Here is a 57,135-nt window from a genome sequence, read left to right as displayed (position 1 = left end):
CCCGTACGAGTGCGACGAGTGATCGATCCACCTCGGAGAGTTAGTCTCGCGTGATGGACATCAGCCGTCGCGGCCGTCACAGCCGTCTCCTCTCCTTCCGTACCTGCGGCACCCTGCTCGTGACCACCGGGCTGCTCATCTCCGGCTGCTCGTCCGGGAGTTCGACGGCGGACGCCTCCATGGCCGCGCTGCCCCGCGCGACACCTTCGGAGCTCGCGCCGTACTACGGGCAGAAGCTGAGCTGGCACGAGTGCGGCGTGCCCGGGTTCCAATGCGCCTCGATGAAGGCCCCGCTCGACTACGCCAAGCCCGGCGCGGGCGACATCAAGCTGGCGGTGGCCCGCAAGCAGGCCACCAAGAAGAGCGGGCGGCTCGGCTCGCTCCTGGTCAACCCGGGCGGCCCCGGCGGCTCGGCGATCGGCTACCTCCAGTCGTACGCGGCACTCGGCTACCCCGAAGAGGTCAGGGCCCGCTACGACATGGTGGCCGTCGACCCGCGCGGCGTGGCCCGCAGCGAACCCGTGACCTGCCTGGACGGCAAGGGCATGGACGCGTACACGCAGACCGACGTCACCCCCGACGACCGGCGCGAGACCGGTGAACTCCGCACCGCCTTCGAGGAGTTCGCGGACGGCTGCAAAAAGCGTTCGGCGACGGTCCTGCCGCATGTCTCCACGGTCGAGGCGGCCCGCGACATGGACGTCCTGCGGGCGGCCATCGGCGACGAGAAACTGTCGTACGTCGGCGCCTCGTACGGCACGTTCCTCGGCGCGACGTACGCCGGGCTGTATCCGGAGCGCGTGGGCCGCCTCGTCCTGGACGGCGCGATGGACCCGGCGCTGCCCGCGCGCCGGATGAACCGCGACCAGACCGCCGGGTTCGAGACGGCGTTCCAGTCGTTCGCGAAGGACTGCGTGACGCGCGGCGCGGAGTGCCCGCTCGGCACGGGCACCCCCGAGTCGGCGGGCAAGCGCCTGAAGTCCTTCTTCGGCGAGCTGGACCGCACGCCCCTGGCCACGGGCGACAGCGGCGGCGGCCGCACACTCGGCGAGGCGCTCGCCACGACGGGCGTGATCGCCGCGATGTACGACGAGGGAGCCTGGCCCCAGCTGCGCGACGCGCTCACCTCCGCGATCAAGGAGCGGGACGGTGCGGGCCTGCTCGGGCTCTCCGACAGCTACTACGAACGCGACGGCGACGGCACGTACGCGAACCTCATGTTCGCCAACGCCGCCGTGAACTGCCTGGACCTGCCGCCGTCCTTCTCCTCCCCGGACGAGGTGCGCAAGGCGCTGCCCGACTTCGAGAAGGCGTCCCCCGTCTTCGGCGAGGGCCTCGCCTGGTCCGCGCTGAACTGCGCGTCCTGGCCGGTCAAGGCCACCGGCGAGCCCCACCGCATCGAGGCGAAGGGCGCGGCCCCCATCGTGGTCGTCGGCACCACCCGCGACCCCGCCACCCCCTACCGCTGGGCCCGCTCCCTGGCCTCCCAGCTCGACTCCGGCCGCCTCCTCACCTACGAGGGCGACGGCCACACGGCGTACGGCAGGGGCAGCGACTGCATCGACTCCACGATCAACACCTACCTCCTGGAAGGCGCCGCCCCCAAGGACGGAAAGCGCTGCTCATAGCCCTCCGAGGGGGGTGGACGGAGCACCCCCGGAAACTGTGTAGACTTGGGCGCGTTGCTGATCGCACCATGGTGCGGACGGCGCGCCGCCTTAGCTCAGATGGCCAGAGCAACGCACTCGTAATGCGTAGGTCTCGGGTTCGAATCCCGAAGGCGGCTCATCTTGAACCCCAGGTCACGTTTTCCGTGGCCTGGGGTTTTTGTTGCTCCGGGTGTGGCGGGGCACGGGGCCGGGGTGCCGTGGGATGCGTGGCCGGCGGCGGCTTTCCACTGCGGACTCCATGACCAGAAGTGGTTCAGGCCCTGCCGCGACCCCCACCTCATGGTGATGGGCTCGAAGGGGGGCGTGCCCGTCTCGTCGTCCAGCATCAGCTCCGCCCAGGAGAGCGGGGCGTCCTCGGTGCCGTCGACCCCGTTCCCGTACGACCTGTCGGACCTCGGCGTCCGCTCTTCGCGCGCGTGCAGAAAGATGAGGGTGTGCTGACCTACGTCTACCGCGTCACCCGATACGACCCCGCCGACCGCGACGAGCATGGGCACTACACCGGCGCGGAGGACACCGTCAGCGACCACGGCATGGTCGAGGCGGCCTACCTTCAGGCGGTCGCGGCCTTCGCCGAGGACACCGCCGTCGATCACCTGGTCGTACGCGAACCAGGGGTTCCGTCGCTCGCGCACTTCGGTGCGGAGCCCTCGATGGACGGCTTCGGGCTGGACGCCCTCTTCCCGTGCGGTCCGGCCGGCTTCCACGACGGGGCGGAGGTGTCGCTCGAACTCGCCCTGGAGCTGGTGCGGGTCATGCTGCGTGACGGCGGCGCCTGGTGTCGGCTGGAAGTGGAGGACACCTTCGCGGTCCACGTGGGATGGGACCAGTACCTCTACGTCAGCAGCAGCCGGCCGTGCGAGAAGGCACTGACCCGTACCCGCGGGCTCGGGCTGTTCCCCGAACGTATGGCTGAATCCCCGTACGCCTTCGAGGCCGAGGAGGAAGGTGTGCAGCGGCCCGGAGACGATGAGTTCTGGTCCGACCTGCACCGGGCCGTCGCCGCAGGGCGCGCCGGAATCCTGGAGGAGACGTATCTGGAAGGTGCCTCGCGATGGCACCAGCTCAGCCGGGAAACCATCGGCGCCGTGCGCGCCGGGCTGGCTCCCCGGGCCCGCCTGGCCGTCTGGCCGCCCCTGTCCCGCGACATCGATGCCGTCCTGAGCACCCTCCCCGAGGACGGACTCGTCGAAGGCGTCTGGCAGGGCAAGGACGGTCACCTCCACAGCGTCATCGCTGACGAGGGCGAGTTCCCGGAACTGTCCGCCCTGATCTCCGGCGCCTCGGCCGCCGCGCTGCTGTCCGTATACGAGGGTGAGCGTGTGCCTCTGTGTACCGCTGTCATGCCTGACAACGACGGGGTTCTACGGGCTCGTTGGCGGACCGAGCCGACGCCGAGCGACTGGCGCCCAGTTCTGTGAGGGCCCAGCGGAAGCCGCTCGGCTCGCTCCAGTCCGGTGGTGTCGCCCGCTGCAGGCAGGCGCGGTAGGCGCGCCGCAGGGGTTCCACCGCCTCCTCTGTGCCCAGGTCGGCGAGTAGCCCGATCAGTACGGGGCCGCAGCGTGGGTCCCGGAGTTCCTCGAAGACCTCGATCGCGGTCAGCCGGCCGAAGCTGTCGAGGGACGGCAGGCCGTCGGCGATGGCGGGGATGGCGGGGATGGCGGGGGTGCCGATGTGGATCAGTTCGGCGCGGGCATCCATGGACTCGTCCGCGGTGCCGTCCAGTTGCTGGACGAGGTCTGCGATCCGGGACGCCATGTGGGTTTCCCCTCGGGGCGGGAAGTGTTTGGAATAGTCCCCGTAGCCCTGTGCAGTGTGACATCCAGGGCGCGCTTGAGTGGCTCTCTCGCAGCCTGGTGAGTGATGGGGGTAGGGGGGATTGTCGGGTGGGGAGTTCGCCCCGCAGGTTGCGATGCAGGGGTCTTGTGGCCCTTTGATCCGGGGGGATGCTCGGTATTCTGGAATGCGTCTCGGCCTCTTGGTGAGTGCCGTGACGTGTGGCCCGGAGGGTCTTTTTTGGCCTGCCCGTGGCTCGTGATTCCGTCCAGTGACCTGACCGCTCTCGCGCCGTGGTGTGGGAGTGCGGCTTGTCGTGCCCGAAAAGAGAGCATCTGTGACCGATTCCGATTCCGATTCTGATTCCGGCATGCCTTCCATGACCGGCACCTCCGACGTCGAGCAGGGCGCGTACGACGCCAATGCGATCACCGTTCTGGACGGCCTTGACGCGGTGCGCAAGAGGCCGGGCATGTACATCGGCTCGACCGGTGAGCGTGGTCTGCATCATCTGGTGCAGGAGATCGTCGACAACTCCGTCGACGAGGCGTTGGCCGGGGTGGCCGACCGCATCGATGTGACGGTCCTGGCCGACGGCGGGGTCCGGGTCGTGGACAACGGACGCGGCATTCCGGTGGGCATGCACCCGGTGGAGAAGCGGCCGGCGGTGGAGGTCGTCCTGACCGTGCTGCACGCGGGCGGCAAGTTCGGGGGCGGCGGGTACGCGGTCTCCGGTGGTCTGCACGGTGTGGGCCTGTCCGTGGTGAACGCGCTGTCGACCCGGCTGTCGGCGGAGATCTGGACCGACGGCCACCGCTGGAGCCAGGACTACAAGGGCGGGGCTCCGGTCGCGCCGCTGGCCCGGCACGAGGCGACGTCGAAGACGGGTACGTCGCTGACGTTCTGGGCGGACGGGGGCATCTTCGAGACCACGGAGTACTCCTTCGAGACGCTGTCGCGGCGCTTCCAGGAGATGGCGTTCCTCAACAAGGGGCTCACGCTGACCCTGACCGACGAGCGGCCGTCCGCCCGGGCGACGGCCACGGCCGACGAGGCCGGGTCGGATGCCGCCGAGCGGCAGGCGGCGAAGACGGTGTCGTACCGCTATGACGGCGGGATCGTCGACTTCGTGACGTACCTCAACGCCCGTAAGGGAGAGCCGGTTCATCCGTCCGTCGTCTCCATCGTCGCCGAGGACACCGGGCGGTTGCTGTCGGTGGAGGCCGCGTTGCAGTGGAACAGCCAGTTCTCCGACAGCGTCTATTCGTACGCCAACACCATCCACACGCATGAGGGCGGTACGCACGAGGAGGGCTTCCGTACGGCGCTGACCACAGTCGTCAACCGGTATGCGCGTGACAAGAGGATGCTGCGGGAGAAGGACGGCAACCTCTCCGGTGAGGACATCCGCGAGGGTCTGACCGCGATCGTCTCGGTGAAGCTGGGCGAGCCCCAGTTCGAGGGGCAGACCAAGACCAAGCTGGGCAACACGGAGGCGAAGACCTTCGTGCAGAAGGTCGTGCACGAGCACCTCACGGACTGGTTCGACCGGAACCCGAACGAGGCCGCGGACATCGTCCGCAAGGCGATCCAGGCGGCCACCGCCCGGGTGGCGGCCCGCAAGGCGCGCGATCTGACCCGCCGCAAGGGCCTGTTGGAGTCGGCGGCCCTGCCCGGCAAGCTCTCCGACTGCCAGTCCAACGACCCGGCGAAGAGCGAGATCTTCATCGTCGAGGGTGACTCCGCCGGTGGTTCGGCGAAGTCCGGCCGCAATCCGGCGTACCAGGCGATCCTGCCGATCCGAGGGAAGATCCTGAACGTCGAGAAGGCCCGGATCGACAAGATCCTGCACAACCAGGAGATCCAGGCGCTCATTTCCGCCTTCGGTACGGGTGTGCACGAGGACTTCGACATCGAGAAGCTCCGCTACCACAAGATCATCTTGATGGCGGACGCCGACGTCGACGGTCAGCACATCAACACGCTGCTCCTGACCTTCCTGTTCCGCTTCATGCGGCCGCTGGTCGAGGCCGGGCACGTCTATCTGTCGCGGCCGCCGCTCTACAAGATCAAGTGGGGCCGGGACGACATCGAGTACGCCTACTCCGACCGCGAGCGCGACGCGCTCATCGCGCGGGGCCTGGAGCAGGGGCGCCGCGTCAGGGACGACTCCGTCCAGCGGTTCAAGGGGCTCGGCGAGATGAACGCGGAGGAGCTGCGCGTCACGACGATGGACCAGGAACACCGCGTCCTCGGCCAGGTCACGCTCGACGATGCGGCGGTGGCCGACGATCTCTTCTCGGTGCTGATGGGGGAGGACGTCGATGCGCGGCGCTCGTTCATCCAGCGCAATGCCAAGGATGTTCGGTTCCTCGACATCTGAGACGTCGTTCGGTCCCCCTTCGTGAGTCCCCATGAGTCCCCCTGAGTCCCCATACGCCCTCATGAGCCCCGCGAGCCCCACGAGTTGTTGAGGAGAGCACTGCGTGAGCACGTCCATCGTTCCGCCCACCGGCCGTCCAGCGCCGGACAGTTCCGACTACACCGCGCGGCACCTGATGGTCCTGGAAGGTCTCGAAGCGGTCCGCAAACGCCCCGGCATGTACATCGGGTCCAGCGACAGCCGAGGTCTGACGCACTGTCTGTGGGAGATCATCGACAACTCCGTCGACGAGGCCCTGGGCGGACACTGCGACCGCATCGAGGTGATCCTGCACGGCGACGGTTCGGTGGAGGTGCGCGACAACGGGCGCGGCATCCCCGTCGACACCGAACCCAGGTCGGGGCTTTCGGGCGTCGAGGTCGCGTACACCAAGCTGCACGCGGGCGGGAAGTTCGGCGGCGGCTCGTACGCCGCTTCCGGCGGTCTGCATGGCGTGGGCGCCTCCGTGGTGAACGCCCTCTCCGCCCGCCTGGACATCGAGGTCGACCGGCACGGCCGTACCCACGCCATCAGCTTCCGTCGCGGCACGCCTGGCGTCTACGCCGGGGAAGGCCCGGACGCCCCCTTCACTCCGGCCGCCGGACTGCGTCGTACGCACAAGGTGCCGAAGGCGCGCATGGGCACGCGCGTGCGCTACTGGGCCGACCGCCAGATCTTCCTCAAGGACGCCGAGCTGTCCCTGGAGACGCTGCACCAACGGGCCCGCCAGACCGCGTTCCTGGTGCCGGGTCTCACCATCGTCGTACGCGACGAACGGGATCCGGACGGCGGGGGCGCGAGCACGGAGACGTTCCGGTTCGACGGCGGGATCAGCGAGTTCTGCGAGTACTTGGCTCAGGACAAGGCGGTGTGCGATGTCCTCCGCTTCTCCGGGCGGGGCACCTTCAAGGAGACGGTGCCGGTTCTGGACGAGCGCGGCCACATGACGCCGACCGAGGTCACCCGGGAGCTGGGGGTGGACGTCGCGCTGCGCTGGGGCACCGGGTACGACACCACCCTGAAGTCGTTCGTGAACATCATCGCCACCCCCAAGGGCGGCACCCACGTCACCGGTTTCGAGCGCTCGCTCACCAGGACCGTCAACGAGGTGCTGCGCAGCCAGAAGTTGCTGCGGGTGGCCGAGGACGACGTGGTCAAGGACGACGTGCTGGAGGGCCTCACGGCCGTCGTCACGGTCCGTCTCGCGGAGCCGCAGTTCGAGGGGCAGACCAAGGAGGTGCTTGGTACGTCCGCGGCCAACCGGATCGTCGCCAACGTGATCGCCAAGGAGTTGAAGGCGTTCCTGGCCTCCACGAACTCGCAGCGGGACGCGAGGGCGCAGGCCCGTGCCGTCATGGAGAAGGCCGTCGCCGCGGCCCGTACGCGCATCGCGGCCCGTCAGCACAAGGAGACGCAGCGCCGGAAGACCGCGCTGGAGTCCTCTTCCCTGCCCGCGAAGCTCGCCGACTGCCGCAGCGACGACGTGGAGCGCAGTGAACTGTTCATCGTCGAGGGGGACTCCGCGCTCGGCACGGCCAAGTTGGCGCGGAACTCCGAGTTCCAGGCTCTTCTGCCGATCCGCGGCAAGATCCTCAACGTTCAGAAGGCGTCGGTCTCCGACATGCTGAAGAACGCGGAGTGCGGCGCGATCATCCAGGTCGTCGGAGCGGGGTCCGGCCGGACCTTCGACATCGGCGCGGCGCGCTACGGGAAGATCGTGCTCCTTGTGGACGCCGATGTCGACGGCGCGCACATCCGGGTCCTGCTGCTGACGCTGTTCCAGCGGTACATGCGGCCGATGGTCGAGGCGGGCCGGGTGTTCGCCGCGGTGCCGCCGTTGCACCGGATCGAGCTGATCCAGCCGAAGAAGGGCCAGGACAAGTACGTCTACACGTACTCGGACCGCGAACTGCGCGAGACACTCACCGAGTTCCAGCGCAAGGGCATCCGCTACAAGGACTCCATCCAGCGCTACAAGGGCCTGGGCGAGATGGACGCCGACCAGCTGGCCGAGACGACCATGGAGCCGCGCCACCGCACCCTGCGCCGCATCAACATCGGTGACCTGGACGGGGCGGAGCAGGTCTTCGACCTGCTCATGGGCAACGATGTGGCACCCCGCAAGGACTTCATCGCCCGCTCCGCGGCCACGCTCGACCGCGCCCGGCTGGACCTCTGAGCGGACGGGGGCGGCGGCTGAGCGGGCGGGTGCGGCGGCCGCGGGTCGGTCAGCGCAGGGTGAGGGCGGTCTCGGTTTCCACGCGGGTGAGTTTTTCCGGGTTGCGTACGTAGTAGAGGCCGGTGATGCGGGTGTCCTCGACGTGGATCGCCATGATGCCGTCGATGTCGCCGTCCACGCGTACGAGGAGGGCGGGACTGCCGTTGAGCAGGGTGGGGGAGGTGGTGATCGTGGCCGCCGCCTTGGCGGTGCCGCCGAGGTAGAAGCGGACCACCTTGTCGGCGCCGACGACCGGGCGTACCGCGGCGCGTTTGACGCCGCCGCCGTCGCTGAGCAGGACGACGTCGGGGGCGAGCACGTCGAGGAGGTCCTGCGGGTCGCCGGTCTCGAGTGCGCGGCGGAAGGATTCGAGGGCGGCCCGGGTCTCGCGCGGGGAGGCCGCCCTGCGGGGGCGGCGGGCGTCGACGTGGCGGCGGGCGCGGTGGGCGATTTGGCGGACGGCCGCGGGGGTCTTGCCGACGGCCTCGGCGATCTCGCCGTACTCGACGTCGAAGACCTCGCGCAGGACGAACACGGCCCGTTCGGTCGGCGTGAGACTCTCCAGGACGAGCATCATCGCCATCGACACGCGCTCGGTGAGCTCGACGTCCTCGGCGACGTCCGGCGCGGTGAGCATCGGTTCGGGCAGCCAGGGGCCGACGTATGCCTCCTTGCGGCGCTTCAGGGTGCGCAGCCGGTTGAGCGCCTGCCGGGTGGTGATCCGGACCAAGTAGGCGCGCCGGTCGGTCACTTGTGCCATGTCGACCTTGATCCAGCGCAGCCAGGTCTCCTGGAGGACGTCTTCGGCGTCGGCCGCGGATCCGAGCATTTCGTAGGCGACGGTGAAGAGCAGGTTGCGCAGGGCGACGAAGGTGTCGGTCGCCGGGTCGGGGGCGGCGGAAGGGGTGGTGGCGTGGGCGCTCATGGTGCGGTCGTTCTCCTTCGCGGGCGGCGGGGCAGGCCGACTGCCCGGCGGGTCAGGCCGATTGTTCGGCGGGTCAGGCCGATTGTTCGGCGTTCGCGGCGGCCGGTGTCCCTTCGTGCCCGGCCCGCAGCAGGGTGCGGCGGTGCTCGCCCTTGGGCCAGCTGTGCGAACCGGGCTTGCGTGCCTCGTCCTTCAGGTGCTTGACGCTCGAACGGCAGGCGATCTCCTTGAGCGCCGAGCCCGCGCGGCCGCCGATGTAGAGCCGCATCGCGGTGTCGTCCTTGTGTGCCAACTGGAAGATGCTGGTACGGCGTCCCAGGCTGACGCACATGGCGGGGAACGACAGGTCGACGGGGGTGGGCCGGTCGCCCGCGATGCGGTGGAGCACCGTGTCGGCGGCGTGCGCGCCCAGGCATCCCGCGGCGTAGGCGCTCATCCGGAACGGCAGGTCCGACGGCGCCGCCGAGTCCCCGGCCGCGACGATGCGTTCGTCGTCGACGCTGGTCAGCGTCTCGTCCGTGAGCAGGCGCCCCACGGCGTCGGTGCTCAGGCCGCTGCGCGCGGCCAGATCGGGTACGCCGAAGCCGGCGGTCCAGATGGTGACGTCGCTCGGCAGCGTGCGGCCGTCGTCGAGTTCCACGGTGTCGCGGGTCACGGCCGTGACGCGGGTGCCGGGGCCTGCGAGCACGGTCACGCCGAGCCGGGTGAGCCGCTTGGTGGCCGTGCGGCGCGCCCGTGGGTGCAGGTAGGGGCCGAGCGCGCCGCCGCAGAGGAGGGTGACGCGGCGGCCGCTCTCGGCGAGTTCGGCGGCGGTCTCGATGCCGGAAGGACCGGCTCCGACGACGGTCAGCGCGGCCGTCGCGGGGGTGGCGTCGAGCACCGACCGCAGCCGCCGTGCCGCCTCCAGGGTGGCGATCGGGTGGGCGTGCTCGGCCGCTCCGGGAACACCGAGGTCGGCGCTGCCGCTGCCCGCCGCGTAGATGAGGTGGTCGTAGGCGATCGTGCGGCCGCCCGCCGAAGTCACGCTGCGCCCGGCGGCGTCGATGCCGGTCACGCTGTCGACGAGCAGCCGGACGCCCGGGGCGAGGACCTCCGCGTAGTCGACGACCGCTTCGTGGGAGCCGCTCACCAGTTGGTGCAGGCGCAGGCGCGGTACGAAGGCCGGGCGCGGGTTGATCAGGGTCACGGTCACGTCGTCGCGCCGCGTCAGGCGATTGGCCGCCATGACGCCCGCGTATCCGCCGCCGATCACGACGACCTCGGTGTTCGTGGTCATGGTGTCTCCTCCGTCTCCAGGGTTACGGCTTCAAGACACCGGGTCGCCGAGCGCTGTGACATCGTGTGAGGCAGGTCACGTCAGGTCGCGGTCAGCTCTTCGCTTCCGAGGGCGGGGGGAAGGCGAGGAGGCCGAGTGGGGGCGTGGTGGGGCGGGGGGAGCCGCCGGAGGGTTCGACGGTGACGCCCATGCCGGACGCGCCGTCCACCGTGCCGTCCATGAGTACGGCGTTCGTGCCGCCCGAGCCCTTCAGGAGCCCGGCGGGCCGCATCTTTCCCCCGTCGTCGAACCACAGTTGGTACACCTTGCCCGCGGGCAGGTCCGGCAGCGCGGAGGTGAGGAACGCCGCGCGGTCGCGGCGTGCGGAGACCACCACGGTGGCACGCGCGCCGTCGGCGAGCGTCCCGGTGGCGGTCCGTGCGTCGGGGGCGGCGAGCACGGCGGCCAGTTCGGCGGCCCGGCGCTCGGCGCGGTGCTCGGCCTGCCGGGCCGCCGTCCTGGCGTTCTCGGCCGCCTCGTACTGCCAGACCGCGACCCCTCCGAAGGCCGCCGCGGCGGCGAGGCAGGCGGCGAGCAGGAAGCGGGACGCGGGCCTCGGCCGGATGCGGGCCCGCAGGGGGGCCGGGATCCGGGGCGGTTCCTGGCGTACCGCGGTGATCTGCCGCAGCACCTGCTCCCTCAGGTGGGGTGGGGGCGACGCGGGGGCGGCCAGGCCGAGCCGCGTCGCGGTCGCGGCCAGTTCGCGCACCTCCTGGGCGCAGGCCGGGCAGCGGGCCAAGTGCCGCTCGAACGCGGTGCGTTCGGCCGGGGCCAGCGCGTGCAGGACGTACGCGCCGGTCGCGGTGTGCAGGTCGGCGGTGGTCACGCGCTCACCCCCAGGCAGTCGCGCAGCCGGATCAGGCCGTCGCGCAGGCGGGTCTTGACGGTGCCGAGCGGCAGCGCCAGGAGCTGGGCGACCTCGCGGTAGGTGAGTCCCCGGTAGTAGGCGAGGGTCACCGCCTCCCGCTGGAGCCGGGTGAGCGCGCCCAGGCAGCGCCGCACCCGCTGCTGTTCCAGGCGCGCCTCGACCTGCTCGGCCACCTCGTCGTACGCGGGCAGCTCGGCGAGGAGCGCCGCCCGGTGCTCCCGCTCGGTGCTCGCCTGCGCCGACCGCACCCGGTCCACCGCGCGGCGGTGCGCCAGGGTCATCACCCAGGTCATCGCGCTGCCCTTCTCGGGCCGGAAACGGGCCGCGGTCCGCCAGACCTCGACGAGCACCTCCTGGGTGACCTCCTCCGACTGCGCGGGGTCCCGGAGCACGCTGCGGACCAGGCCGAGCACCGGGCCGCTCACGGCGTCGTACACCCGGGCGAAGGCGTCCTGGTCGCCGCGCGCCACGTCCATCAGATGGGCGTCGAGGACGGCCCGGGAGGGCGGGGGCGGGGCGGCGGGGGCGCCGCGTTCGGTGGGCCTCATCGGGGCTGCCGGATGTCGGGCGGGGTGGCCGGCGCGGGGGGCGCGGATGGCTTGGGCGGCACGGATCGTGCGGTCGTCCCGGCTGTCGTGGCCATCGGCAGGGCCTCCTCGTCGCGGGGCGGTCGCGCCGCGCGGGCCCGGCCGCCGGAACACCCGTCAGGTCGCCGTCTCTCCCCCTTGATTCGGGGCGGCGCGGTCCGCGGATTGGTCCGGGGCGGAGCGGGTCGGTCCGTCGGGGAGCGGTACGTCGAGGCGTACCGCGAAGCCGCCCTCCGGCAGCGGGCCCGTGGCGAGCGTCGCCCCGCAGGCCTGGGCGCGTTCCCGCATGCCGCGCAGGCCGAGGCCGCTCGACGGCGCGCCCCAGCGGGGGTGCCGGGCCGGGCCGTTGACCACGCGCAGGGTGACCGTGCCGGTGCCGTCCCGCTCCAGCGTCACGTCGACGCGGGCGCCCGGCGCGTGCTTGAGGGCGTTGGTGAGCGCCTCCTGCGCGATGCGGAAGACGGTGAGCGCCGTTTCCTGGGGGAGCAGGACCGCGGGGCCCTGTGCCGCGGGGAAGCGCACGTCGAGTCCCGCCGCGCGCAGCGAGTGCACCAGCTCCGTGATGGAGCCCCGCGGGTCGGTCCTCTCGGCCGTGCCGCCCTGGCCGCGCAGCACGCCGAGGACGCCGGAGAGCTGCCGTGCGGCGCCCGCGCAGGCGTCCTGGACGGTGCGCGCGGGGGCGCTCAGGCGCTCGTCGCCCGCGGCCCGCTGTTCGAGTACGCCCGCGTAGAGGGCGGCGATGCTGAGCTGGTGTCCGATGCCGTCGTGCAGGTCCCTGGCCAGGCGCGCCCTTTCCCGTTCGACGGCGAGGTCGGCGGTGCCTTCGATGAGTCCGTCGACGATGCGGTTGCCACGCCGTACGGCCCGTCCGTAGCGGCGCTGCCGGCGCACGGCGAAGCCGGTCAGGGCGGGCAGCAGGACGTCCGCGGTGAAGGCGACGAGCCCGTCCAGGTCGAGCCGGTCGTCGGGCGGTACGTCCAGGGAGTACAGGATGCCGAGGAGTACGGGCAGCAGCAGGACGGCGACCCGGAAGCGCCGCTGGTAGACGGCTACGGCGTAGGACGCGGCCATCATGGTGAGCCGCGAGGAGTAGTCGAGGAGCGTGGCCACGGAGGCCGCGAGCAGCGCGAGACAGGGGACACGGCGGCGCGGTACGAGCAGGGCGCCGGCGAGCAGCAGCGTCACGAGCCGCACCCGGAGCAGGTCGCCGCCGCCCGAGGGCAGGGCGATGAGAGACGGCACCAGGACGGCGACGGCGATCGACACGTCGGTGATCGCGGCGCGCCGGGCGGGGGGTTGCGCGGCCCAGGCGCGGATGGCTCGACGGGGTGCCCTCCGCGTACTCATGAGTGCGGCCCGTCTGCCTGTCTGCCTGTCACGTCGTCACCTGGCTCGTCGCGCTGTACACCGATCCCGGTATAGGACTTTACGTTCTCCCGGCGGCTTTCCGTAATGGTCGAAAGTCCTGAGCCGGAAGCCGGAGTTGAGGGGACTCCCCGTTATTATCAAGCGCATGACACGACCACCCGCGCTTCAATTAAGGCAAGAATGAACGTGGTTCGCGTACTCGTCGCCGATGACCAGCCCGTGATACGCGCGGGCCTGCGCACCCTGCTCGGCGCGGCCGACGACATGGTGGTCGTGGGTGAGGCGTGCGACGGTGCCGAAGTGGTGAGCATGGCCCGGGAACTCGTCCCCGACGTGGTGCTTCTCGATCTGCGCATGCCGGGTGTCGACGGAATTGACGCGACGATTCAACTGGCCCGTTCCACGCCTTCCGCACGGGTACTTGTCCTGACCAACTACGACACCGATGAAGCGGTTCTCGCGGCATTCGAGGCTGGTGCGGCGGGACTTCTCCTGAAGACCTCCTCACCGCGTGAACTGCTCTCTTCCGTACGCTCCGTCGCGGCCGGTGCGAGTGTTCTCTCGCACTCCGTCATGAAGCGTCTGATGACGCGCCCCGCGCCGCGTGCGCGGCTTCCCCGGGTCGCGGAACTCGCCGGGAAAGTCGCGTCGTTCGGCGAGGGCGAAGTGAAGGTGCTCGCCCTGGTCGGCGCCGGAATGAGCAACAAGGAGATATCCGAGGCGCTGCATCTGTCGCTGACCAGCGTGAAGACGTATGTGTCGCGGATCCTGCGCAGGCTCGGCCTGGAGAACCGGACGCAGGCGGCCATCCTGGCGTATGAGCTGGGGCTTTCGGGCGGGGTCGATGGGGGCGGTGCGGGAGGCGCTGCGGATGGTGCGGGTGGTGTCAGTGGTGGCGGTGTGACCAAAGGTGCGGGCAGTTGTCTCCCTTTGGTGTGAAGTGTCCACTTTGGTGGCGCAACCTGCCTGACGGTGCGCGGAACGCTGAATCGCAGCGCATTCCGCACAACCGAAAGGCCAGTTCGTGCACGTCGAGAGTTTCGAGGCTGCCGAGTACGCCGAGTACGCCCATGACATCGAGTACGCCGATGACATCGAGGATTCGGAGCTGTGCGAGCAGGTCCGCGGCGGAGATCCGCGGGCATTCCGTGTGCTGTGGGAACGCCATGTGGCGATGGCCCGGCAGTGTGCCGTCGGCTGTACGCGCGGCAGTGCGGCCGATGCCGAGGACGCCGTGTCCGAGGCGATGCTCGGGCTTTTGCAGGCACTGCGCGGCGGCCGCGGTCCCGTCGGCAACGTCCCCGGATATCTGAGGGTTTCCGTGCGCAGGGCCGCCGCCCGGATCGCCGCGCGGCGCCACCGGGAACTCCCCGTCGCCGAATTGCCCGACCGGCCCGGTGAACACTCCTGCCGGGCCACGGCGCACTTCGACGCGGCGTGTGCCCGTGAGGCGTTCCTCGGGCTTTCCGAGCAACGCCGTATCGCCGTACGGCTCTTCGCCTTCGAGGAAAAGGGCGCGCGGCAGATCGGGGAGCGGCTCGGGATCGCGTCCAGCGCCGCCTCCTCGCTCGTCTACCGGTCCAAAGAGGCGTTGCGGGCCGGATATCTGCGCCGCCATGTGAGCCCCGCCGACGCGGAATGCGCCGACGTCATGGACCGCGTCGTGGCCTCCTTGCGGGGGCGTTCCGTGCGGCGGCACACCGCGGCCGTCTCCTCGCATCTGCATCGGTGCGCGAGGTGCCGGGAGGGCGGGAGGCAGTTGCGGGACGTCAATTCGGCGTTGCCGCAGCGGGTGAGGGGGGACGGGGCGCGTACGTAGGGGGTGTGCGTACGTGGGGGTGGTGGACGGTGTGGGCGGTGGCGCCCGCCGCGGGGGTGCGGGCGCCGTCCGTCGTGCGGGTCACGCGGGTGCGTGGGTCACGCGGGGCATGCGGGGCATGCGGGGCATGCGGGTCGCGTGGGTCGCGTCAGCGGAAGAGTCTGCGCCACGTCTCCGGACCCGGGTAGCCGTCCGCGTCCGGGCCCCGCCAGCCCTGGGCCCGCTGGAACGCCTCCACGTTGCGCCGGTCGGACTCGGACCAGCGCGGGCCCGGGCCCTGCGTGTAGTGCTTGCCGTAGCCCTTCTTCACCAGCTGCTTGCCCAGCTTGGTGACGTGGGCGTTGGACTGGCCCGGCCGGAAGTGCTGCTTGCCGGGGAACGCGGTGGCCGAGCTTCCGCCGCCGCCCGTGCCGCCGCCGCCCGAGCCCCCGCCGATGTTCTTGCCCTTGCCCTCCAGCAGATAGCGCCAGGTCGCGGGCCCCGGAATGCCGTCCGCCTCCGAGCCCTGCCAGCCCTGCGCCTTCTGGAACGCCTGCGTCGCCCTGCGGTCGGCGTCCGACCAGCGCGGGCCCGGGCCCTCCCGGTAGAACTTCCCGCCGCCGCGCTTGACCAGCATCCTGCCGAGCTCGGTGATGTGACCGTTGACCGCCCCGGGGCCGAAGGCGGACGCACCGGGGAACGCGGTGCCCGACGAGCCGCCGGAGCCGCCGCCCTCCGCGAGGTACTTGTAGCGGTAGGGCACGTAGCGGCCCGAGTTGTTCCAGTACGCGTACGGCGTCGACCGCTTCAGCGTGTGCGGCCGCGTCTGCTCGTACGCCATGTAGCGGGTCTTCGACGAGTCCGTCCAGCCGCCGAAGATCGTCACGTGCGAACCGGCGCTCGGGTTCGACGGGTTGTGGAACAGCAGCATGTCGCCGGGCTTCAGCTGGCTCTTGCTGATGCGTACGCCATAGGCGGCGAGGCTGCCCGTCCACTGATTGCTGCCGAGGCCCCAGGCCATCGACACATAGCCCGAGCAGTCCTTGCGGTAGCCCTGGTAGTACGCGCCCATGCTGTACGACACCCGGGCGTCGACCCAGGTCTGGGCGCGCGCCATGATCTGCGCGCGGGTCAGGCGCATCGGGGTGGATGCGGTTCTTGTGACGGTGGTTGTGGCCGTGGCCTGGGTGGTTGCCGCCAGGGCGGTTGCGGCTTGGGCGGTCGCTGGTCGGGTCGACGCCGGTCGGGCGACGAGTGGGCCCGGGGCGCCTTGTCCCTGCGGTGTCGTGGCCTGCGTCGCGAAGGACGGCTGCTCCAAGGCGTGCGCCGCGCCCGCTCCCGTGCCCGTCAGCACCGCGCCGAGCGCCACGGCGGCCGCCGCGCGCGTACTGGCCCGGGAGCCGCCGGACGCGCGCAGTTCGAGCCGCTCCCGCGCGCAGCCCGCGCAGGGGCAGTCGCGCGCCACGGATATGTCCTCGAAGACCGGAGTACTCACATCACCCTGCACATCACCCTCCATAGGGGTCGAAGCCGAAAGAACGGAATAAGGGGTGGATACGACCCCTTCATGGACAGGAGTGGCGATGCGCGTGGTTATGACGGTCTTGGGGCGGGGAGCGATCGGCCATGGTCGAAACCGCTGAGGAAGTGATCGCACGGCATGGGCTGCGGCCGCTGCCCGTGGAGGGCGGGCTCTATCGGCGCGTCTGGGCCGGACCGCCGGACGCCGACGGGCGTCCCGCCGGGTCCGCGATCATCGCGTTGCTGACCCGGGAACCAGGTGACTTCTCCGCGTTGCACCGCCTGCCGAACGATGAGGTCTGGCATTTCTACGCGGGTGACGCGTTGGAGGTGCTTCTTCTCGCGCCCGATGGGGCGGATCGGCTTGTTGCGCTTGGCGGGGGCGGCGGGGGCGGCGGGGGCGGCGGGGGCGGTGGTGCAGGGGGACAGGTGCAGCTTGTCGTTCCCGCTGGGACCTGGATGGGGGCGCGCGTCGCGCGTGGCGGGCCGCATGGGTGGGCTCTCTTTGGTACGACGATGGCGCCCGGGTTCCTTGCCGTGGATTACGAGGGCGGGGATCCGGAGGAGTTGAGCGTGCGATATCCCGGGCGGGCGGGGCTTATTCGGGAGTTGTGCCGGGTGGGGGAGCCTCTGCGGATGGGTGATGACGTTGAGTGAGACGGAGGCGGAGGCGGAGGCGGAGGCGGAGGCGGAGGGTGCGTGGGTGCCGGATGCGTCCTTGCCTCGGCTTGCCGGGCGCGTCGTGCTGGTGACCGGGGCGAGCGGGACCATCGGTGCGGGGATCGTCCGGAGGTTCGCGCAGGCGGGGGCCGCGGTCGTGGTGCATTACCGCAGTGGTGGGGCGCGGGCCGCGGAGCTGGTGGCGCGGGTCGAGGGCGCGGGGGGTGCGGCTGTCGCCGTGCGGGCGGATCTGGCCGGGGCGGAGAGTGGCGGGGGAGGTGAGTCCCGCGAGTCCGGTGAGCCCGGTCAGTCCGGTGAGTTCGGTGAGCCCGGTCAGTCCGGTCAGTCCGGTCAGTCCGGTGAGTTCGGTGAGTTCGGTGAGCCTGGTCAGTCCGGTGAGTCCAGTGAGGGTGGTGAGGGTGGCGACCTGGTGGAGGCCGAGTGTCGTCGGCTCGTCGATGCCGCCTTCTCCTGGCGGGGGCGGCTCGACGCGTTGGTCAACTGCGCGGGGATCCAGCCGGTGCGGGCCCTGCCGGGCATGACCGCCGCGGAGTGGCGTGCGCTGTCCGAGGCGAACGTGACGAGCGCGTTCTGCTGCACGCAGGCCGCGGCCCGCGTCATGGCCGGTCAGGACGGCGGCGGCTCCATCACCCACATCGCGTCGATCGAGGGTTCGAGCCCTGCGCCCGGCCACGCCCACTACAGCGCGTCCAAGGCCGCCCTCATCATGTTCGCCCGCTCCGCCGCCCTCGAATACGGGCCCCTCGGCATCCGCGTCAACAGCGTCTCGCCCGGCCTCGTCGACCGGCCCGGGCTCGCGGAGGACTGGCCGGACGGCGTGGCGCGGTGGGGCCGCGCGGCGCCGCTCGGCCGGCTCGGGCGGCCCGAGGACATCGGCAACGCGTGCGTGTTCCTCGCGTCGGACGCCGCTTCCTGGATCAGCGGGGTCGACCTTGTCGTGGACGGTGGGGTGGGGGCCCGGCCCAGCTGGTAGGGGTGGGGGTTGGGCGGGGGCGGGGGGTGGGTGCTCGTGTCAGGCGTGGGGTGACGGTGCCGGGATGCGGGTCAGCCAGGTGGCCATCGCCTCGTTGAACTCCGTGGGGCGTTCCAGGTTGGGGAGGTGCGCCGCCGACTCGATGACGTGCAGTGCGGAGTCGGGGAGCGCGGCGTGCATCGCCTCGGCGTCGGCGACCGGTGTGTATGTGTCGTCCCTGCCCACGACCACGAGGGACGGGACCGTGACCCTGGTCAACAGGGCGCGGTAGTCCGGGCGTTCGGCGCGGGCGCGGAGGGCCGCGGCGGCTCCTTCGGGTGGGGCGGCCAGCATCATGCGGTGTACGTGGGCGGCCGCCTCCGTGTTGTACGGGGCCGCCATCTTGTCCAGGACCTCGTCCGCGTAGCCCTTCATGCCCTCGGCCAGGAGGCGGTCCGCCATGGCGTTGCGGTGCGCCTTGCCCTCCGGGGTTTCCGCCGCGGGGAACGTGTCGGCCAGGAGCAGGCCCGTGATGCGGTCCGGGAACTGGCGGTAGCACTCCATGGCGATCTGGCCGCCCATGGAGAGGCCGCCCAGGGCGAATTCCCTTACGTCCAGGTGGTCGAGGAGGGCTGCGATGTCTTCGGCGAAGGTGGCGAAGGTGGGGGTGGCGAAGGTGGGGGTGGCGCCGGGTGCGGCGTTGAGTGCGGATTCGCCGTAGCCGCGGAGGTCTGGGGTGATGATGCGGTGGGTGGGGGCGAAGGTGTGGCGTTGTGGGGTCCACATGGAGCGGTCGAAGGGGTGGCCGTGGATGAGGACGAGGGTGGGGGTGGGGGTGGGGCTTGTGGTTGGGGTCTCGTCGTCGTACGTGAGGGTTGTGCCGTTGATGTGTGCGGTGGGCATGAAGTGAGGCTAGGGCGGGGGGAGTTGGCGGTGCAATAGGATCTTTGCTCTCGGTGCAATGCTGGCGGGGGCGCCTTGGGTTCGGCTGTGGGGCGGGGCCGCGGGGGTATGTGCGTACTCGCTATCCCGTGGCGGATGCCTCGGTCAGTGTTTGCCGTCAGGGTGGGTCGAGGTGCTCCGTGCGCACATACCCCCACGTCCCCTCGCGAGCGTTTGCGGGTGCGGGTGCGTGGTCGCTCCGTTGTGGGCAGTCGTGCCGCTGGGCGGCACGGGTGGGCACAGCCCACGGTGCAGGGGGCCGCTGACGGAGGCGCAGGCCCGGCGCAGGCGGGTACAGCCCACGGTGCAGGGGGCGTGAACGGAGGGGCAAGGTTGGGGGCGGTGGGCAAGGGATACGGTGCCGGCGGAGGTGGCGTGTGGGGCGGGATGCGTTTCGGGAGGTTGCGGATGAGGTGGCCAGGGAGATCGAGGGGGGAACGCTGCGGCCGGGGGAGCGGTTGCCGACGCAGCGGGCGTTCGCTCGGGCGCGGGGGATCGCCAATTCCACGGCCATCCGCGTGTACGGCGAGCTGACGCGACGCGGGCTCGTCGTGGGCGAGGTGGGGCGCGGGACCTTCGTGCGCGCTGCCGCCCCGCACACCGGGGCCACCGCCCTCACCGAGCGGGCGGTCGAGGTGGGCATGGGGGCTGGGGCTGGTTCTGGGGGGTCAAGCGTCAATCTTGAGCTCAACTACCCGTTGGTGGAGGGGCAGTCCGCGCTGATGAGCAAGGGGCTCACCCCGTTGCTCAGGGCCGATGTGCTGATGGAGGCCACCCGCACCGCCGCTCCCTCGGGTACGCCGGAGGCGCGTGAGGCCGCTGCCGAGGTGCTCGCGAGGAGCGGGTGGTGGCCGGAGCCGGAGCGGGTGCTCTTCGCGGGGAACGGCCGGCAGGCCATCGCCGCCGCGCTGTCCTCGCTCTGTGCGCCCGGCGGCCGCGTGGGCGTCGAGGAAGTGACGTACCCCTTGGTGAAGGCGATCGCCGAGCGGATCGGCGTGCGGCTCGTGCCGGTTGCCGTGGACGGGGAGGGGATGGTCCCTGAGGCGCTCGCCGACGCGCACCGGAGTGCTGCCCTCAGCGCCGTCTACGTACAGCCGACCCTGCAGAATCCGCTGTCCCTGACGGCGGGTGAGGGGCGCAGGGTCCAGCTGGCCGCCGTCGTGGCGGAGTGCGGGATCACCGCCGTCGAGGACGCCACCTGGGCGTTTCTCGCGCCCGACGCGCCACCGCCGCTCGCCGCGTACGCCCCCGGTCGCACTGTCCTTGTCGACAGCCTCTCCAAGCGGCTCGCGCCCGGTCTCACCGTCGGCATGCTCGCCGCGCCGCCCCATCTGCTCGACGATCTCTCGCGCGGCCTGCGGTCCGGGGCGTGGACGGCCGCCGCCTTCCATCTGGAGGCGGCCGTGCGGTGGACCGCCGACGGGACCGTGGCGGCGGTCGTCGACGCCAAGCGCGCCGACGCGGCCGTACGGCAGGGGATCGTGCGGGAGCGGCTCGGGGTGGACGCGGCGGGGCGGGTCCGTGCGGGCGGGCGGGTCCGTACCGATCCGCGCGCCTACTACTGCTGGTGGGAACTGCCCTCGCGGTGGCGGGCCGAGGCGTTCGTCGCCGCGGCGGCCGCCCGCGGTGTCGCCGTCACGCCCGGTACGGCCTTCGCCGCGGGCGGGCATTTCGCCCCGGACGCCGTACGGATCGGGCTTGCTTCGCCGCCGCCGGAGGTTCTCGCGGAGGCGCTGGGGGTGCTGGCCTCGGTGGCCGCCGGGTGAGAGCCGTCGGCCGCGGAGCGCTCAGCGCGCCAGCAGGTCGCGCAGTGCCTTCGTCGTCTCGGCCGGGGCCTCCTCCGCCATGAAGTGGCCGCATGACACGGTCAGATGCTCAAGGCGCGGCGCCCACGTCCGCCAGCGCGCGGCGGCGTCGAAGCCGAGCGCGGCGCCCCAGTCCTGCTGGAGCACCGTGACCGGCATGCCGAGGGTGCGTCCTGCGAGGCGGTCGGCGGTGTCGTGCTCCAGGTCGATCGTCGCCGACGCGCGGCAGTCCGCGACGATCGACGGGACCGCCTCGCGCGACGCCTTCAGATAGGCCGCCCGTACGTCGTCGGGGATGGCCGCGGGGTCCCGTGTCCAGATGTCGAGGAAGTGGCCGAAGAACGCGTCCGCCGATGCCTCGATCATCCGTTCCGGCAGGCCGGGCGGCTGCGCCATCAGATACAGGTGGAAGCCGACCGCGGCGGTCGTGCCGCGCATCACCTCCCACATGTCGGGCGTCGGCATGACGTCCATCGAGGCGAGGTGCGTGACCGCGTCCGGGTGGTCGAGGCCCGCCCTGATCGCGACCAGCGCGCCGCGGTCGTGCCCGGCGAGCGCGAACCTGTCGTGCCCGAGCGCCCGGGCCAGCGCGACGACGTCGGCCGCCATCGTCCGCTTGGCGTACGTCGCCTCCGTGTCCGCGGCGGGCTTGTCGCTGGCCCCGTAGCCGCGCAGGTCGGGGCAGATGACGGTGTGGTCGAGGGCCAGTTCGGCCGCCACGTGCCGCCACATCAGATGGGTCTGCGGGAAGCCGTGCAGCAGGACGACGGGGGTGCCGGTGCCGCCGACGGCGGCGTTCAGCGCCACGCCTTCGGCCACGTCGATCCGGTGGTACGCGAAGCCGTCGATACGGGGGGTGGGGGCGGTGTTCTTGTGCATACGGAGAGGGTGGGCCCGGTCGATCAGCAGTGGATCAGCGTCGACTCTGCGGACGCCGCTGAGCAGGTACGTTGACGGGGTGCCGCAGCAAGCAGGGGGCTCCGCCCGGCCGCCGCAGGAGCCTGCGGCGGGGTTCACCGTGCTCGGCGGCGTGGGCGCCTGCGACAAGGACGGGGTCCCGCTCGACCTCAAGGGACCGATGCACCGGGCGGTACTGGCCCGGCTGCTGGTCGCGCGCGGCAAGGTCGTGCCGCTGGAGTGGCTGGTCGACGACCTCTGGGACGATCCGCCGCCCGCCGCCGTCGGCGCGATCAGGACGTTCGTCTCCACCCTGCGCCGCGCCCTCGAACCCGGCCGTCCGCCGCGGGCCCCCGCCCGTCTCCTCGTCACCGTCGGGCCCGGCTACGCGCTGCGTCCCGCGTCCGACGCGGTCGACGCCTGGCGCTTCGAGTCGGCGGTGCGCGGCGCGGGCGAACTGCTCGAAGCGGGACGCCCCGGCCCCGCCGTGCGGCGTCTCGACGGGGCGCTCGCGCTGTGGCGCGGGCCCGCGTACGCCGAGTGGGCCGGTGCGGACTGGACGCGGGCCGAGGCCGCGCGCCTCGAAGGGCTGCGGCTCCTCGCGGTCGAGCGCCGTGCGGCGGGGGCGCTCGCGCTCGGCGGGACCGGGGAGGTCGTCCTCGATCTGGAGGCCCAGGTCGCCGAGCACCCCTGGCGCGAGGAGTCGTGGCGCCTGCTCGCCCTCGCCCTCTACCGCTCCGGCCGCCAGGGCGACGCCCTCACCGCCCTCCGCCGCGCCCGCCGCGTCCTCGTCACGGAGCTCGGCGTGGATCCCGGTCCCGAGCTGCGGCGGCTTGAGGCGGGGGTGTTGGCGCAGGATCCGGGGTTGTCGGGGGATCGCTGGGGCGGGGCTGCGTCGTCGGGCGTTCCGGCTGTGGGCGCGGCGGCCGCCCCTGCCGCGGTCCTCGGTGCGGAGCAGGACGTACGACCTGGTCCCGTGCGTCACTTCGTCGGGCGTGAGCGGGAGTTGGCGCTGCTGGACGGGGGTGCCCGCGAGGCCGGTGCGGGGCGGCTCATGGTCGGGCTCGTGTCCGGGGACGCGGGCGCGGGCAAGACCGCGCTTGCCGAGGAGCTGACCGCGCGGCTCGCGGCCCGCGGCTGGATCACCGCGTGGGGGCGGTGCCCGGAGCACGAGGGCGTACCGGCGGCGTGGCCCTGGACGCGGATCCTGGCGGAGCTGGACGCGGGGGCGTGGCCCGGTGCGGGCGGGCAGGGGGCCGTTCCGGACGGTGGTGCCGGTGACCGGTTCCGGCGGGGGCGGGAACTCGTCGGGCTGCTGCGCGGTGTCGTGGATCGCGCGGGGCGCCCTCTGCTCCTCGTACTCGACGATCTGCAGTGGGCCGACGACGAGACGCTGGAGGCGCTGGAGGCCGTGGTCGCGGCGGCCGGGGCGCGGGCGGACCGGATCATGCTGGTCGGGACGTACCGGGAGACCGAAGTCCCGGAGCGGTTGGGCGCGTTGCTCGGGCGGGTGGCGCGCGGCGAACCCGTGCGGGTCGTGCTCGGCGGGCTCGGCGCGGACGACGTGGCCGCGCTCGTGCGTGCCGTCGCCGGCGACGACGTGGCGCCCGCCGACGTCCGCGCCGTGCACGCCCGCAGCGGCGGCAACCCCTTCTTCGTACGCGAACTGGCCCGTCTGTGCGCCACGGAGGGCGGCTCCGCGCTCTCCGGCGTGCCCGTCGGCGTACGCGATGTCATCCGGCACCGGCTCGCCGCGCTCGAGGACGGGGCGCGGACCGTGCTGCGGCAGGCCGCCGTCATCGGGCCCGACGTGGACCTCGATCTCCTCGTCCCGCTCGCGGGCGGCGCCGAGGAGCTGGTGCTCGACGCGGTCGACGCCGCCGTCGACCGCGGCTTCCTGGTCGAACTCGGCCCGGACCGGCTGCAGTTCGCCCACGCCCTGGTGCGCGAGACGCTGTACGAGGACATCTCCCGCGCCCGCCGCGGCCGTTGGCACACCACCGTCGCCGAGACCATCGAGACGCTGCGCCCGTACGACGTCGACGCCCTCGCCGACCACTACCTGCGCGCGGGCACCCGCGCGACCGCCGCCCGCGCCGTCCACCACGCGGGCCGTGCCGCGCGCCGCGCCGAACAGGGCGCGGCCCCGCACCGGGCGGCCCGCCTGTGGCAGGCGGCGCTCGACGCCCACGACCGGGTCCGTCACTCCGGCCGCGAGGCCTCGCGCGCACGGCTCGAACTCGTCATGGGGCTCGTCCGCGCCCTCGCCGTCACCGGTGGCCTCGCGCGCGCCAGGCAGTACCGCTCGGACGCCCTCGCCGACGCCGAGCGGATCGGCGATCCCGAGCTGACGGCCCGCGTCATCGGCGCCTTCGACGTACCCGCCAACTGGACCCGCAACGACGACGAGGCCCTCTCGCGCCGCGTCGTCGACGCCGCCGAACGCACGCTCGTCGCCCTCCCGGAGGGCAGCCGGGCGACGCGGTCGCGGCTGCTCAGCACGGTCGCCATGGAGCTGCGCGGCGCGGCGGGGCCGCGGGGGCGTGCGGCGGCCGCCGAGGCGGAGGCGCTGGCGCGGGGGCGGCTCGGTGACGGGCGTGGCCCCGACGCCGATCCTGTCTCCGCCCCCGACGCCGGTGCCGATTCTTCCTTCGCCCCCGACCCCGCTCTCCTCTCCTTCGCCCTCAACGCGCGCTTCATGCACACCTTCGAGCGGGCCGGGCTCGCCCCCGAACGGCTGCTCATCGGGAGGGAGTTGGTGGATATCGCCGGGGGAGGAGGCAGTGGTGGCGGTGGTGGCGGTGGTGGCGGTCTGATGGGGTTCGAAGTGCTGGGGCATCTGATGTGTCTTCAGGCGCTGTGCGCACGCGCCGAGTTCGCCGATGCCGACGCGCACGCCGAGGCCGCCGACCGGCTCGCCGGGCGGTACGAGCTGCCCCTCGTCGGGGTGTTCACCGAGTGGTACGCCGCGCTGAAGGCGGCCGTGGCCGGGCGTACGGACGAGGCGCGCTCCGCGTACGTCGCCGCGGCGGCCCGCCTCCCGGAGACCGGCATGACGGGGCTGAGCGAGGGGCTGCTGCCGTTGGCCCTGCTGAGTCTGCGGGTCGGGGCGGGCGCATCAGGCGGACCAGGCGGACCGGGATCGGCTGGGGGTTCTGATGAGGGCCCTGCAGGCGATCTCTCCGACCTCGACTTCGGGCCGTACGAACCCTGGTGCCGCCCCATCGTCCTCGGCCCCGCCCGCGGACGGGGCCTCCGCGCCGGTGACCTGCCGCCCTCCCCGCCCGACCTCCTCCTGGAGGCCCGCCTCTGTCTGCACGCCCGGCTCGCCGTCGCCGACGGGGACGATCCGGTCCTGATGGAGCGGCTGTACGACGAACTGCTCCCTGCCTGCGGGGAGTTGGCCGGGGCGGGGAGCGGCCTTGTCGGCTTCGGTCCTGTGGACCGGTACGCGGGTGATCTCGCCGCGGCCCTCGGGCGGCCGGTGGCGGCGGCGCGTCACCATGAGCGGGCCCGCGCCCTGGAGGCCCGCCTCCGGCAGCTGTGAACCGTCCGCCGCCCTGGCGGCGCGCCCTCAGGAAGCCAGTCCGGCCCGGTGCGCGAGCAGCGCCGCCTGCACCCTGCTGTCGCTGCCCGTCTTGTCCAGGACCGCGGCCACATGGGTCTTGACCGTGCCCACGCCGATGCCGAGCCGCAGGCCGATCTCCAGGTTCGGCAGGCCCGCGCCGAGCATGGCGAGGACCTCGCGTTCGCGCTCGGTGAGGGAGGCCAGACGGTCCTCGGCCGTGGCCGGTCCCGGAGCGCCCGTGGAGGTCGCGGCGCCGCCCTGCAGCATCCGCTTGATGACCGTTCCGGTCACGCCGGGCGAGAGCACCGCGTCGCCCGCGGCCGCCGCCCGCACGGAGCGGATCAGTTCGTCGGGGCCCTCGTCCTTGAGCAGGAAGCCGCCCGCGCCCGCCTGCAGGGCGCGCGTCACGTTCTCCTCGTCGCCGAACGTGGTGAGCATGACGACCTGCGGCTTCGGGTCGAGCGCGATCAGCGGTCCGATCGCCGCGAGGCCGTCGAGCACGGGCATCCGGATGTCGACGAGGGCGACGTCGGGCCGCAGCTCGGCGGCGAGCGTGACCGCCTCGGCGCCGTTCACCGCCTCGCCGACCACTTCGATGCCGTTGGCGTACTGGAGGATCATGCGGACGCCGTGCCGGATCATCTCCTCGTCGTCGGCGAGGAGGACGCGGATCGTCGTCGGAGGCGTCGGGGGAGTCTGCGGCGGCGTCGTCATGGCTGCTCCTACGGTCTGGCCAGCGGGACGGTGAAGTGATCGATGGCTGTCAGGACATCATCCCGGAAACAGTAGCGAGTCACCGCAAAACGGTCAGCACTCTCCTCGTCCGCCGTCCCGTCGCCGCCCGACCCGCCCACGTACGGATAGAGGCAGCTCGTCGTCCCCGCGGGCACCGCGGGACCGCGCCCGGCCGCCGCGGCCCTGACCGCCTCGCTGTCGGACGGCACCGAACGTTCCACCTCGTCCTTGGTCATGCCGACCTGCACCTCCTGCCGTTCCGCCAGGTCAGGGCCCGGTCGCGCCTCGCTCACCAGGCCGAGTCCGAGGCCGAGCATCAGGGCCACCCCGCCCATGCCGAGGACCGTCGTGAGCACGCCCGCGATCCGCCCCTGGATGCCGCCGACCGCGCCCTCCTCCGCCGTCGTGTCCGGCAGCGGAGGCCCCGGCAGCGGCTCCGCGCGGCTCGCCGCGTCCGGGCCCGTGGGGATCGCCGCCGTCACGTCGAAGCCGCCGCCGGGCGCCGCGGCCGCGTCGAACGTGCCGCCGAGCAGCGCCACCCGCTCGCGCAGCCCGACGAGCCCGCGCCCGGTGCCGAGTCCGGTCGCCGCCGCGGGCGGGCGCGGCGGGGCCCCGTTGCGCACGGCGATCCGCACCTCGTCGTCGGTGTGCGCGACCGCCACCGTGACCTGCGCCCCCGTCGCGTACCGGTGCACGTTCGTCAGTGACTCCCGTACGACCCGGTGGACCGCCCTGCGCACCGAAGGGCCCTCCGCGGCGCCCAGGTCGGGGCCCTCCCAGGTGAACGCCACCGGGATGCCGCCGCCGCGCGACTCCTCGACGAGCGCCTCGATGTCGGGACGCGTGCCGGTCGCGTCGGTGAGGGCGTTCGTGCCGGTGTCGCGCCCCAACGGGCCCAGTACGCCGAGGACTTCACGGAGTTCGTTCATCGCGTCCCGGGTGGCCTTGCGCAGCAAGGTCGCCTCGTCGCGCAGGTCGGGGGCCTGCTTGCCGAGGGCCAGTTCCAGGCCGCCCGCGTGCAGCGAGATGAGGCTGAGCCGGTGGCCCACCAGGTCGTGCATCTCGGCGGCGATCCGCGAACGCTCGTGGATGCGGGACTCGCTGTCGGCGAGGCGGCGCGCCTGCTCGGCCGCGGCGGTACGGTCCCGCAGCGCCCGCAGCAGCCGGTCCTGCTGCCCGGCCGCCGTGCCGACGAGCCCCGGCACGATCACCGTCGCGGCCGCGAGCATCGCCCCGAGCGCGAGCCCGTACTGCCAGCTGCCCACCGCCATCGGCCGCGCCGTCACCGAGGCCACCAGCATGGTCAGCGCCGAGGCCGTCAGCAGCACGGCGACCCTGCGGCGCGGCTCGGCGAGCTGCCGCGCCGCCGGATACGCGGCCACCGCGACGAGCAGCCCCGCCGGCGGCATCGCGCCCGCCAGCGCGGCGAGCACGAGCAGGCTCCCCACCGGGAACCGGCGCCGCACCACGAGCGTGAGCAGCACCGCGACGCCGTACGCGATCTTGCCGCCGCGCGGCAGCCCGGTGACGGCCGAGCTGATGCCCGTGTACGTGAGCAGCAGCAGGGCGCCGCCCGCCAGGGCCTCCAGGGCGGCGCGGATCAGGTGCCAGGTGGTGTACGGCTCGGGGGAGAAGGGGGAGCGGCGTGGGGGGAGTGCGGGGCCTGAGGGGCGCGAGGGGGGTGGAGGGAGCGGCGGGTGGGGTGCGGGGTGGGGCATAACGTCAAGTATTGGACAGGCCGTGCCGTCCTCTCCGTACATCTTGAGGGGGATGGTCTCTGCCTTTTGGCATACCTGGACGTTCGTCCTGCGGCCGTACGAAATCGGGGTTCCGGGGCCGAAGACTGGTACGTATGCCCCTGAACCAGAAGAAGACCGGTCTGAGCAAGAAGGAGACCGGTCTGAGCAAGAAGAAGGCCGGTGTCGTCGTCATCGTCGCGGCGGGCTGCCTGGCCGCCGCGGGTGCCGTGGCCGTCGCGGCGCCCGCGCTCAAGAACAGCTCGCTGATGCCGGACGCCGTCAGCGAGCACGTCTTCAAGGAGAAGACCCGGGCCTTCGCGACTGCGGCGGACGCGCCCACCAAGGGCGACCTGGCCTTCGTCCTGCCCGACTGGGTTCCGCGGGACGCCAAGAACGTGAAGGTGAAGGTGAAGACGACGGGCGGGGCGAAGCTGATCCGCTTCACGCTCACGGATGCGGGGGCCGGTGCCGGTGCCGGTGCCGGTGGGGTGCGGCTGCCGGAGGGCAAGGCGTGCGGGGCGGGTGCGCCGCACGTCGGAGGGCCCGAACTGGACGCTTCCTGGTGGCCGGACCGCACTCCGGTCGGGGCGCGGGCCGAGTGCGGCGACCACTACCAGTACCGGGTCGCGGTGCGCGGGGACACGGTGTACGCGTGGACCAACGGGGAGGTCTCGGCTTCGGGGGCGTGAGGGGCGCGGGTGCCCTGGGGGGTGCCCTGGGGGGGGGACCACGGGACCACTTATGAGGTTATGAGGATCCTGTCAGGGCGCCGTCCGGATCCCGTCTCCCCTTCGCGGCCCGCCTATCCTCAACGCCATGTGCGCTTTTGTCCTGGTCGCGGAGGACGACGAGAAACAGGCCGAGCTGGTCCGCCGCTATCTGGAGCGCGAGGGCCACACCGTCGCCGTCGTCCATGACGGGCGCGCCGCCCTCGTCGAGGCCCGGCGCAGCACGCCGGACCTGCTGATCCTCGACGTGATGATGCCGGGCGCCGACGGCCTCGAAGTCACGCGCGTCCTGCGCACGGAGACGGGCCCGCCGGACCTGACGGCGCTGCCGATCCTGATGCTCACCGCCCGCTCCACGGAGGACGACCTGCTCGCGGGGCTCGATCTGGGCGCCGACGACTACCTCACCAAGCCGTACAGTCCGCGCGAGCTGATGGCCCGGGTACGGACGCTGCTGCGCCGCGCGGGCGGCATCCACCACCCGCTGCCGGACGCCGGGCAGCGCGTCCTGCGCGTGGACGGCCTCGTCGTCGACCCGGTGCGGCACGAAGTCACGGTCGACGGGCGCATGGTGGAGTGCACGCCGGGCGAGTTCGACCTCCTCACCGCACTCGCCGGCGAACCCGACCGCGTCTTCACCCGCCCCCAACTCCTCGACCGGATCCACGGCTCCTCCGGCTACATATCCGCCCGCACGGTCGACGTGCACGTCCTCAACCTCCGCAAGAAGATCGAAACCGATCCCCGCCGCCCCACACGCCTCATCACGGTCTTCGGCATCGGATACAAGCTGGTGGGCCTGGACGCCAGAACACCCCCCTCACCGACGGACCCCCCACTGCCCCCGGAGCCCACTGCCCGCCCCGGCACTCGGTCCGGCTCCGCACCGTCGCGCGGCTCGTCGGCTCCCCCGGGCTCCGCGCCGCTGCGCGGGGCGTCGGCACCGCCCGCCCCCGAGGCCGGTCGCGGCTCCGGCGCGCCGGGTGGGGCAGGGACGCCTTCCGGGGGCGTGACGCCGGGTGGGGCGTCGGCACCGCCCGGGTCCAAGGCCCGTCGCGGGTCCGGTGCACCGCTCAGGCAGTCGGCCTCGTCCGGGTCTGCGACGCCGGGTGGGGCGTCGGTACCGTCCGCCCCTGAGGCCCACCGCGGCTCCGTCGCACCGCGCCGGGCGTCGGCCCCGTCTGGTTCCGCGTCGCCGCGTGCGGCGTCGGCACCGCCCGCCCCCGAGGCCCGCCGCGGGCCGACCGCGCCCCGTGGCACATCCGTGCCGTCCGCGGCTCCCGTGCCCCGCGGCGCGTCCGCGGCTCCCGTGCCCCGCGGCGCGTCTCCGGCTCCCGTGCCTCGCGGGGCGTCCCCGGCTCCCGTGCCCCGCGGCGCGTCCCCGGCCCCCGCGTCCCGCGGCGCGTCCGCCGCCCCCGCCCCCCGGGCGGGATCCGCCCCGTCCACGCCCAGCGCGCAGCGCACATCGGTGGCGTTGCGTGGCGCGTGATATTCCGTTTCGGAAGAGTCTGCTGACGCGGCTGCTCGCGGTGTCCGTGCTGGTTTCTGTGGGGTCGATCGCGGCGACCGCGTGGCTTGCGGCGCAGACGACGTCGGGGGCGATTCGGCAGGAGCAGGGGCAGGTGCTCGCCGATGACGCGCGGATCTACGACAGGCTTCTCGGGGTCGGTGCGGGGGCACCGGAGTGGCGGGGGGCCGACGAGGCGGTGCGGGAGCTGGCCCGGGAGACCGGGCGCCGGATCGCTCTCACGACGCAGGACCGCAAGGTCATCACGGACTCGGCGGTGCCCGCGGGCAAGGCCGCGGGGAAGGATTCCCGCAGGCCCGCCGCCCTGCCGCCGAAGGCGTCCGCCGTCGTCGACCCGCTCTCCGTGGACACGACGCTCGCGGGCCGCACGGAGGACGGGTCCGCCGACCGCATCGACCCGCGCGCGGTCGGCCCCTACCGGCTCCCCGCGTCGGAACGTACGCGACTGAGGGAGGAGGCCGACCAGTTCGTGTCCTGTCTGCACGGGCTCGGTCTGCCCGCCGAGCTCGTCGTCGGTCCCGGCGGCCGCCCCGTCGTGGAGACCGGTGACGGCCCCGGCGACGACCCCGCCATGTACTTGGGGGTCCGCTGCCGCGGCCTCGGGCTCGACCAGCCCACGCGGACCGAGCAGAAGGCCCTCGGCAAGCTCAACTCCCTTGTCGAGGCGTGCATGAGGCGGCGCGGCCTCGACCCCGTCGCGGTCAGCCTCGACCTGAACGGGCGGAACGGCGCGAAGCCGGTCGGTGTCATTCCGACGTACCCGCCCGTCGAGCCCGCGGACGGCGCTGGCGCCGGTTCCGGTTCCGGTGCCGGTTCCGGCGGCGGGGGCCACGAGGCCGCCGTGCCCAGCGAGGCCCCCGGCACCCCTCCCGGCGCCACCCCCACGCCCACCCCGACCGCCCGGCCCAGCGCCGCCGACCGGGCCAAGGCCGCCGCCGACCAGGCCAACGCCGCGGCCGCCACCTGCGTCGACACCGCCCGCCGCGAGCAGCTCGGCCCCTTCGTCTCCACCCCTGCCCTGCTCTTCATCACCAGCGCCGACGGCGCCCCCGTCGCCCGCGGCTTCAGCCTCTCGGGGGCCAACACCGCCCGCCTCGCCGGACTCGCGGCGGCCGTGCTGGCCGTCACGGTCGCCGTCACCGCGCTCGCCGCGACCCGGCTGACCCGTCCGCTGCGCGCGCTGACCACGGCGACGCGGCGCATGAAGTCGGGTTCGACGGACGGCCCGCCGGTCCCGGAGCGGGCCACCCGTTCGGCGGGCGAGATCAGTCAACTGGCCGCCGCCTTCAATGACATGGCGGCCCACCGCAAGGCCCTGGAGGAGCAGCGCAGGGCGATGGTCAGCGACGTCGCGCACGAGCTGCGCACCCCGCTGTCCAACATCAGGGGCTGGCTCGAGGCCGCGGAGGACGGCGTCGTCGAGACCGATCCGGAGCTTGTCACCTCGCTCCTCGAAGAGGCCCTGCTGCTCCAGCACATCGTCGACGACCTGCAGGACCTCGCGGCCGCCGACGCCGGTACGCTCCGGCTGCACCGCGAGCCGGTGCGCGTCGCCGACATCGCCGAGCAGGTGGCGGCGGCCCATCAGGCGCGGGCGGACGCGGCGGGCGTACGGCTGCGTGCGACGGCGCTCGGCGACCCCTGCGTGAACGCCGACCCGCTGCGCCTGCGCCAGGCCGTCGGCAATCTCGTCTCCAACGCGATCCGGCACACCCCCGACGGCGGCAGCGTCCGCGTCACCTGCCGGACCACATCCGACGCCGTGCTCATCGAGGTCGCCGACACCGGCACCGGCATCGCCCCCGACGACCTGCCGCATGTCTTCGACCGCTTCTGGCGCGCGGACAAGTCCCGTACGCGGGCCACGGGCGGCAGTGGTCTCGGCCTGTCGATCGTCCGCAATCTGACGGAGGCGCACGGCGGGACGGTGACGGCGGAGAGTGCGCTGGGGAAGGGGTCGCTGTTCACGCTGCGGCTGCCGGGAGAGGGAGCGGAGGGCGCGGCGGGCGACGAGGCGGGTTGATCCGTACGGGCGCACAGACGTGCGAAGTCGGGGCCGACGCCGGAATCTGAGGGTCTGCACGTCCGCGTCTGCACGTCTGCACGTCTGTGGGTGTCTGCGCGTGTCGGTGTGTGTCGGTGTGTTCCGTGTGCGGCCGTTCCGCGTGCGGCTCCCCGACTCACCCGCTCCCTGCCCCACCTGCCGCCCGCCCCGCCTCCTGCGCCCGCCCCCTTCGGAGTCCCCATGCCCGTACGCCAGGTCCGCCACGTTCTCGTACCCCTCCTCCTGGTCCTCCTCGCCGGTGCCGCGCCCCCGGCGGCCGCGACCGCGGGACCGGAGCGCGGTGATCCGGCTCCCGCGGGGCCCCGTCCCGCCGCGCCCCGTCCCGGCGACCCTGCCGTCACCGCCGCGAAGAAGCTGGCCACCCCCGGCCTGCCGGGCGCCAACGACTGGGCGTGCAGGCCCGGCCGACGCCACCCCCGCCCCCTCGTCCTGGTCCACGGCACTTTTGCCACCGGCAAGGCGTGGGGGATGGCCGTGCCGGTCTTCCGTGCCTCGGGCCGCTGCGTCTTCGTCCTCGACTACGGCAAGACCGGGGCCGACGACATGTACGGCATGGGTCCCATCGCCGAGTCCGCCAAGGAACTCGCCGTCTTCGTGGACGGCGTGCGCGCCGCGACCGGCGCGGCCCGCGTCGACATCGTCGGGCACTCGCAGGGCGGCATGATGCCGCGCCAGTACCTGAAGTTCGAGGGCGGCGCGAAGAAGGTGCACACGCTCGTCGGCATCTCGCCGTCCAACCGCGGCACCACCCTGAGCGTCCGCGAGACCCTGGCCAGGGAACAGCCGCTGCTCGCCGTCACGTTGAACCAGATGGCGAAGGACGTGTCGTGCGGCGCCTGCTGGGACCAGCTCGCGGGCTCGGACTTCCTGAAACGGCTCAATGAGGGCGGCCTGACACTGCCCGGCATCTCGTACGCCGTCGCCGCCACGAAGTACGACAGCGTCGTGACGCCCTACAAGTCCCAGTATCTGTACGACGGTCCCGACGAGCGGAACGTACTCCTCCAGAACCACTGTGCGTACGACTTCACGCTGCACAGCGGCACGGCGACGGATCCGATCGCGCTGCGGTTCGCGCTCAACGCGCTGGATCCGGGGCGGGCGGTGAAGCCGGACTGCGGGATTCTGGCGAACGGGCTGCGGAGGGGCTGAGCGCCCCCGACTCCGACTCCGGGCCCCGGACAGGACGAAAGCCCCGGTCGTTCACCTCCGCCGACCGGGGCTCTCTCTCTGCCCCCGGACCCAGCCGCGGCGGCGACACTCCCCCGAGTTACGCGCTGTGCGCGAGTACCGGCGGGCCAGGTCCGATGACGTGATCACATCAGTGTCCGCCAACGGATCGCTAACATGTGGCCAACGGTGTGCACGGGGGCACAGGGAGACGGCGTGAGTGAGCGGTGCGAGCTGCGGTCCGGGCTGAGGTTCGGCCTTCTCGGGGCGCCGGCCGTGTACGACGACGCGGGGGAGCCGCGTCCGGTGCGCAGCGCGAAGGGGCGCGCCCTGCTGGCCGCGCTCCTCCTCGAACCGGACAGGGTCGTCTCCCTCGGCGCCCTGAAGGACGCGCTCTGGGGCGACTTCCCGCCCGCGTCCGCGCAGGCGTCCCTGCAGAACCACGTCACACGGCTGCGGCGCCTCCTCGACGACCCGGAACGGCTGCGCGCCGTGCCGCCGGGATACCGGCTGCGGGTCGCCGACGGGGAGCTGGACGTACGGCTCTTCGAGAGCCAGGTGGCCCGCACGCGGGCGGCGCACGCGGCACGGGACTGGACGCGGGCATCGGCCCACGCCGCCGACGCGCTCACGCTCTGGCGCGGCACCCCGTTGAGCGGCCTCCCCGAAGCGGTGGCCGACCACCCCCTCGTACCGCGCCTGGAAGAGGCCAGGCTGCTCGCCCTCGAATGGCGCTACGACGCCGAACTCGAACTCGGCGGCACGGGCGCGGGCCTCGCGGCGCTCGCCCCCGAACTGACGGCCCTCGTCGCCCAGCACCCGCTCCGCGAGGTCTTCCACCGCCAGCTCATGCTGGTCCTCCACCGCACCGGCCGCCAGGCCGAGGCCCTGGCCGTCCACCGCGAACTGCGCCGCAGACTGGTGGACGAACTCGGCGTGGAGCCGGGCGCGGGCGTCCGGGAGGCACACCAGGAGGTCCTGCGCGGCACACCCACCATCCCGGACGCACCGTCCGAAGACCCGGACGCTCCCGCCTTGTTGACCGTCCCGTCAGGGGCGCGAGGAACTGCGCGCCCAGCCACGACGCTCCGGCAGAAGCACAACACTCCCAGCGAGGGCGTCCCGTCAGGGGCGCGGGGAACTGCGCGCCCAGCTACGACGCTCCCGCAGAAGCACAACACCCCCAGCGAGGCAGCCCCGCCAGGGGAGCAGGAACCTACCCGCCGGGCGCCAAGACCAGCCCAACTCCCCCCAAACCCCGCACACTTCACCGGCCGCACAGAAACCGTCCACACCCTGCGTGCAGCAGTATCCGGCCCCGGGTCCGCGCCCCTGGCGATCATCTCGGGGATGGCAGGCGTCGGCAAAAGCGCGCTCGCCGTGCACGTGGCGCACGGACTCCGCGAGGAGTTCCCCGACGGCCAGCTCTACGTCAACCTGCACGGCGCGACGCCGGGCGTGGCCCCGCTCACCCCCGCCCAGGCCCTCGCCTCGCTCCTGCGCGACCTCGGCGCGGAGCCGCGGCGCGCCCCGGAGGGGGACGAAGACCCGGCCGCGGACAGCGCGTTGCTGCGTTCGCTGCTGGCGCCCACCCGCACCCTGATGGTCCTCGACGACGCCGCGACCGCCGCCCAGGTGCGCCCGCTGCTGCCCGCGGGGTCCGGCTGTGCCGTCATCGTCACCAGCCGTTCGCCGCTGACCGCGCTCGACGGGGCCTGCCGTTTCCCGCTGGAGCCGCTCTCCGACGGGGACAGCGCGGCGCTCCTGCGCGCCGTCTCGGGGCGGGACGGGCTCGACGCCGGGCACCCCCTGATCGAACTGGCGGGACGCCTCCCGCTGGCCCTGCGCATCGTCGCGGCCCGTCTCGCCGCGCGCCGCGCCCTCACCCCGGACGGGCTCGCCGAACTCCTCACGGTCAGCGGCGATCGGCTGCACCACTTGGAGTACGACGATCTGAGCGTGCGCTGCTCCCTCTCCGTCGCCCTCGACGCCCTGCGCACATCGGAACGTCAGGCGGACCGTGACGCGGCCCTCGCGCTCGCCAGGATCGGCGCCCTCGACCTGCCGACGTACGGAGTGCCGCTTCTCGCCCGCCTGTTGGGCGCCGACGAGTTGCGCGCGGGCGCGGCGCTCGACCGGCTCGTGGACGTCGCCCTCCTCGAAGAGACCGCCTTCGGCAGGTACGCCCCGCACGACCTCGTCCGCGACTTCGCCAGGGAGGCGGCGCGGGAGGGCGCCGACATCGAATCCGATAGCGCAGGTGCCGGTATCGGCGACACCGGTATCGGGGACTCCGCCCTTCGCTGGTACGCGGAGTCGGCCAGGCGCAGCCTCCTGGCGATCATGCCGGAGGGCCTCGACCGTGCGGACCGCCTCCGGGGCGTGGACTCCCGCCTCGACGCCCCGGCGTCCCCGCACGCCCCGGCGTCCCCGCCCCTGTCCATGGAGGCCGCCTTCGCCTGGGGCGACACCGAACTCGTCAACATCGTCGCCCTCGCCGAGCGGCACCGGGACACCTCCGAGCTGCTCCCCGTCCTGGTCCGCTGCCTCTTCCCGTACCTCCAACGGCGCGGCCGCCTCACCGAGTTGGGCTCGCTCGGCGCCATCGCCGTGGCCGCGGCCCGCAGGCAGGGCGACACCGCCGCCGAGGCACAGGCCCTCACCGACCTCGCGGGCATGCACTACATGTCGGGGCGCGGCAGCGAGGCGCTCGCCCTCAACGACGAGGCCCTCGCCCTGTGGCGCGAACTCGGCATCGTGTCCTGCGTACGCCGCGGCCTCAACAACCGCGGGCTCCTCCTGGAGGGCCTCGACCGTTACGAGGAGTCCGCCGAGGCCCTCCACCAGAGCCTCGCGCTCGCCAAGGAACTCGCCGACCCGCTCAGCGAGGCCATCACCCTCAGCCACCTCGGCAACCTCTACGAACACACCGACGCCCGCGCCGCCATCGCCCACCACGAACGCAGCCTCGCGATCGGCGAGACCATCGGCAACGCCGTCGTACGCCAGTCCGCCCACTGCAACATCGGCTACGCCCACCTCACCCTCGGCGAACCGGCCGCAGCCCGCGCGCACTTGGAGGAGAGCCTGCGCATCCAGGGCGAGTACGAGGACTGGCACGGCGCCTCCCAGTCCCGCCTCGGCCTGGTCCGCGCCCTGCGCGAACTCGACCGCCACGAGGACGCGGTCCGTGAGTGCGCCGCGCTCCTCGACCGCGCCGAGCAGCGCGGCGACACCCATATGACGGGGCTCGCCCGGCACCAGCACGGCCTCCTCCTCGCCGCGGCGGGGCGCCGCGAAGAGGCCTGCGCGCAGTGGGAGTCGGCGCTCTGTGCGCTGGACGGCACGGACAGCAAGGTGGCGGATGAACTCAGGGAGTTGTTGGGGGTGTAGGGCGGGGGAGCGTTGTGCGGGTGGGTTCGCCTTCCCCCTCGCTCCTGCTCCTCGCGTCCTGTTTCCTACTTCGCGTCCGCATAGCACTCCACCACCGCGATCGTGAACGGGAACCGCACCGGCGTCTCCCCGAACGCGATCCGGCCCGCCAGGTCTCCCGCCGCCCGTACCGCTGCGCTCACCGTCTCCGCCTCCTCCGCGGGGCAGTGCACGATGACCTCGTCGTGCTGGAAGAAGACCAGCTCGGCCCGCAGCCCCGAATCCGCGATGGTCTTCCGCAGCGCCGCCAGCATCAGCAGCGCCCAGTCCGCGGCGCTGCCCTGCACCACGAAGTTCCGCGTGAAACGGCCCCGCGCGCGGGAGTTGACCGAGGCGTACCCCGGCGTGAACTCGCTCTCCTGCGCGGTGGATGCGCTCCCGGCGGGGTCCTCCTGGGGGATGCCCGCCTCGTCGTCCTCCCCGGACCCGGCCGCCGGAGGGCTCGTCCGGCCCAGCCAGGTGCGTACGAGCCGTCCTTCCTCGCCCGCCTTCGCCGCGTCGTCGACGTACGCGACGGCCAGTGGGAAGCGGCGACGGAGCGCCGCCAGGTTCTTCAGGCCGTCGCCCGACGTCTGTCCGTACACGGCGCCCAGCAGCGCGAGTTTCGCGTGCTCGCGGTCCCCGGAGAAGGCGCGGTCGGACAGGCGCGTGTAGAGATCCTCCTCGCTGCCCGCGACCTCCATCAGGCCCCGGTCGCGGGAGATCGCCGCGAGGACTCTGGGTTCCATCTGGTCGGCGTCGGCGACGACCAGCCGCCAGCCGGGGTCCGCGGCGACCGCCCTGCGGATCACCTTCGGGATCTGGAGCGCCCCGCCGCCGTTGGTCGTCCAGCGGCCGCTGACCGAGCCGCCCGGGGTGTACTCGGGGCGGAACCGTCCGTCGCGCACCCAGTCCTGGAGCCAGCTCCAGCCGTGCGCCGTCCAGATCCGGTACAGCTTCTTGTACTCGATGAGGGGCTTCACCGCCGGGTGGTCGATCTCCTCGAGCTGCCAGCGGCGCGTCGACGTCACCTTGATGCCGGCCTGCGCGAACGCCTTCACGACGTCGGCGGGCAGGTCGGGGCGGACGCGGCGGCCGAACGCGGCGGACACCTCGTCGGCGAGCTCGGCCAGCCTGCGGGGTTCGCCGCCGCCCGCGTACCGCTCGCCGAGCAGTTCGTTCAGGAGGTCGCGGTGCAGGTCCGCACGCCAGGGCAGGCCCGAGGCGTTCATCTCCGCGGCCACCAGCATGCCCGCCGACTCCGACGCGGTGAGCAGGCGCATGCGGCCCGGGTGGGCGGTGGCGTCGTGTCTTCGCTGCTGTTCGGCGTAGACCTCGGCTAGGTCGGCGAGGGCGAGGGGAGCCCCGCCGGGGCGGGGCTCGAAGAGGAAGAGGGAGTCCTGGGAGCCGGGTTCCGCGGTGCGGGGCGGGGGGTCGGGGGGTACGGGGGTGTTGCGGATCCTGGCGAGGGCGGCGGCCGCGGAGCGGGGTTCGCCGAGGCGGCCCTCGTGGCCCAGGAGGAGGAGCTCGGCGGCCTCGATGTCGTAGCAGCGCTCCACGCGGGCGCCTGCGGCGAGCAGGCGGGGGTAGATGTCCGCGGTCGAGCGCCAGATCCAGCGGGCGACGTCCGGGCGCTTCAGGACGGCACGCGCGAGGTCGGCCTCCTGCACGGCGGGTCCTGCGGGCAGGGCGTCGTCCCCGAGGGGCATCAGCTCCGCGCCGCCGCCCTCGGTCGGGGTGATGACCCACCGATCACTCATGCGGGGAGTGTCGCATTCGGCACTGACATGGGCTGGTGTCTTCGCCTTGGGTTCGGCTGTGGGGCGGGGCCGCGGGGGTATGTGCGTACTCGCTATCCCGTGGCGGATGCCTCGGTCAGTGTTTGCCGTCAGGGTGGGTCGAGGTGCTCCGTGCGCACATACCCCCACGTCCCCTCGCGAGCGTTTGCGGGTGCGGGTGCGTGGTCGCTCCGCTGTGGGCAGTCGTGCCGCTGGGCGGCACGGGTGGGCACAGCCCACGGTGCCGGGGGCCGCTTACGGAGGCGCAGGCCCGGCGCAGGCGGGTACAGCCCACGGTGCAGGGGAGCGGGTCACGCCGCCGCGTGGAAGCGCGCTGCCGCCTCGCCGCGGGAGGCGACGCCGAGTTTGGAGAGGATGTTCGCGACGTGGAACTTCACCGTGGACTCGCTGATGTGCAGCTCCTGCGCGATGACCCGGTTCCGGTGCCCCCGCGCAAGATGGCCGAGGACTTCCAGTTCACGGGCCCCCAGCTCCCGGAGGGGATCGGCCGCCGGGGCGGACTCCTTCGTGCCGAGGGGCAGCGCCGCCGTCACCGTCGTACCCCACCCGTCGACCGCGTCGACGTCGAGCCGCCCGCCGAGTGCTTCGACGCGTTCGGTCACCCTGCGTCGGCCGAGCGAGCAGGAGGAGAGGGTGCCGGGTCCGTCGTCCCGTACGGTCGCGTGGAGCGTGGTCTCGTCGATGCGCCAGCCGACGTGGACGCGTGCCACGCCGTCCTGTTCGAGGACGGCGAGGACCAGGCCGCGGACGATGGCCCGCGCGGCGTGCGCGACGTCGGCGGGGAGTCGGCGGGCCGTGCCGGGCGGCGCGAGTGCGAGGCGTACGTCGCTGTGCCGCAGGAGCGGCCGCAGTGATGCGGTGAGCCGGGTGAACGCCTGGTCGGCGGGCTCTTCGGCGACCTCCTGGTCGCGTTCGGCCTCGGCGCGCACGTCGAGCAGCGCGGACACGGCGAGTTCGGTGGCCGCCGTCCGCGCGGCCCCGTCGTCGAGTCCGCGGCTGCGCAGTACGCCGAGGAGTCCCGTCAGTACGGCGGCGTGCGCCTCACCGGCTTCGGCGACGGCCCGGGCCCGCGCCCCCGCGGCCGCCCGCGACTGGGCGAGGGTCCCGGGCACGGCCTCGGCGGCGAGCCGGTCGAGGTGGCTGGTGACGAGGTCCCACAGGGCCCGCGCGATGTCGATGGCGGTGGTGTCGAGGGGGCCCGGCTGTTCGCGGATCAGGACGAGCAGCGCGCCCCGCGCGGTCCGGTCGCTGTGCAGGACGAGGACGGGGTGCGGCGCGCCGCCGATGGTGACCGTGTCCTGCCGGATCCGGCCGGGGGCGACCGCCGAGGCGAGGGCGGACAGTTCGGCCGCGGTGATGCGGTCGGTGAGCGCGGGGTCGCCGGTGGTCCGGAACGGGGAGTGCGCGCAGGGCGTGACGAGTTCGGCGGCCGCCCGGTGCGGCACGAGGTCGGCCAGGGCCGCGGAGAGCCGCGGCAGGCCGTCGTCGAGCTGTCCGCGCAGGATGTCTCCCGCGGTGTTGAGTACGGCGGCGGGGTCCCAGGTCGCGTCCATGCCGCCAGCGTAGGGCGGGGTCGTGCGCGGGCGGCTGGTCTTTCGGGCAGGTGGAACCGGCCGAACGGCGGGCCGTGCCGGGGCGGGGGCGGCCGGAGGCTTGATCATGCAATCCGTTGGACCACGTCACGAGGGAAGCCGCCGTCATGGGTGCACAGTCCGCAGGAACCATGGAAGCCGTCGTCTTCGAGGAGTTCGGGGGGCCCGAGGTGCTGGGGCTCAGGGAGATCGCGAGGCCCGTCCCCGGCCCCGGGCAGATCCGCGTCGCGGTGCGTGCCGCCGGGGTCAATCCGATCGACTTCAAGATCCGTCGCGGCTGGATGGAGGAGATCTTCCCGACGACGCTGCCCGCCGTCCCCGGCCGGGAGTTCGCGGGTGTCGTCGACGCGCTCGGCGAGGGCGTGGCGGGTGTCGCGGTCGGCGACGAGGTGCTGGGCTGGGCGGACTCCGGTTCGTACGCGGCGTACACGCTGAGCAGCCGGTACACGGCCAAGCCCGCGGCGTTCCCCTGGGAGTCCGCGGCGGCCCTGCCGGTCGCCACGGAGACCGCGGGGCGCGTGCTCGGCCTGCTCGGTGTCGCCGGGGGCGAGACGTTCCTGGTGCACGGCGCGGCCGGTGCGGTGGGCTCGGTCGCGGCCCAGCTCGCCGTGGCGCGCGGCGCGCGGGTGATCGGCACGGCGTCGCCCGCCCACCACGAGCGGCTGCGCGGTCTCGGTGTGCTTCCGGTGGCGTACGGGGACGGACTGGTCGGCCGCGTACGGGAGTTGACGGGCGGTGCGGTCGTGGACGTCGTCCTGGACGCGTCGGGGTACGGCGTGCTGCCCGACTCCATCGAGCTGCGCGGCGGCACCACGGACCGGATCGTCACGGTCGCCGACATGAACGCGGCCGACCACGGTGTGGCCTTCTCCGGCGGCGGCAAGGGCGACCCGGTGCCCGCCCTCGCCGAGTACGCCCGGCTGGCCGTCGAGGGGCGGCTGCGTCTCCCGGTCTCCGAGACGTTCCCGCTCGCGGACGCGGTCAAGGCGCACGAGATCAGCGAGGCGGGCCGTGCGGGCGGCAAGTTGGTGCTGGTCACGCGGGGCTGACGGCCGCCACGTCCGGGCGCTCCCGGCGTGCGGGGCCCGGCGTGCGCTGCGAGGCTCGGGGCATGCGAGTGGCGCTGGCGCAGACCGACTGCGCACTGGGTGAGGTCGACGAGAACCTCGGGACCGCGCGGGACCAGGTGGCCCAGGCGGCCGCCCAGGGCGCGGATCTCGTGGTCTTCCCCGAGCTGAGCCTGCACGGGTACCACCTGGGCGGCCTGAAGCGGGACACGTCCCTCACCACCGACGACCCGCGGCTGCTGGCCCTCGCGGCGCCCGACGGGCCCGACGTCCTCGTCGGCCTGCACGAGCACACCAGCCTGCGCGCCTACAACACGTCGGCGTACTACTCGGCAGGTCAACTCCTGCACGCGCACCGCAAGTTGTACCTGCCCAACTATCTGGCCTGGGAGGAACGCAAGCACGTCAGCCCCGGCCAGCACCTGCGCGCCTACGACCTGCCCGGCGGGCACGGCCGCGCCGCCACCCTCGTCTGCAACGATGCCTGGCAGCCGGTCCTGCCGTGGCTCGCGGTGCAGGACGGCGCCGAGGTCATCGTCGTACCGACGAACAGCGCGGCCAGCCTCGATCCGGAGGCCATGGACACCGGTCTCTACTGGGACACGCTGCTCTCGTACACGGCGCGCATGCTCCAGTGCTGGGTGGTCTTCGTGAACCGGGTCGGCAACGAGAACGGCGCCTCGTTCTGGGGCGGTTCACGCGTCGTCGACCCGCGCGGCACGGTCGTCGCGCAGGCGCCGAAGTGGGAACCGGGCCTGGTCACGGTCGACATCGACGTGCACGAGGCCCGCCGCCAGCGGCGCGCCGTGCCGCTGGTCGCCGAGGCCCGTCTCGGCCTCGTGGACCGCGAGGTGCGCAGGCTGATCGACGAGGGCGGCGACAGCTGAGCCGACCGGCTACTTCCGGCCCTCCGGCTGTTCCACGCGGGCCAGCCACGCGGTCAGGAGCGTCTCGGCCGCCGCGGCCTCGTCCGGGGTCAGGGCGTCGAGCAGCCGCCGTTCGTTGCGCATGTGCTCGGCGAAGGCCCGGTCGATCAGCTCCCGGCCCGCGGCCGTGAGCGCCACGACCCGGCCGCGCCCGTCGCCGGCCGCACGCCGCCGCGTGACGAGGCCGCCGCGCTCCAGACGGTCGATGCGCTTGGTCATCGCGCCGGTCGTGACCATGGTGTGCGCGGCCAGTTCCCCGGGGGCCCGCTCGAAGGGCTCGCCCGCCCGGCGCAGCGCGGCGAGGACGTCGAACTCGCCCTCGCTCAGGCCGTACCGGCGATAGACGGCACAGAGCTGCTCGGTGAGGAGCGCGCCGAGCCGGTGCAGCCGCCCGATGACTCCTTGCGGGCTGACGTCGACGTCGGGCCGCTCCCGCTGCCACTCGGCCTGGATGCGGGCGACGTGATCGAGGGGCTGCGGGGACTGGTCCATGCCCCCACCCTAGCCAGATACCTTCCAAGGAAGACACAATAGCTTCCATGGAAGCTAAACCTGGCGCCTCGCGCTGGCTCCTGATCACCGCGATCGCGCCCGTCGCCTGGGGCACGAACTACTACGTCACGCACGCGTACCTGCCCGCGGACAGCCCGCTGTACGGGGCGGCGATCAGGGCGCTGCCGGCCGGTCTGCTGCTCCTCGCGGCGGCCCGGCGGCTGCCCCGCGGCTCCTGGTGGTGGAAGTCCCTCGTCCTCGGCGTGCTCAACATGGGCGGCTTCTTCACCCTCGTGTACGTCGCGGCCCAACGGCTCCCGACCAGCCTCGCCTCCACCGTCATGGCGACGGCCCCGCTCGTCATGATGCTGACCGCCTGGGCACTCCTCGCCGAACGGCCCAGGCCCGCGCACCTCGCCGGGGCGGGCGTCGGCCTCGGCGGCGTCTGCCTCATGCTGCTCACCGGCGCGACGTCCGCCGACGCGCTCGGCGTCCTCGCGTCCGCCGCCGCGATGCTCATGTCGTCCCTCGGCTACGTCCTCGCGAAGCGCTGGAGCGCCGACGTGCCCGTACTCGCCACCACCTCCTGGCAGCTCGTCGCGGGAGGCCTCGTGCTCCTTCCCGCCGCCGCGCTCACCGAAGGCGCGCCGCCGCGGGTCGACGTGCCGTCGGGGCTTGCCTTCGGGTACGTCACCGTGGTGGCGACCGCGATCGCCTTCGCGGCGTGGTTCGCCGGGCTGCGGCACCTGCCCGCCGGGACCGTGGGCCTCGTCGGGCTCCTCAACCCCGTGACCGGGGTCCTCCTCGGCACCCTCATCGCCGAAGAACCCCTCTCCACCCGCCAGCTGCTCGGCCTGGCCCTGGCCGCAACGGGCATCCTCCTGAGCCGCCCCCGCCCTCCCCGCACCGCCCCCGAACCCAGCAACCCCGCACCCCACCGGACCCCGCAGCCCACCTCCCGTAGAAACAACCCCTGACCTGCACCGACCTTGCGCCTCCGTTCGCGGCCCCCGGCACCGTGGGCTGTGCCCACCCGTGCCGCCCAGCGGCACGACTGCCCACAGCGGAGCGACCACGCACCCGCAGCCGCAAACGCTCGCGAGGGGACGTGGGGGTATGTGCGCACGGAGCACCTTGACCCACCCTGACGGCAAACACTGACCGAGGCACAAGCCACGGGATAGCGAGTACGCACATACCCCCGCGGCCCCGCCCCACAGCCGAGGCAAAGGCGAAAGCACCTCAGCTCCGAAACCTCGCAACCGCCACCCCCGCAACGCCAGCCCCCACCACCCCACAAACCCCAACCCCCACCCCCACCACTCCCCACGGCACCCCCACTCCCATCCCCACCCCCACCGGCACCGACAGCCGCGCCAGTCCCGCCGCCAGGCCCCCCAGCCCCACCGCCGTGACGGCCAGCCCCAGAAGGGCGCCCACGGCGACCGCCACCACCGCCTCCCCGGCGACCACCACCCGCACCTGCCCCCGAGTAGCCCCCGCCATCCGCAACGCCCGCACCTCCCCACCCCGCACGGAAGCCGCCATCAGCAACGTGCTCGCCAGGGAAATCGCCGTGTACGCAAGGGAGATGGCGAAGAGCATCAGGAGCCCGACGCGGGTCTGCGCCTTGACCCGCGGATGGGCGGCGGCCAGCCACGCCTCGGCGGACCGCACCTCACCCCCGCTCCCGGCCGCCAACGCGGCCACCGCCGCCCCCCGATCCGCCCCCGCCCGGAGCCTGACATCGATCCGGTCGACCGGCGCCGCCGCAGCGTTCCCCGAGGTGACGTACGCCCCGTTGTCCCCGGTCCCGCGCGCAAGAACCGCCACGATCCGCAGCCGGGCCCGCCGCCCGTCCCCGAGCCACACGTCGACCCGCTGACCGACCCGCCGCTGCTCCCACTCCTCGTTGACGACGATGGACCGGTCGTCGAGGTCGCGGATGTCACCCGCCACGACGGGCATCCGCGACGTCGCGGCCCACGCCCCGGGGTCGCTCACCGCGCGTGCGTCCGAGCGGACGAGGGCGTTGCCGCCTTCGCGTACGAACACGGCGGTGGCGGCGGAGGGCGAGACGGCGACGGCTCCCGGCACGCTCCGGCCGGGCGGAGGGGGCCTCAACGCGTCGCCGGTGACGACGAGTTGGGAACGGGTCCGGTCCCGCGCCTCCGCGGCCTTCGCTCCGCTCACCGTCTGCGCGGACCCCAGCAACGTGCCCGCGAGGGCGACGGTGACCAGGACGGGAGCGGCCACGGCGGCGGTGCGGCGTACGGAGGTGAGGGAGTTCTCGCGGATGAGGAGCCCGATGGCGCCGGGCAGCGGAAGGGCGCGTACGACGGGACGTACGAGAAGCGGGGCGAGCGCGGCGGCGGCCGTGATGAGGATCATCGGCTGGGTCGTGTAGGTCTTGCGTCTGAGCAGGTCGGACGGGTCCACCAGCAGATCGCGGACGACGAGCCCCAGGCCCAGGGCGAGCAGCCCCACGCCCACCACGCGCCGGCTCCACGGCATGACCCCGCTGTCCACGGAGGCGTCGCGCAACGCCTCGACGGCCCCGACGCGCCCGGCCCGCCGGGACGCGCTCCACGCACCGGCGACGGCGACGAACACCCCGGTCCAGAAGGCGAGTTGGTACGGCCAGGCGCCGAAGGAGAAGTCGACGGGAATCACGAACCACGAAGGGGCGATCCCGCCATCGACGAGTGCGTCGCCCAGCAGGGGCGCGCCCCGCGCGCCGAGCACGCACCCGGCGCCGGAGGCGACGAAGCCCACCGCGACGGCCTCGCCGAGGAGTTGCCTGCGCACCTGCCCGGGCGTGGCCCCGGCCATCCGCAGCAGCCCGAACTCGCGCCGCCGCAGCGCCACGACGAAGGAGAACGTGGCGGCGGTGACGAAGACCGAGACGAAGGCGGCGACCCCGCCCGCCGTGCCGAGGAAGGCGTTCACGGCGACAAGGGCCTCGGCGTCGCGTGCCGTGCGGGGGGCGGCGCGACGGCGTTCGTCGCCGGTGAGGACGAGGGCGCGTCCGTCGACGACGGCGCGGACGTCCCGTGCGGGGGCGTCGACCCCGACGGCGTCCCGCGCGGCCCCGTCGAGCCGCACGGGACCGAGCCGCCGAAGGTCGCGCAGAAGTTCGATGTCCACAGGGTGTGGATGAGCGAGCGGCTTCGACACATGGCCGGTGCCGGGCCCGCGCTCGACGGGCACGGTCAGCGTGTCCTGCCCCATCACGACCACGGGGGACCCGCCGAACCGCAGGGGCGCACGCTCCGGCGCCCCCAGGCTCGCGTCGAGCCCGAGCGCCATGGCGGCGGTGAGCCCGACACCCAGCGCGACGGCGACGAAGGCCCCAAGGCGACTGCTCCAGCGAGCACGCAGGGAGGCAAGAACCAGAACCATCATCGCCCGCCCACCCCGACGCCCCCGCCACGAACGCCGCCCGCGTCCCCCTCCAGCGCGGCCATCCGCCCCGCCACCTCCTCCGCGCCGGGTGCGACCAGCTCGCCCGCGACCCTCCCGTCGACGAGGAACACCACCCGGTCCGCGTACGAGGCCGCGACCGGGTCATGGGTGACCATGACCGTCGTCTGCCCCTGCCGGTCGACCAACTCCCGCAGCAGCGCCAGGACATGGCGGCCGTTGGCGGTGTCCAGCGCCCCCGTGGGCTCGTCGCCGAAGAGGACGGCGGGGCGGCCCACCAGCGCCCGCGCGAGAGCGACCCGCTGCTGCTGCCCGCCGGACAGCTCCCCGGGCCGGTGCCGGGCGCGATCGGCGAGCCCCACCTGTTCCAGGGCGGCATGGATCTCCGTACGCGAGGGCCGGCGCCCCGCGAGCCGCAGCGGAAGCGCGACGTTCTGCGCGGCACTCAGCGAGGGAATGAGGTTGAACGCCTGGAAGACGAACCCGATCCGCTCCCGCCGCAGCAGGGTGAGGCGCCGCTCGCTCAGCCCCGTCAGCCCGGTCCCGCCGATCTCGACCACGCCCGAGGTCGGCCGGTCGAGCCCGGCGGCGCACTGGAGCAGCGTGGACTTCCCGGACCCGGAGGGCCCCATGATCGCGACGAAGGTCCCACCGGCCACGTCGAGATCCACGCCGTCGAGGGCGACGACATCCCGATGGGCCCGGCGGACACCGGCAAGACGTACGGCGGTTGCAGCGCTTTCGCTCATGCCTCAACCCAACCGCCACGCTCCTCCCCGCACACGACCACTGGAGGGCGTCCCGGGGGTATGGCCAGCCCTACCCCCGCCCCCCATACCCTTGACCCATGCACGAGGTGATCGACAGAGCGTTCGCGGCAGCGCTGTACGGCGACGGCGACGAGGGCCTGGACACCGGAGCATCCCTCCTGGCGGCGAACCCCGCCGCGGACGCGGAGCTGCGCCGCAGGGGCGAGGAGTATCTGCGCCGCGCCTGGGAGCGGGGCTGGCAGCCCGCCGACGTCGTACGCCTGGTCCGCCGCGACCTGGCGGAGACGCACGTACGCCTGACCGCCGCCCTCGTCCTCGCGGAGACGTCCCGCTACCCGCACCTGCCGCCGCGCTGGTCGACCCAGCTCGCCGACCTCGCCGACCTCGTTCCCGGTGCCGAGAAGACCCCCCAGGACCGCTTCTCGTACGCCACGATCCACCTCCAGCTCTACCGCCTGCTCCTCCGCCTCCCGCCGCTCGAACCGGTGGGACCCCCGCCGGGCGAGACCCTCCCCGCCCCGACGGAGGGCGAGCCCCGCGCGCTCACCCGCATCCGGGCGCTGCTGGCCAAGGCGGAGGCGACCGGCTTCCCCGAGGAGGCGGAGGCGCTCACGGCCAAGGCGCAGGAGCTGATGGCGCGGCACTCCCTGGACGAGGCGCTGCTGGCCGCCCGTACGCATGCGAAGGACGTCCCCGCGGCCTGCCGCATCGGCGTGGACGCACCGTACGAGACGGCGAAGGCGATCCTCCTCGACTCGGTCGCGGACGCGAACCGCTGCCGCGCCGTATGGAACGAGGCGTACGGCTTCTCGACGGTCGTGGGCTTCGAACCCGACCTGGAATCGGTGGAGTTGCTCTACACCTCGCTCCTCGTCCAGGGCACGGCGGCGATGACGAAGGCGGAGGCGGCGCAGCGCGCGGCGGGCCGTCGGCGCACCAAGACGTTCCGCCAGTCGTTCCTGATGGCGTACGCGCACCGCATCGGCGGCCGCCTCGCGGCAGCGGGCGAGCACGCGGTGGCGGAGGCGGCGGACGAGGGAACGCCCGAGGCCACGCTGCTCCCCGTCCTCGCGGCCCGCGACGTCGCCGTGACGGACCGGGCCGAGCAGATGTTCCCCGAGACGACGTCGACACGCGTCCGCGGTGTGACGGACGGCGACGGCTGGTCGGCGGGCGCGGCGGCGGCGGACCGGGCGAACGTCACCCCGGGCAGCCGACGCCTGCCCTGAGGGTCACTTCAGGAAGTCCGAGCACACATAGTCGCTGCCCGAATCCGACTCTTGCCCCGGACCTTCCTCCGTGTCGCCCCGCACCGTGACCCGCACGTCGTCCGGCCTCGTCCGCCCCTTCTTGTCGAGGACGGCCTGCGCCCGGGCGAGGCTGCACACCAGCTGCCCGGTGAGGTTGCGGTCGCTGACGGAGGAGGGGTTGAGGATCATGTCGGGGATCCGCACGGTGAGCCGACGGCCCTCGCCGGTGACGTCGTAGCTGCCGCCGCCGTGCACCAGCGAGGTGAGCCCGGCGCGCTGCTCCGCCTCCGTGGGTCCGGCCAGCAACAGCTTGATGACACCGGCGGGTTCACGGACCCCCTCGGCGGACCGGGACACGCCCTCCAGCCGCCCGGTCTCGGAGACGAAGTAGATCCGCAGCCCCTTGGTGAGCCCACTGGCGGGCTCGCCCGCGTCCACCACACCACTGGGCCGTACGCCGCATCCGGCGACGAGAACACCCAGGGCGACCACGCCCGCCGCAACCCCAACTCCCTTGCGTACGAAGCGTCCACAGTGCACAAAGCTCATCACGCACCCCCCTCGCCCCGTCGCCACGGCACCCGCAGCGTGAACGCCGCGCCGCCGCCCGCGCTGTTGGCCGCCTCGACGGTCCCGCCGTGCAGCCGGGCGTTCTCCAGGGCGATGGCGGTGCCGAGCCCGCTGCCCTCTCCGGCCGAGCGGGTGCGCGCGCTGTCCGCCTTGTAGAAGCGGTCGAAGACGTGGGGCAGGACCTCGGGGGCGAGTCCGGGGCCGCGGTCGGCGACCTCGACCGTGACCCAGTCGCCCGCGGCCGTCGCCGTGAGGGTGACGGGCTCGGCGCCGTGCCGCAGCGCGTTGCCGACGAGGTTGGCGATCACGACGTCGATGCGGTGCGGGTCGAGCACGGCCCGTACGCCGTCCGGGAGTTCGGTCCGCACGCGCGACGCCCAGCCGCGCAGGGCGAGCGTGTTCCGGACGGTGTCGGCGAGGTCGACCTCGCCGAGGTTGAGGCGGGCGGCGCCCGAGTCGAAGCGGGACATCTCCATGAGGTCCTCGACGAGCCGCGAGAGCCGGGCGGTCTCCGTGCTGACGGTGCGGGCGGCGAGCGCCGCGTCGGGCGGCAGCCGGTCCGCGTCCTCGTCGAGGACGGTGGCGACCATCGTCATCGCGGCCAGCGGCGTCCGCAGCTCGTGCGAGACATCGGCGACGAAGCGCCGCGCCCTGGCCTCCTGTTCGCGCAGCTCGGCGACGGACGACTCCAGGGCGTCGGCGGTGTTGTTGAAGTCCCGTGCGAGACCGGCGAGTTCGTCACGCCCCTTGGGCACCTTGACCCGCGACGTGAGGTCACCGGCCGCGTGCCGGCGGGTGGCGCGGCCCAGTTCCCGTACGGGCCGCAGCACCGTGCGCGCGGCGAGCAGCGCGAGGGCGACGGCGAGCAGCACCACGGGCAGCAGTCCGTCCCGCACGGAGCCGAGGATCTCCGCGGTGTCGTCCTGCTCGGCCCGCAGCGAGGTGATGGCGAAGACGTCGAGGCCGGAGGGCGGTCCCGAAGCGAAGGTGACGGGCGTGCCCACCACCAGGTAGGGGCTGCCGTCGCGGTCGATCCGCTGCAGGCTCATCCGGTTCCGCTTCCGTACGGCCGCGCGCAGCGAGGGGGAGATCCGCGACCGGTCGGCGGACGCGTCGGACGAGGCCTTCAGGGAGCGGTACTCGGCGACGACGACGGAGTCCCCGAGCCCGTCGGCGACACTGACGGCGAACCGGGTGAGGGAGACCTCGTCGGGCGGCACGGAGAGATCGGCCGCGACCTGGGCGACGCGGTTCCTGAAGTCGGTCCGTACGGCGTCCTGCTTGCGTTCGAGGACGGCGGTGCGGGACTCGCGGTAGGCGAGACCGGTGGCGGTGACGGCGCTGACCAGCGCGACGAGGACGAAGGCGACGACGAGCCGGACCCGCAGCCCGCCCCGGACCTTCCCCGCCCCCTTCATCCCGCGTCCGGCACGGGCCCGAACCGGTACCCGAATCCCCGCACCGTCTGCACGTACACCGGCTTCGCGGGCACGTCCTCGATCTTCGCCCGCAGCCGTCCGACCGCCGCGTCGACCAGCCGCGAGTCCCCGAGGAAGTCGTGCTCCCACACGGACCTGAGGAGCTGCTCGCGGCTGAACACCTGCTCCGGGGACGCGGAGAGTTCGAGGAGGACCCGCAGTTCGGTGGGTGGCAGGGCGAGGGGCGTGCCGCGCTTGGTGACGGTGAGCGCGGCCCGGTCGATGACGAGCCCGCCGTACGTGTCCTCCTCGGGCCGCCGCCGCACCGGCTCGGCCCGCCGCAGCGCCGCCCGGATCCGTGCCTCGAGGACGGGCGCGGTCACGGGCTTGACCACATAGTCGTCGGCGCCCGCCTCCAGGCCCCGCACGATGTCGCCGTCGTCGCCGCGCGCGGTCAGCATCACGACGGGGATGGCGGAGCCGGACGCCCGGAGCCGTCGGCAGACCTCGAAGCCGTCCATGCCGGGCAGCATCAGGTCGAGCACGGCGAGTTCGACGGACCGGCCCGCGGGCCCGCGGAGCAGGGCGAGGGCGTCCTCGCCGGTGGCGGCGGTGTCGACGGCGTACCCGTGGCGGCGCAGCACGAGCTCCATGCCGTCGCGCACGGACGCGTCGTCCTCGATCAGCAGCACATGGGGAACGCGGTGCACTCGGGGCATGCCGACGATTATGGGCGAGGGTTTGTCCGGTTCAGGGCCGGCAGGGGCGGCGATCCCGGTGCGCCGGGGCATTGTTACGTGCTCATCATGTGGCGTTACGCGCTCATCATGCGGCCATGGAGGAACCACCATGTGACCGCGGCAGATTGCCGCCATGAGCATTCACACCACACCCGGCGCGGCCGCCCGGCTGCGCGTCGCGGCCTTCGTCGCGCTCCCCGTCCTGGTGTTCTCGGCGGCCTGCGGGGGCGGAGGGGGCGGAGCGAAGGACGAGGGCGTCGCCTCGGTCCCCGAGGAATCGGGCGGTACGGCCGACGGGTCGAAGGACTCCGGCGAAGCCACGGACAAGGACCAGGGCAAGGACAAGGGCAAGGGCAGCGACAGCGCCCAGGGCAGGAGCGCCTTCTACGACGCCCAGATGAAGTACGTCCGGTGCATGCGCGGCAAGGCGGGCGTCAAGGACTTCCCCGACCCCCAGCTGAGCGGTCACCTCGACATGTCGGAGGTCGAGAAGGTCGTCGACCCGAACGGCCGCGGCGAGGAGTACAAGGGCGGCAAGAACGGCGTCTGCGTCAAGGAGTTGAAGGACGCCATGAACCTGGAGCCCGAGCGCGACGCGCAGAAGGACTTCGAGTCGATGCTCGCGCACGCCAAGTGCATGCGGGAGAACGGCGTGTCCAAGTTCGCCAACCCCACGATGTCCGGCGGCCATGTGCAGCCCGGCGGCGAGTCGAACCCCATGAACCCCTCGATCGACTCGACGTCCCCGACGTACCGGGAGGCCCGCGAGGCCTGCAAGGACAAGCTGCTCGACGGCCTGGACGGGATGCAGTAGATGAGACGCCGTACGGGAATCGTGCTGGCCGCGACGGTGGTGGCCGCCGCGGCCGCCGGAGCAGGGGCGCTGGCCTTCGGCGGCGGCGACGCGGACGCGACCGGCAAGGACGGCGACGGACTGCCGCCCGCCACCGCCGCCGTCGTCCGCACCGACCTCGTGCGGTCCACGACGGTCGACGGCAAGGTCGACTTCGCGCGGCGCCGCGCGGTCAAGTCGGCGGTCGAGGGCACGGTCACGGTCGCCGCGCGGCAGGGCGCGACGGTCACCCGCGGCCAGGCGCTCTACGAGCTGGACGACACACCGGTGACGCTCCTGTACGGCCCGGTCCCCGCGTTCCGCGAGATGAAGGTGGGCTCGCGCGGCTCCGACGTGCTCCAATTGGAGCGCAATCTGGCCGCGTTGGGCTACGGCGAGGGAGTGTACGTCGACCCGCGCTTCGACAAGGGGACGGAGGCCGCGGTCAAGCGCTGGCAGAAGTCCCTGAACCGCACGCCGACCGGCCGGGTCGGCAAGGGGGACGTGGTCTTCCAGCCGGACCGGATCAAGGTCGTCTCGGCGGACGCCGCGCTCGCCGACGCGGTGGGCCCCGACACGGCGGTCCTCACCGCAGCGTCGACGAAGCCCGTCGTCCGCGTGGAACTCGACCAGGCCGACGCGCCGCTCACCGCGAAAGGCACGAAGGTCGAGGTGACCCTGCCCAGCGGCAAGAAGGAGCCCGGCAGGGTGTCGGGCACGGTGAACCCGGCCGCGCGCGACGCCGATGAGGACGGCGGCCAGGACACCATCACGGTCGAAGTCACCCTGGACGGCGGCCATTCGGCGGCGTCCGGCGAGAACGCCAGGGCGTCGGCGAGCGTGCGGTTCGTCAGCGAGAGCCGCAAGGACGTCCTTGCGGTCCCGGTCGAGGCGATCGTCGCCCTGCGCGGCGCGGACGGCGGCTACGGCCTGCAGATCGTCGAGGGCGGCACCTCCCGCATGGTGCGGGTCGAGACCGGCATGACGGCGGACAGCCGCATCGAGGTCGGCGGCCCGGACATCAAGGAGGGCATGAAGGTCGGAGTGGCCAAGCAATGAGGACAACCCCTGCTGCGGCCGCCTCCACGTCCGTGGCCCCGCGCCCGCCCGTCGTCGAACTCCATCAGGCCACCAAGTCGTACGAGGGAGAAGTGCACGCCCTGCGCGGCGTGGACCTCACCGTGCGCGAGGGCGAACTCGTCGCGATCGTCGGCCCGTCGGGCTCCGGCAAGTCCACGATGCTGAACATCGTCGGCACCCTGGACAAGCCCACATCCGGCACGGTCAAGGTGGCGGGCCACGACGTCGGCGGCCTCTCGGACGCCCAGCTCTCCACCCTCAGGGCCCGCCACATCGGCTTCGTCTTCCAGCACTTCCACCTGGCACCGGGCCGCGACGCGGTCGACAACGTGGCGGACGGCCTGCTGTACGCGGGCGTCGGCGCACGCCACCGCAGGGCACGCGCCCGTACAGCCCTGGAACGGGTGGGCCTCGGCCACCGCCTCACCCACACCCCGAACGAACTCTCCGGCGGCGAGAAGCAACGGGTCGCCATCGCACGGGCGTTGGTGGGCAACCCCACCCTCCTCCTCGCCGACGAGCCGACGGGCGCCCTGGACACGGCATCGGGCGGGATCGTCATGGACCTGCTCCACGAACTGAACGCCGCGGGCACCACGATCTGCGTGATCACGCACGACAACGAGACGGCCGCCTCCCTGCCGCGCCGGATCCGCTTCAGGGACGGCGAGGTCGTGTCGGACACGACGACGGGGAGGCGAGGGACGCCATGAGAACCCCGACGAGGCCCGGATCCCTCAGACCGGCCCGCCTCTCGCCCCCGGACATCCTCCGCGTCGGCGCGGTCGGCCTGCGGGCCCGCAGGGCGAGGGTCGTGCTCTCGGCCCTCGGCATCGCGATCGGCATCGCGACGATGGTGGCGGTGGTGGGACTGTCCCAGTCGAGCAAGGCGGACCTGATGGCCCGCCTCGACCGTCTGGGCACCAACCTCCTCACGGCGGAGTCCGGCAAGGACGCGCAGGGCAACGACGTCCCGCTCCCCAAGAACGCGGTGGCGATGGTGGACCGCATCGGCCCGGTCCAGCACGCCACGGCCACGGCGAACGTCGACGCCCGCATCCGCCGCAGCGACGTGGTCCCCGAGGAACAGACGGCGGGCGTCACGACGCAGGCGGCCCGCCCGGACCTCCTCAAGGCGCTCAACGCCCGCACGAAGAGCGGGACATGGCTGAACGCGGCCAACGAGAACCTCCCCGTCACGGTCCTCGGCTCCGTCGCGGCACAGCGCCTCGGCATCACGTCCCCGGGCGAGAAGATCATGATGAACGACCAGTACGTGGCGGTGATCGGCATCCTGGAGCCGATCGAACTGTTCCCCACCCTCGACAGGGTGGCGATGATCGGCTTCCCCGCGGCCGAGCGCCACTTCGCCTTCGACGGCCACCCCTCCACGATCTTCGAGCGCTCGACCGACAGCTCGGTGGCGGACGTACGGGACGTCCTCGCCCGCACCGTCAACCCCGGCAACGAAGGCTCCGTCAAGGTCTCACGCCCCTCCGACGCCCTGGCCGCGAAGGCGGCGACGGACAAGGGCCTCACCACCCTGATGCTGGGCCTCGGCGCGGTGGCGCTCCTGGTGGGCGGCGTGGGAGTGGCGAACACGATGGTGATCTCGGTCCTGGAACGCCGTGCCGAGATCGGCCTGCGCAGGGCCCTCGGCGCGACCAAGAACGCCATCCGCCTCCAGTTCCTCACGGAGTCCCTGCTGCTGTCCGCCCTGGGCGGCGCGGCGGGCGCACTCCTGGGAGCGGCGGCGACCTGCGCCTTCGCCCTGGCCCAGGACTGGACCCCGGTGGTTCCGCCCTGGTCCCTGACGGCGGGCTTCGCCGCCACCCTGCTCATCGGCATGGCGGCGGGCCTCTACCCGGCGATCAGGGCGTCGCGCCTGCATCCGACGGTGGCGCTGAACGCGACGTAGGGGGCATCCGGCGCCGGGTGCGACGGCAGTGCACCCCGGCGCCGGATGACCCGATATGCCCCGTATCATCACAGAGTGACCTGGCTACGAGCGCTGAAAGAGACAGCACGCTCGGGCCTGACCGTGGAACGCAAACGCCTGGAACCCCTGGTGGCCCTGCGCGGCGCCGCGGGCCTCGCGATCATCATCGGCGTCAGCCTCACCCTCTTCGGCCCCGCGGTGGCCGCGAGCTCCGCCTTCGGTGCCTTCCAGGCGGCCATCGCCACCTTCCAGCGCAGCTGGCGCCCCCGCCCCGAACTCGCCCTCGCCTCCGGCACGAGCCTCGCCGTCTCCACCTTCCTCGGCTACCTCACGGGCTCCCACCTGCTCCTCTTCCTCGCCCTCCTCTGCCTCTGGACGTTCCTCGCGGGCCTGAGCTGGGCGGCGGGCCCCACGGTCGGCATCATCGCCTCGTCCAACGTCGCGATCATGCTGGTGACGGTCACCCTGCCCACCTCGGTCGCGGCCGCCGCCGGACACGCCGCGATGATGATCGTCGGCGGCTGCGTCCAGGCGGCCCTGGTGATCCTGTTCCCGGTCCGCAGATGGGGCGCCCACCGGGACGCCCTGGCCGACGCCCTCGCCGCGGAGGCGGACTACGCCCGCAGGCTCCGGCACGACCCGGTGGCGTCCTTCGACCCCGAACCCCTGATGGCGGCCCGCGACGCGGCGAAGATCACCCCGCGCCAGGCCCGCAGCCGCCCCGCGGAACTGCACGGCGCACGCGGCCTCGCCGAACGCATCCGCCCGGTGCTCGCGTCCCTCGCGGACCCGGCGGTGGGCGTACCGCCCGAGGGCAGGGAACGCGACAGGGTGCGCGAGATCCTGGGCGCGGCGGGCGCGGTCCTCGACGCGGCGGCACGGGCGATCCGCAACGGCGAACCGGTGAAGATCCCGCCCGCGGCCGTGGCCACGCTCAGAACCCCGGACACCGGCGCGATCCTCACGGGCCCGGCATACCGCGCGGCGACGCGCCTCGGGGCGCTCCTGAGAGACGTACTGGAAACCGCGGGAACCCAAAGCACGCCCACTGCCCCGGACCCCGGCCCCGCCACCCAGTCCGACACCCAGGCGATCCCCCTCCTCCGCCCCACCCTCCCGGCCCTGATCCCCGGTGCGCTGCGCGCCATGCGGGCGGAGCTGCGCCACGAGTCGCCGGTCACCCGGCACGCGATCCGGGTCACGGCGGTGGCCGCCGCGGGGTATCTGCTGGGGCACTGGCTGCCGCTGGGGCACGGGTACTGGGCCCCGATGGCCTCGGTCATGGTGATGCGCCCCGACTTCTCCCAGACGTACTCGCGCGCGGTGGCCCGCTTCGGCGGCACCCTCGTCGGCGTCGCGCTCGCCACGGGCCTGGTGCAGCTGGCCGACCCCGGCACGGGCCTGTCCGGGGCGCTGGCCGTGCTGTGCGCCGGAATGATGTACCTGCTGATGCGTACGGGCCAGGTGGCGGCGCAGGCCTGTGTGGCGGCGTACGTCGTGTTCCTGCTCGGCATGGGAGGCCAGCAGTGGACGCAGACGGTTCCTGAGCGGGTCTTCCTCACGCTCCTCGGCGGGGTCCTCGCGATGATCGCGTACGCCGTGTACCCGGCCTGGGAGACCCCGCGGCTGCGCACGCGGCTCGCCGACTGGCTGGTCGCGGACGGCCGTTACGCCGCGGCCGTCGTCGACCACTACGCCCACCCCGCGGGCAAGAGCTGCCCGGACGTACGGGAGGCGCTGCTCACCGCACGCGACGCGCGGATCGCCTGGCAGGAGGCGGTGGCACGGGCCAAGAACGAGCCGGTGCGGCACCGGGGCCTGTCCCGCGCCGCCGCGGCCGACGCGGAGGACGCCCTCGCCCAACTGGGCCGCGTCGCCATGCTGATGGAGGCCCACCTCCCCGACCGCGACGCGACCCCCGTCCCCGCGGCGTCCCGCCTTGCCGACGCCCTGCGCACCTCGACCGAACAGGGCGCCAAGGCCGTCCGCGAACGCCGCGTCCCCCGCTGGGACGCGGTCCGCACTGCCCTGACCGAATGGAACGGCGACGGCGTCCCCGACCGAGTCGTCCGCAAGGGCGCGACCCTCCTCCTCACCACCCTCGAAGAACTCTCCGACGCCCTGTCCACGACCCCGCCCCCCATGCTGGTGGACGGCTCAGCAACCCAGAAGCCCCGACAAAACCCCAAAGAACCGCGGAACCAGGAAGGTCCCGCGGCTCATTGACGAGGAGGTGCAGGGGCACACGCCCGGCCGAGCACCGGGCCACAAGCCCGGCCAGATGCCGGGGCAAACGCCCGGCTGCCCCCCTGTGCCGTACGCCCGCCCGGACGCCGGTCCGCAAGCCGCGCCGAGCGCTCAGCCGAACGCCGTGCCGCAAGCTGCGCCGAGCGCTCGGCCGGACGCCGTGCCGCAAGCTGCGCCGAGCGCTCAGCCGGACGCCGTGCCGCAAGCTGTGCCGGATGCCGTGCCGCACGTCCGGCTGGGTGCCTGGCCGGACGCCGTGCCGCAAGCTGTGCCGGATGCCGTGCCGCACGTCCGGCTGGGT

Annotated in this window: 42 protein-coding genes, 1 tRNA gene and 2 pseudogenes; 26 read left to right on the top strand and 19 right to left on the bottom strand. The window is 73.2% G+C overall.

Annotated elements, in window-relative coordinates; translation table 11 throughout:
* Positions 1–53 precede the first annotated feature (53 nt).
* From ACFWZ2_RS09130 to ACFWZ2_RS09120, 3 genes are all read left to right on the top strand, one after another.
* Positions 54–1,628, top strand: a complete 1,575-nt coding sequence (locus tag ACFWZ2_RS09130) for an alpha/beta hydrolase (RefSeq protein ID WP_384543927.1) — start codon at positions 54–56, stop codon at positions 1,626–1,628.
* Between the two features lie 84 nt (positions 1,629–1,712).
* Positions 1,713–1,786 (top strand) — tRNA-Thr (locus ACFWZ2_RS09125).
* Positions 1,787–2,086: 300 nt separating this feature from the next.
* On the top strand, positions 2,087–3,091 hold the full coding sequence (locus tag ACFWZ2_RS09120; protein ID WP_384543925.1) for an RNA-binding protein: 1,005 nt from the start codon (positions 2,087–2,089) through the stop codon (positions 3,089–3,091).
* Here ACFWZ2_RS09120 and ACFWZ2_RS09115 read toward each other — a convergent pair.
* Entirely contained in the window at positions 3,012–3,428 is a 417-nt protein-coding gene (locus ACFWZ2_RS09115) for a hypothetical protein (RefSeq protein ID WP_384543923.1), read from the bottom strand. The two genes, ACFWZ2_RS09120 and ACFWZ2_RS09115, sit on opposite strands and share 80 nt — an antisense overlap.
* A gap of 388 nt (positions 3,429–3,816) precedes the next feature.
* Between ACFWZ2_RS09115 and gyrB the strand changes: the two genes are divergently transcribed.
* Together gyrB and ACFWZ2_RS09105 are read left to right on the top strand one after the other, a co-directional pair.
* A complete protein-coding gene (gene gyrB / locus ACFWZ2_RS09110; RefSeq protein ID WP_384543922.1) occupies positions 3,817–5,829 on the top strand; it encodes a DNA topoisomerase (ATP-hydrolyzing) subunit B in 2,013 nt (670 codons plus the stop codon).
* A 103-nt stretch (positions 5,830–5,932) separates the two neighbouring features.
* Positions 5,933–8,047 (top strand): type IIA DNA topoisomerase subunit B, encoded by a 2,115-nt coding sequence (locus tag ACFWZ2_RS09105; RefSeq protein WP_384543920.1) that lies wholly within the window; start codon positions 5,933–5,935, stop codon positions 8,045–8,047.
* A gap of 49 nt (positions 8,048–8,096) precedes the next feature.
* On the opposite strand, the gene ACFWZ2_RS09100 is transcribed toward ACFWZ2_RS09105, so the two are convergent.
* The 5 genes from ACFWZ2_RS09100 to ACFWZ2_RS09080 all read right to left on the bottom strand — a co-directional run bounded on the left by ACFWZ2_RS09100 (position 8,097) and on the right by ACFWZ2_RS09080 (position 13,128).
* Complete coding sequence (locus ACFWZ2_RS09100; protein WP_384543918.1) at positions 8,097–9,011, bottom strand: RNA polymerase sigma-70 factor; 915 nt, start codon at positions 9,009–9,011, stop codon at positions 8,097–8,099.
* A gap of 73 nt (positions 9,012–9,084) precedes the next feature.
* A complete protein-coding gene (locus ACFWZ2_RS09095; protein WP_384543916.1) occupies positions 9,085–10,287 on the bottom strand; it encodes an NAD(P)/FAD-dependent oxidoreductase in 1,203 nt (400 codons plus the stop codon).
* Between the two features lie 91 nt (positions 10,288–10,378).
* Positions 10,379–11,152: an anti-sigma factor domain-containing protein gene (locus ACFWZ2_RS09090; protein ID WP_384543914.1), complete on the bottom strand. Its 774-nt coding sequence runs from the start codon at positions 11,150–11,152 to the stop codon at positions 10,379–10,381.
* On the bottom strand, positions 11,149–11,670 hold the full coding sequence (gene sigK / locus ACFWZ2_RS09085) for an ECF RNA polymerase sigma factor SigK (protein ID WP_384544181.1): 522 nt from the start codon (positions 11,668–11,670) through the stop codon (positions 11,149–11,151). Before sigK ends, ACFWZ2_RS09090 begins: the two co-directional genes overlap by 4 nt.
* Before the next feature lie 228 nt (positions 11,671–11,898).
* The gene (locus ACFWZ2_RS09080) at positions 11,899–13,128 is read right to left on the bottom strand and encodes a sensor histidine kinase (RefSeq protein WP_384543912.1); all 1,230 of its coding nucleotides are present in this window, start codon (positions 13,126–13,128) and stop codon (positions 11,899–11,901) included.
* Between the two features lie 105 nt (positions 13,129–13,233).
* Here ACFWZ2_RS09080 and ACFWZ2_RS09075 point away from each other — a divergent pair, with 105 nt between their 5' ends.
* Together ACFWZ2_RS09075 and ACFWZ2_RS09070 are read left to right on the top strand one after the other, a co-directional pair.
* Positions 13,234–14,088 (top strand): response regulator, encoded by an 855-nt coding sequence (locus tag ACFWZ2_RS09075; RefSeq protein ID WP_384543910.1) that lies wholly within the window; start codon positions 13,234–13,236, stop codon positions 14,086–14,088.
* 85 nt (positions 14,089–14,173) lie between these two features.
* Positions 14,174–14,968, top strand: a complete 795-nt coding sequence (locus tag ACFWZ2_RS09070; protein ID WP_384543908.1) for an RNA polymerase sigma factor — start codon at positions 14,174–14,176, stop codon at positions 14,966–14,968.
* Positions 14,969–15,116: 148 nt separating this feature from the next.
* Here the strand turns inward: ACFWZ2_RS09070 and ACFWZ2_RS09065 are convergent, their stop codons facing one another.
* Positions 15,117–16,442 carry a peptidoglycan-binding protein gene (locus tag ACFWZ2_RS09065; RefSeq protein WP_384543906.1) on the bottom strand — a complete coding sequence of 442 codons (1,326 nt, stop codon included), beginning with the start codon at positions 16,440–16,442 and terminating at the stop codon, positions 15,117–15,119.
* A gap of 131 nt (positions 16,443–16,573) precedes the next feature.
* Here ACFWZ2_RS09065 and ACFWZ2_RS09060 point away from each other — a divergent pair, with 131 nt between their 5' ends.
* Both ACFWZ2_RS09060 and ACFWZ2_RS09055 read left to right on the top strand, forming a co-directional pair.
* Positions 16,574–17,125: a cupin domain-containing protein gene (locus tag ACFWZ2_RS09060; protein WP_384543904.1), complete on the top strand. Its 552-nt coding sequence runs from the start codon at positions 16,574–16,576 to the stop codon at positions 17,123–17,125.
* The gene (locus ACFWZ2_RS09055) at positions 17,112–18,122 is read left to right on the top strand and encodes an SDR family NAD(P)-dependent oxidoreductase (RefSeq protein ID WP_384543902.1); all 1,011 of its coding nucleotides are present in this window, start codon (positions 17,112–17,114) and stop codon (positions 18,120–18,122) included. Before ACFWZ2_RS09060 ends, ACFWZ2_RS09055 begins: the two co-directional genes overlap by 14 nt.
* Before the next feature lie 39 nt (positions 18,123–18,161).
* Here the strand turns inward: ACFWZ2_RS09055 and ACFWZ2_RS09050 are convergent, their stop codons facing one another.
* Entirely contained in the window at positions 18,162–19,004 is an 843-nt protein-coding gene (locus tag ACFWZ2_RS09050) for an alpha/beta fold hydrolase (RefSeq protein ID WP_384543900.1), read from the bottom strand.
* 416 nt (positions 19,005–19,420) lie between these two features.
* Between ACFWZ2_RS09050 and ACFWZ2_RS09045 the strand changes: the two genes are divergently transcribed.
* Positions 19,421–20,809, top strand: a complete 1,389-nt coding sequence (locus ACFWZ2_RS09045) for a PLP-dependent aminotransferase family protein (protein WP_384543898.1) — start codon at positions 19,421–19,423, stop codon at positions 20,807–20,809.
* A gap of 21 nt (positions 20,810–20,830) precedes the next feature.
* On the opposite strand, the gene ACFWZ2_RS09040 is transcribed toward ACFWZ2_RS09045, so the two are convergent.
* Positions 20,831–21,727, bottom strand: a complete 897-nt coding sequence (locus ACFWZ2_RS09040; RefSeq protein ID WP_384543896.1) for an alpha/beta fold hydrolase — start codon at positions 21,725–21,727, stop codon at positions 20,831–20,833.
* A 79-nt stretch (positions 21,728–21,806) separates the two neighbouring features.
* On the opposite strand from ACFWZ2_RS09040, the gene ACFWZ2_RS09035 reads away from it, so the two are divergent.
* Positions 21,807–25,292, top strand: a complete 3,486-nt coding sequence (locus ACFWZ2_RS09035; protein WP_384543894.1) for a BTAD domain-containing putative transcriptional regulator — start codon at positions 21,807–21,809, stop codon at positions 25,290–25,292.
* A gap of 27 nt (positions 25,293–25,319) precedes the next feature.
* Here ACFWZ2_RS09035 and ACFWZ2_RS09030 read toward each other — a convergent pair whose 3' ends face one another.
* Both ACFWZ2_RS09030 and ACFWZ2_RS09025 read right to left on the bottom strand, forming a co-directional pair.
* Positions 25,320–26,027 (bottom strand): response regulator, encoded by a 708-nt coding sequence (locus ACFWZ2_RS09030; RefSeq protein WP_384543892.1) that lies wholly within the window; start codon positions 26,025–26,027, stop codon positions 25,320–25,322.
* An 8-nt stretch (positions 26,028–26,035) separates the two neighbouring features.
* Positions 26,036–27,766 carry a sensor histidine kinase gene (locus ACFWZ2_RS09025; protein ID WP_384543890.1) on the bottom strand — a complete coding sequence of 577 codons (1,731 nt, stop codon included), beginning with the start codon at positions 27,764–27,766 and terminating at the stop codon, positions 26,036–26,038.
* Between the two features lie 134 nt (positions 27,767–27,900).
* Here ACFWZ2_RS09025 and ACFWZ2_RS09020 point away from each other — a divergent pair, with 134 nt between their 5' ends.
* The 5 genes and pseudogenes from ACFWZ2_RS09020 (at position 27,901) to ACFWZ2_RS09000 (ending at position 36,671) form a co-directional block, all read left to right on the top strand.
* Positions 27,901–28,476: a hypothetical protein gene (locus ACFWZ2_RS09020; RefSeq protein WP_384543888.1), complete on the top strand. Its 576-nt coding sequence runs from the start codon at positions 27,901–27,903 to the stop codon at positions 28,474–28,476.
* Between the two features lie 127 nt (positions 28,477–28,603).
* Positions 28,604–29,311 (top strand): annotated as a pseudogene (locus tag ACFWZ2_RS09015) (response regulator transcription factor); the annotation flags it as partial.
* Positions 29,312–30,137: 826 nt separating this feature from the next.
* Positions 30,138–32,066, top strand: coding sequence for a sensor histidine kinase (locus ACFWZ2_RS09010; RefSeq protein WP_384543886.1), 1,929 nt, complete (start codon positions 30,138–30,140; stop codon positions 32,064–32,066).
* A 222-nt stretch (positions 32,067–32,288) separates the two neighbouring features.
* Entirely contained in the window at positions 32,289–33,260 is a 972-nt protein-coding gene (locus ACFWZ2_RS09005) for a lipase family alpha/beta hydrolase (RefSeq protein WP_384543884.1), read from the top strand.
* Positions 33,261–33,512: 252 nt separating this feature from the next.
* On the top strand, positions 33,513–36,671 hold the full coding sequence (locus ACFWZ2_RS09000) for a BTAD domain-containing putative transcriptional regulator (protein WP_384544179.1): 3,159 nt from the start codon (positions 33,513–33,515) through the stop codon (positions 36,669–36,671).
* 65 nt (positions 36,672–36,736) lie between these two features.
* On the opposite strand, the gene ACFWZ2_RS08995 is transcribed toward ACFWZ2_RS09000, so the two are convergent.
* Together ACFWZ2_RS08995 and ACFWZ2_RS08990 are read right to left on the bottom strand one after the other, a co-directional pair.
* On the bottom strand, positions 36,737–38,449 hold the full coding sequence (locus ACFWZ2_RS08995; RefSeq protein ID WP_384543882.1) for a bifunctional 3'-5' exonuclease/DNA polymerase: 1,713 nt from the start codon (positions 38,447–38,449) through the stop codon (positions 36,737–36,739).
* Positions 38,450–38,778: 329 nt separating this feature from the next.
* Complete coding sequence (locus tag ACFWZ2_RS08990) at positions 38,779–40,041, bottom strand: LuxR C-terminal-related transcriptional regulator (RefSeq protein ID WP_384543880.1); 1,263 nt, start codon at positions 40,039–40,041, stop codon at positions 38,779–38,781.
* Between the two features lie 170 nt (positions 40,042–40,211).
* Here ACFWZ2_RS08990 and ACFWZ2_RS08985 point away from each other — a divergent pair, with 170 nt between their 5' ends.
* Entirely contained in the window at positions 40,212–41,129 is a 918-nt protein-coding gene (locus ACFWZ2_RS08985) for an NADP-dependent oxidoreductase (protein ID WP_384544177.1), read from the top strand.
* A gap of 62 nt (positions 41,130–41,191) precedes the next feature.
* Positions 41,192–42,034 carry a nitrilase-related carbon-nitrogen hydrolase gene (locus ACFWZ2_RS08980; protein WP_384543878.1) on the top strand — a complete coding sequence of 281 codons (843 nt, stop codon included), beginning with the start codon at positions 41,192–41,194 and terminating at the stop codon, positions 42,032–42,034.
* A 9-nt stretch (positions 42,035–42,043) separates the two neighbouring features.
* On the opposite strand, the gene ACFWZ2_RS08975 is transcribed toward ACFWZ2_RS08980, so the two are convergent.
* The gene (locus tag ACFWZ2_RS08975; RefSeq protein ID WP_384543876.1) at positions 42,044–42,565 is read right to left on the bottom strand and encodes a MarR family winged helix-turn-helix transcriptional regulator; all 522 of its coding nucleotides are present in this window, start codon (positions 42,563–42,565) and stop codon (positions 42,044–42,046) included.
* Between the two features lie 47 nt (positions 42,566–42,612).
* On the opposite strand from ACFWZ2_RS08975, the gene ACFWZ2_RS08970 reads away from it, so the two are divergent.
* Complete coding sequence (locus ACFWZ2_RS08970) at positions 42,613–43,542, top strand: DMT family transporter (protein ID WP_384543874.1); 930 nt, start codon at positions 42,613–42,615, stop codon at positions 43,540–43,542.
* A 265-nt stretch (positions 43,543–43,807) separates the two neighbouring features.
* On the opposite strand, the gene ACFWZ2_RS08965 is transcribed toward ACFWZ2_RS08970, so the two are convergent.
* Entirely contained in the window at positions 43,808–45,970 is a 2,163-nt protein-coding gene (locus ACFWZ2_RS08965; protein WP_384543872.1) for an FtsX-like permease family protein, read from the bottom strand.
* Positions 45,967–46,737 (bottom strand): ABC transporter ATP-binding protein, encoded by a 771-nt coding sequence (locus ACFWZ2_RS08960; protein ID WP_384543870.1) that lies wholly within the window; start codon positions 46,735–46,737, stop codon positions 45,967–45,969. The genes ACFWZ2_RS08965 and ACFWZ2_RS08960 overlap by 4 nt, the downstream gene beginning before the upstream one ends.
* A gap of 98 nt (positions 46,738–46,835) precedes the next feature.
* Between ACFWZ2_RS08960 and ACFWZ2_RS08955 the strand changes: the two genes are divergently transcribed.
* Positions 46,836–47,987: a DUF2786 domain-containing protein gene (locus ACFWZ2_RS08955; RefSeq protein WP_384543868.1), complete on the top strand. Its 1,152-nt coding sequence runs from the start codon at positions 46,836–46,838 to the stop codon at positions 47,985–47,987.
* A gap of 3 nt (positions 47,988–47,990) precedes the next feature.
* Here the strand turns inward: ACFWZ2_RS08955 and ACFWZ2_RS08950 are convergent, their stop codons facing one another.
* From ACFWZ2_RS08950 to ACFWZ2_RS08940, 3 genes are read right to left on the bottom strand one after another with little or no spacing between them, the layout of a single operon-like run.
* Positions 47,991–48,557 carry a hypothetical protein gene (locus ACFWZ2_RS08950; RefSeq protein ID WP_384543866.1) on the bottom strand — a complete coding sequence of 189 codons (567 nt, stop codon included), beginning with the start codon at positions 48,555–48,557 and terminating at the stop codon, positions 47,991–47,993.
* Positions 48,557–49,996 (bottom strand): ATP-binding protein, encoded by a 1,440-nt coding sequence (locus ACFWZ2_RS08945; RefSeq protein WP_384543864.1) that lies wholly within the window; start codon positions 49,994–49,996, stop codon positions 48,557–48,559. The genes ACFWZ2_RS08950 and ACFWZ2_RS08945 overlap by 1 nt, the downstream gene beginning before the upstream one ends.
* Positions 49,993–50,715: a response regulator transcription factor gene (locus tag ACFWZ2_RS08940; RefSeq protein ID WP_384543862.1), complete on the bottom strand. Its 723-nt coding sequence runs from the start codon at positions 50,713–50,715 to the stop codon at positions 49,993–49,995. The genes ACFWZ2_RS08945 and ACFWZ2_RS08940 overlap by 4 nt, the downstream gene beginning before the upstream one ends.
* A 154-nt stretch (positions 50,716–50,869) precedes the next feature.
* Here ACFWZ2_RS08940 and ACFWZ2_RS08935 point away from each other — a divergent pair, with 154 nt between their 5' ends.
* The 6 genes and pseudogenes from ACFWZ2_RS08935 to ACFWZ2_RS08910 all read left to right on the top strand — a co-directional run.
* The gene (locus ACFWZ2_RS08935) at positions 50,870–51,550 is read left to right on the top strand and encodes a hypothetical protein (protein WP_384543860.1); all 681 of its coding nucleotides are present in this window, start codon (positions 50,870–50,872) and stop codon (positions 51,548–51,550) included.
* Positions 51,551–52,627: an efflux RND transporter periplasmic adaptor subunit gene (locus ACFWZ2_RS08930; protein ID WP_384543858.1), complete on the top strand. Its 1,077-nt coding sequence runs from the start codon at positions 51,551–51,553 to the stop codon at positions 52,625–52,627.
* Positions 52,624–53,361 (top strand): ABC transporter ATP-binding protein, encoded by a 738-nt coding sequence (locus ACFWZ2_RS08925; protein ID WP_384543856.1) that lies wholly within the window; start codon positions 52,624–52,626, stop codon positions 53,359–53,361. The genes ACFWZ2_RS08930 and ACFWZ2_RS08925 overlap by 4 nt, the downstream gene beginning before the upstream one ends.
* Entirely contained in the window at positions 53,358–54,566 is a 1,209-nt protein-coding gene (locus ACFWZ2_RS08920) for an ABC transporter permease (protein WP_384543854.1), read from the top strand. Before ACFWZ2_RS08925 ends, ACFWZ2_RS08920 begins: the two co-directional genes overlap by 4 nt.
* 75 nt (positions 54,567–54,641) lie before the next feature.
* Positions 54,642–56,813 (top strand): FUSC family protein, encoded by a 2,172-nt coding sequence (locus ACFWZ2_RS08915; RefSeq protein ID WP_384543852.1) that lies wholly within the window; start codon positions 54,642–54,644, stop codon positions 56,811–56,813.
* A gap of 85 nt (positions 56,814–56,898) precedes the next feature.
* Positions 56,899–57,135 (top strand): annotated as a pseudogene (locus ACFWZ2_RS08910) (hypothetical protein); the annotation flags it as partial.

The organism is Streptomyces sp. NPDC059002, from assembly GCF_042740435.1.
Classification (GTDB): Bacteria; Actinomycetota; Actinomycetes; order Streptomycetales; family Streptomycetaceae; genus Streptomyces.
Note: the sequence above shows the minus strand (reverse complement) of the source record. Positions and strands in the feature narration are given on the sequence as shown.

Bases quoted from the DNA above. Each gene is read 5' to 3' on its own strand.
- ACFWZ2_RS09020 (WP_384543888.1), top strand. From the start codon at position 27,901: ATGCCCCTGAACCAGAAGAAGACCGGTCTGAGCAAGAAGGAGACCGGT.
- ACFWZ2_RS08960 (WP_384543870.1), bottom strand. From the start codon at position 46,737: ATGAGCGAAAGCGCTGCAACCGCCGTACGTCTTGCCGGTGTCCGCCGG.
- sigK (WP_384544181.1), bottom strand. From the start codon at position 11,670: ATGGACGTGGCGCGCGGCGACCAGGACGCCTTCGCCCGGGTGTACGAC.
- ACFWZ2_RS09100 (WP_384543918.1), bottom strand. From the start codon at position 9,011: ATGAGCGCCCACGCCACCACCCCTTCCGCCGCCCCCGACCCGGCGACC.
- ACFWZ2_RS08985 (WP_384544177.1), top strand. From the start codon at position 40,212: ATGGAAGCCGTCGTCTTCGAGGAGTTCGGGGGGCCCGAGGTGCTGGGG.
- ACFWZ2_RS09080 (WP_384543912.1), bottom strand. From the start codon at position 13,128: ATGAGTACGCGGAGGGCACCCCGTCGAGCCATCCGCGCCTGGGCCGCG.
- ACFWZ2_RS08980 (WP_384543878.1), top strand. From the start codon at position 41,192: ATGCGAGTGGCGCTGGCGCAGACCGACTGCGCACTGGGTGAGGTCGAC.
- ACFWZ2_RS09005 (WP_384543884.1), top strand. From the start codon at position 32,289: ATGCCCGTACGCCAGGTCCGCCACGTTCTCGTACCCCTCCTCCTGGTC.
- gyrB (WP_384543922.1), top strand. From the start codon at position 3,817: ATGCCTTCCATGACCGGCACCTCCGACGTCGAGCAGGGCGCGTACGAC.
- ACFWZ2_RS09050 (WP_384543900.1), bottom strand. From the start codon at position 19,004: ATGCCCACCGCACACATCAACGGCACAACCCTCACGTACGACGACGAG.
- ACFWZ2_RS08970 (WP_384543874.1), top strand. From the start codon at position 42,613: ATGGAAGCTAAACCTGGCGCCTCGCGCTGGCTCCTGATCACCGCGATC.
- ACFWZ2_RS09055 (WP_384543902.1), top strand. From the start codon at position 17,112: ATGACGTTGAGTGAGACGGAGGCGGAGGCGGAGGCGGAGGCGGAGGCG.
- ACFWZ2_RS08950 (WP_384543866.1), bottom strand. From the start codon at position 48,557: ATGAGCTTTGTGCACTGTGGACGCTTCGTACGCAAGGGAGTTGGGGTT.
- ACFWZ2_RS09040 (WP_384543896.1), bottom strand. From the start codon at position 21,727: ATGCACAAGAACACCGCCCCCACCCCCCGTATCGACGGCTTCGCGTAC.
- ACFWZ2_RS08935 (WP_384543860.1), top strand. From the start codon at position 50,870: ATGAGCATTCACACCACACCCGGCGCGGCCGCCCGGCTGCGCGTCGCG.
- ACFWZ2_RS09060 (WP_384543904.1), top strand. From the start codon at position 16,574: ATGGTCGAAACCGCTGAGGAAGTGATCGCACGGCATGGGCTGCGGCCG.
- ACFWZ2_RS09030 (WP_384543892.1), bottom strand. From the start codon at position 26,027: ATGACGACGCCGCCGCAGACTCCCCCGACGCCTCCGACGACGATCCGC.
- ACFWZ2_RS08925 (WP_384543856.1), top strand. From the start codon at position 52,624: ATGAGGACAACCCCTGCTGCGGCCGCCTCCACGTCCGTGGCCCCGCGC.
- ACFWZ2_RS09115 (WP_384543923.1), bottom strand. From the start codon at position 3,428: ATGGCGTCCCGGATCGCAGACCTCGTCCAGCAACTGGACGGCACCGCG.
- ACFWZ2_RS09095 (WP_384543916.1), bottom strand. From the start codon at position 10,287: ATGACCACGAACACCGAGGTCGTCGTGATCGGCGGCGGATACGCGGGC.
- ACFWZ2_RS08995 (WP_384543882.1), bottom strand. From the start codon at position 38,449: ATGAGTGATCGGTGGGTCATCACCCCGACCGAGGGCGGCGGCGCGGAG.
- ACFWZ2_RS08975 (WP_384543876.1), bottom strand. From the start codon at position 42,565: ATGGACCAGTCCCCGCAGCCCCTCGATCACGTCGCCCGCATCCAGGCC.
- ACFWZ2_RS08945 (WP_384543864.1), bottom strand. From the start codon at position 49,996: ATGAAGGGGGCGGGGAAGGTCCGGGGCGGGCTGCGGGTCCGGCTCGTC.
- ACFWZ2_RS08940 (WP_384543862.1), bottom strand. From the start codon at position 50,715: ATGCCCCGAGTGCACCGCGTTCCCCATGTGCTGCTGATCGAGGACGAC.
- ACFWZ2_RS09130 (WP_384543927.1), top strand. From the start codon at position 54: ATGGACATCAGCCGTCGCGGCCGTCACAGCCGTCTCCTCTCCTTCCGT.
- ACFWZ2_RS08965 (WP_384543872.1), bottom strand. From the start codon at position 45,970: ATGATGGTTCTGGTTCTTGCCTCCCTGCGTGCTCGCTGGAGCAGTCGC.
- ACFWZ2_RS08955 (WP_384543868.1), top strand. From the start codon at position 46,836: ATGCACGAGGTGATCGACAGAGCGTTCGCGGCAGCGCTGTACGGCGAC.
- ACFWZ2_RS09075 (WP_384543910.1), top strand. From the start codon at position 13,234: ATGGTCGAAAGTCCTGAGCCGGAAGCCGGAGTTGAGGGGACTCCCCGT.
- ACFWZ2_RS08990 (WP_384543880.1), bottom strand. From the start codon at position 40,041: ATGGACGCGACCTGGGACCCCGCCGCCGTACTCAACACCGCGGGAGAC.
- ACFWZ2_RS09025 (WP_384543890.1), bottom strand. From the start codon at position 27,766: ATGCCCCACCCCGCACCCCACCCGCCGCTCCCTCCACCCCCCTCGCGC.
- ACFWZ2_RS08920 (WP_384543854.1), top strand. From the start codon at position 53,358: ATGAGAACCCCGACGAGGCCCGGATCCCTCAGACCGGCCCGCCTCTCG.
- ACFWZ2_RS08930 (WP_384543858.1), top strand. From the start codon at position 51,551: ATGAGACGCCGTACGGGAATCGTGCTGGCCGCGACGGTGGTGGCCGCC.